31 protein-coding genes are annotated in these 42,375 nt (G+C 44.7%); 11 read left to right on the forward strand and 20 right to left on the reverse strand.

Features of this window, described 5'->3' with window-relative positions:
- On the reverse strand, window positions 1–4,192 hold a 4,192-nt coding region (locus tag BHC51_RS10120), incomplete at its 3' end, for a calcium-binding protein (RefSeq protein WP_373885692.1).
- A gap of 1,361 nt (window positions 4,193–5,553) precedes the next feature.
- Window positions 5,554–6,084: a menaquinone-dependent protoporphyrinogen IX dehydrogenase gene (hemG, locus tag BHC51_RS10125; protein ID WP_100153946.1), complete on the reverse strand. Its 531-nt coding sequence runs from the start codon at window positions 6,082–6,084 to the stop codon at window positions 5,554–5,556.
- Window positions 6,085–6,242: 158 nt separating this feature from the next.
- On the opposite strand from hemG, the gene BHC51_RS10130 reads away from it, so the two are divergent.
- The gene (locus BHC51_RS10130; protein ID WP_100153963.1) at window positions 6,243–7,958 is read left to right on the forward strand and encodes a proline--tRNA ligase; all 1,716 of its coding nucleotides are present in this window, start codon (window positions 6,243–6,245) and stop codon (window positions 7,956–7,958) included.
- Window positions 7,959–8,068: 110 nt separating this feature from the next.
- Here BHC51_RS10130 and BHC51_RS10135 read toward each other — a convergent pair whose 3' ends face one another.
- The 3 genes from BHC51_RS10135 to nadE all read right to left on the reverse strand — a co-directional run bounded on the left by BHC51_RS10135 (window position 8,069) and on the right by nadE (window position 10,898).
- Window positions 8,069–9,133: a DNA polymerase beta superfamily protein gene (locus BHC51_RS10135; RefSeq protein WP_100153947.1), complete on the reverse strand. Its 1,065-nt coding sequence runs from the start codon at window positions 9,131–9,133 to the stop codon at window positions 8,069–8,071.
- A complete protein-coding gene (locus tag BHC51_RS10140; RefSeq protein WP_100153948.1) occupies window positions 9,120–9,890 on the reverse strand; it encodes a nucleotidyltransferase domain-containing protein in 771 nt (256 codons plus the stop codon). The genes BHC51_RS10135 and BHC51_RS10140 overlap by 14 nt, the downstream gene beginning before the upstream one ends.
- A gap of 216 nt (window positions 9,891–10,106) precedes the next feature.
- Entirely contained in the window at window positions 10,107–10,898 is a 792-nt protein-coding gene (gene nadE / locus BHC51_RS10145; protein ID WP_100153949.1) for an NAD(+) synthase, read from the reverse strand.
- A gap of 167 nt (window positions 10,899–11,065) precedes the next feature.
- On the opposite strand from nadE, the gene BHC51_RS10150 reads away from it, so the two are divergent.
- The 4 genes from BHC51_RS10150 (at window position 11,066) to BHC51_RS10165 (ending at window position 15,155) form a co-directional block, all read left to right on the forward strand.
- A complete protein-coding gene (locus tag BHC51_RS10150; RefSeq protein WP_257384808.1) occupies window positions 11,066–11,452 on the forward strand; it encodes a DUF971 domain-containing protein in 387 nt (128 codons plus the stop codon).
- A gap of 70 nt (window positions 11,453–11,522) precedes the next feature.
- Entirely contained in the window at window positions 11,523–12,260 is a 738-nt protein-coding gene (gene ubiE / locus BHC51_RS10155) for a bifunctional demethylmenaquinone methyltransferase/2-methoxy-6-polyprenyl-1,4-benzoquinol methylase UbiE (protein WP_100153950.1), read from the forward strand.
- 73 nt (window positions 12,261–12,333) lie between these two features.
- Window positions 12,334–13,776 (forward strand): beta-Ala-His dipeptidase, encoded by a 1,443-nt coding sequence (gene pepD / locus BHC51_RS10160; protein WP_100153964.1) that lies wholly within the window; start codon window positions 12,334–12,336, stop codon window positions 13,774–13,776.
- Between the two features lie 182 nt (window positions 13,777–13,958).
- Window positions 13,959–15,155 carry an LD-carboxypeptidase gene (locus BHC51_RS10165; RefSeq protein WP_100153951.1) on the forward strand — a complete coding sequence of 399 codons (1,197 nt, stop codon included), beginning with the start codon at window positions 13,959–13,961 and terminating at the stop codon, window positions 15,153–15,155.
- Window positions 15,156–15,195: 40 nt separating this feature from the next.
- Here BHC51_RS10165 and BHC51_RS10170 read toward each other — a convergent pair whose 3' ends face one another.
- Together BHC51_RS10170 and hmpA are read right to left on the reverse strand one after the other, a co-directional pair.
- Window positions 15,196–15,645 (reverse strand): Rrf2 family transcriptional regulator, encoded by a 450-nt coding sequence (locus BHC51_RS10170; RefSeq protein ID WP_100124380.1) that lies wholly within the window; start codon window positions 15,643–15,645, stop codon window positions 15,196–15,198.
- Between the two features lie 85 nt (window positions 15,646–15,730).
- The gene (gene hmpA / locus BHC51_RS10175; RefSeq protein ID WP_100153952.1) at window positions 15,731–16,948 is read right to left on the reverse strand and encodes an NO-inducible flavohemoprotein; all 1,218 of its coding nucleotides are present in this window, start codon (window positions 16,946–16,948) and stop codon (window positions 15,731–15,733) included.
- Between the two features lie 282 nt (window positions 16,949–17,230).
- On the opposite strand from hmpA, the gene lgt reads away from it, so the two are divergent.
- Window positions 17,231–18,082 (forward strand): prolipoprotein diacylglyceryl transferase, encoded by an 852-nt coding sequence (lgt, locus tag BHC51_RS10180; RefSeq protein WP_100098896.1) that lies wholly within the window; start codon window positions 17,231–17,233, stop codon window positions 18,080–18,082.
- Window positions 18,083–18,175: 93 nt separating this feature from the next.
- Here the strand turns inward: lgt and BHC51_RS10185 are convergent, their stop codons facing one another.
- The 5 genes from BHC51_RS10185 to BHC51_RS10205 all read right to left on the reverse strand — a co-directional run bounded on the left by BHC51_RS10185 (window position 18,176) and on the right by BHC51_RS10205 (window position 25,266).
- A complete protein-coding gene (locus BHC51_RS10185; RefSeq protein ID WP_100124382.1) occupies window positions 18,176–20,545 on the reverse strand; it encodes a DNA translocase FtsK in 2,370 nt (789 codons plus the stop codon).
- A gap of 112 nt (window positions 20,546–20,657) precedes the next feature.
- Complete coding sequence (locus BHC51_RS10190) at window positions 20,658–21,764, reverse strand: anhydro-N-acetylmuramic acid kinase (RefSeq protein WP_100153965.1); 1,107 nt, start codon at window positions 21,762–21,764, stop codon at window positions 20,658–20,660.
- 8 nt (window positions 21,765–21,772) lie between these two features.
- Entirely contained in the window at window positions 21,773–22,537 is a 765-nt protein-coding gene (gene xth, locus BHC51_RS10195; protein WP_100124383.1) for an exodeoxyribonuclease III, read from the reverse strand.
- A gap of 71 nt (window positions 22,538–22,608) precedes the next feature.
- Window positions 22,609–23,940 (reverse strand): M23 family metallopeptidase, encoded by a 1,332-nt coding sequence (locus tag BHC51_RS10200; RefSeq protein ID WP_257384809.1) that lies wholly within the window; start codon window positions 23,938–23,940, stop codon window positions 22,609–22,611.
- An 84-nt stretch (window positions 23,941–24,024) separates the two neighbouring features.
- A complete protein-coding gene (locus tag BHC51_RS10205; protein WP_100153953.1) occupies window positions 24,025–25,266 on the reverse strand; it encodes a YihY family inner membrane protein in 1,242 nt (413 codons plus the stop codon).
- A 132-nt stretch (window positions 25,267–25,398) separates the two neighbouring features.
- Between BHC51_RS10205 and wrbA the strand changes: the two genes are divergently transcribed.
- Window positions 25,399–25,998: an NAD(P)H:quinone oxidoreductase gene (gene wrbA / locus BHC51_RS10210; RefSeq protein ID WP_100153954.1), complete on the forward strand. Its 600-nt coding sequence runs from the start codon at window positions 25,399–25,401 to the stop codon at window positions 25,996–25,998.
- 19 nt (window positions 25,999–26,017) lie between these two features.
- Window positions 26,018–26,758, forward strand: a complete 741-nt coding sequence (nfsA, locus tag BHC51_RS10215; RefSeq protein ID WP_100124386.1) for an oxygen-insensitive NADPH nitroreductase — start codon at window positions 26,018–26,020, stop codon at window positions 26,756–26,758.
- 71 nt (window positions 26,759–26,829) lie between these two features.
- Here the strand turns inward: nfsA and BHC51_RS10220 are convergent, their stop codons facing one another.
- From BHC51_RS10220 to BHC51_RS10230, 3 genes are read right to left on the reverse strand one after another with little or no spacing between them, the layout of a single operon-like run.
- The gene (locus BHC51_RS10220; RefSeq protein WP_180296486.1) at window positions 26,830–27,975 is read right to left on the reverse strand and encodes a GDSL-type esterase/lipase family protein; all 1,146 of its coding nucleotides are present in this window, start codon (window positions 27,973–27,975) and stop codon (window positions 26,830–26,832) included.
- Entirely contained in the window at window positions 27,965–29,176 is a 1,212-nt protein-coding gene (locus tag BHC51_RS10225; RefSeq protein WP_100153956.1) for an SGNH/GDSL hydrolase family protein, read from the reverse strand. Before BHC51_RS10225 ends, BHC51_RS10220 begins: the two co-directional genes overlap by 11 nt.
- Entirely contained in the window at window positions 29,163–30,668 is a 1,506-nt protein-coding gene (locus BHC51_RS10230) for an MBOAT family O-acyltransferase (protein WP_100098904.1), read from the reverse strand. Before BHC51_RS10230 ends, BHC51_RS10225 begins: the two co-directional genes overlap by 14 nt.
- Window positions 30,669–31,390: 722 nt before the next feature.
- Between BHC51_RS10230 and BHC51_RS10235 the strand changes: the two genes are divergently transcribed.
- The 3 genes from BHC51_RS10235 to BHC51_RS10245 are packed head-to-tail and all read left to right on the forward strand — an operon-like array spanning window position 31,391 to window position 33,785.
- Complete coding sequence (locus tag BHC51_RS10235; protein ID WP_100098905.1) at window positions 31,391–32,368, forward strand: cation diffusion facilitator family transporter; 978 nt, start codon at window positions 31,391–31,393, stop codon at window positions 32,366–32,368.
- Between the two features lie 36 nt (window positions 32,369–32,404).
- Window positions 32,405–33,058, forward strand: a complete 654-nt coding sequence (locus BHC51_RS10240) for an HAD family hydrolase (RefSeq protein WP_100153957.1) — start codon at window positions 32,405–32,407, stop codon at window positions 33,056–33,058.
- A gap of 25 nt (window positions 33,059–33,083) precedes the next feature.
- The gene (locus BHC51_RS10245) at window positions 33,084–33,785 is read left to right on the forward strand and encodes an aspartate/glutamate racemase family protein (RefSeq protein WP_100098907.1); all 702 of its coding nucleotides are present in this window, start codon (window positions 33,084–33,086) and stop codon (window positions 33,783–33,785) included.
- 107 nt (window positions 33,786–33,892) lie between these two features.
- Here BHC51_RS10245 and BHC51_RS10250 read toward each other — a convergent pair whose 3' ends face one another.
- From BHC51_RS10250 to BHC51_RS10270, 5 genes are all read right to left on the reverse strand, one after another.
- Window positions 33,893–34,783 (reverse strand): NAD(P)H-hydrate dehydratase, encoded by an 891-nt coding sequence (locus tag BHC51_RS10250; RefSeq protein WP_100153958.1) that lies wholly within the window; start codon window positions 34,781–34,783, stop codon window positions 33,893–33,895.
- Window positions 34,784–34,855: 72 nt separating this feature from the next.
- On the reverse strand, window positions 34,856–37,420 hold the full coding sequence (glnD, locus tag BHC51_RS10255) for a [protein-PII] uridylyltransferase (protein ID WP_100153959.1): 2,565 nt from the start codon (window positions 37,418–37,420) through the stop codon (window positions 34,856–34,858).
- A 2-nt stretch (window positions 37,421–37,422) separates the two neighbouring features.
- On the reverse strand, window positions 37,423–38,661 hold the full coding sequence (locus BHC51_RS10260; protein ID WP_100153960.1) for a multifunctional CCA addition/repair protein: 1,239 nt from the start codon (window positions 38,659–38,661) through the stop codon (window positions 37,423–37,425).
- Window positions 38,662–38,845: 184 nt separating this feature from the next.
- Window positions 38,846–40,159, reverse strand: a complete 1,314-nt coding sequence (locus tag BHC51_RS10265; RefSeq protein ID WP_100153961.1) for an SLC13 family permease — start codon at window positions 40,157–40,159, stop codon at window positions 38,846–38,848.
- Between the two features lie 1,477 nt (window positions 40,160–41,636).
- On the reverse strand, window positions 41,637–42,375 hold a 739-nt coding region (locus BHC51_RS10270), incomplete at its 5' end, for an IS3 family transposase (RefSeq protein ID WP_143558833.1).

The following is a 42,375-nucleotide window of genomic DNA, read 5'->3' on the forward strand; positions in this document are numbered from 1 at the left end:
TGATGGATTCATCATCAAAGATAAAATTAAAGGCACGGGTGTGCATCTGATAATTAAAAAAGTTGGTAAAAGTAACCGAATCTTCATTAGCATAGGCATGAATCACAAGATCATTACCGGAACGCGAGAACACTGCATCAGCCAGTTTTGCATTTTCAAATACAATGTCATTATATTTGGGAACTGCTGAATCAAATTCAAAATCCTCAATTAGATCCTGCCCGTGTCCACGTTGAAAAATGTACCGATCTTTGTTCCAGTCACCGCCATAGAGAGTATCGTTTCCGGGACCACCATTGATGATATCGTAACCTTCTTTGCCCCATAGTGTGTCATCACCGGCACCACCATTAAGAATATCGTTACCTTTGCCACCATTTAATGTATCATTGCCATCGCCGCCATCAAGAATATCGTTACCTTCACCACCATTTAATGTATCATTGCCATCGCCGCCATTAAGAATATCATCACCTTTATCACCATATAGTGTATCGTCACCATCGCCGCCATTAAGGATATCTTTCCCTTTCCAGCCATTAAGCGTGCCATTACCATGTAAAGTAAAGATATAACCATTATCAATTAATTCTTGATAATTGATGGATTCATCATCAAAGATAAAATTAAAGGCACGGGTGTGCATCTGATAATTAAAAAAGTTGGTAAAAGTAACCGAATCTTCATTAGCATAGGCATGAATCACAAGATCATTACCGGAACGCGAGAACACTGCATCAGCCAGTTTTGCATTTTCAAATACAATGTCATTATATTTGGGAACTGCTGAATCAAATTCAAAATCCTCAATTAGATCCTGCCCGTGTCCACGTTGAAAAATGTACCGATCTTTGTTCCAGTCACCGCCATAGAGAGTATCGTTTCCGGGACCACCATTGATGATATCGTAACCTTCTTTGCCCCATAGTGTGTCATCACCGGCACCACCATTAAGAATATCATCACCGGCACCACCATTAAGAATATCATCACCATCGCCGCCACTTAAATAGTCGTTTCCACTTTCTCCATACAGCTCATCATTACCTGCTCCTCCGAAAAGGTTGTCTATACCATCTCCTCCATATAATTTATCATTACCCGGCCCTCCAGCAATAATATCGTGAGAATTCCAGCCTCTGAGTTCATCGTCACCTGATGTGCCTCCCAAAATAAATGACATGGCAGCTATATCATCAACACTTAATACTTTATCATCAAATACAAAGTTAAATGCTCTGCTGTAGTAATTATTGTAGGTGAAGTAATCAGGCAGGGTAAGGGAATCATCTGTACCATAAGCCTGAATAATCAAATCATTACCAGAACGGGTAAACTGAGCATCAGCCAGATTAGCACCTTTAAAGACTACATCATTGAAATGACTTTGGTAACTAGTATTTCCTTGGTCATAAATGACATCCTGCCCATGGCCTGCCTCGAATTCATAGCGGTCTTTGTGCCAGTCACCACCTTTGAGAGTATCGTTACCGGTACCGCCAATAAGAATATCGTATCCAGTACCACCATTTAAGGTATCGTTACCGGCACCGCCATTGAGAATATCATTCCCATCATCCCCATTGAGAATATCATCGCCGTCATCACCACTGAGAATATCATCACCATCGCCACCCCATAAGGTATCATTCCCGGCACCGCCACTTAAAATATCTTTACTATGCCAGCCGACAATAACATTATCACCATCGTCCCCAGTAATAGTAAAGGTATAATTGTTCTTGATTTCTTCAGTGCTAATGGCTTGATCATCGAATATGAAGTTAAATGCTCTGCTGTAGTAATTATTGTAGGTGAAGTAATCAGGCAGGGTAAGGGAATCATCTGTACCATAAGCCTGAATAATCAAATCATTACCAGAACGGGTAAACTGAGCATCAGCCAGATTAGCACCTTTAAAGACTACATCATTGAAATGACTTTGGTAACTAGTATTTCCTTGGTCATAAATGACATCCTGCCCATGGCCTGCCTCGAATTCATAGCGGTCTTTGTGCCAGTCACCACCTTTGAGAGTATCGTTACCGGTACCGCCAATAAGAATATCGTATCCAGTACCACCATTTAAGGTATCGTTACCGGCACCGCCATTGAGAATATCATTCCCATCATCCCCATTGAGAATATCATCGCCGTCATCACCACTGAGAATATCATCACCATCGCCACCCCATAAGGTATCATTCCCGGCACCGCCACTTAAAATATCTTTACTATGCCAGCCGACAATAACATTATCACCATCGTCCCCAGTAATAGTAAAGGTATAATTGTTCTTGATTTCTTCAGTGCTAATGGCTTGATCATCGAATATGAAGTTAAATGCTCTGCTGTAGTAATTATTGTAGGTGAAGTAATCAGGCAGGGTAAGGGAATCATCTGTACCATAAGCCTGAATAATCAAATCATTACCAGAACGGGTAAACTGAGCATCAGCCAGATTAGTGCCTTTGAAAACTATGTCGTTGTAGTTGTTTTTGTGGCCTTGATATCCTTTGTCATAAATAATATCCTGTCCATGGCCAGCCTCGAATTCATAGCGGTCTTTATGGTGGTCACCACCTTTGAGAATATCATTCCCAGTACCACCAATAAGAATATCGTATCCAGCACCACCATTTAAAGTATCGTTACCGGCGCCGCCATTGAGAATATCATTACCATTCTCACCATTAAGAATATCATCGCCTTCATCGCCATTGAGAATGTCATCACCATCGCCACCCCATAAGGTATCATTCCCGGCACCGCCATTTAGAATGTCTTTGCCCTGCCAGCCGACAATAACATTATTACTATTATCACCAGTAATGGTAAAAGTGTAGTTATTCTTGATTTCTTCAGTGCTAATGGCTTGATCATCAAATACAAAGTTAAATGCTCTATTACTAGAATTGTTAAAATAATCAGGCAGGGTAACAGAATCATCCGTACCATAAGCATGAATAACCAGATCATTACCGGAACGGGTAAAGTGAGCGTCAGCGAGAAAGGCGCCTTTGAAAACTATGTCATTGTAGTTATCTTTGTGGTCTTGATATCCTTTGTCATAAATAATGTCCTGTCCATGGCCAGCCTCGAATTCATAGCGGTCTTTATGGTGGTCACCACCTTTGAGGATATCGTTACCGGCACCGCCAATAAGAATATCGTAGCCAGCACCACCATTTAAGGTATCGTTACCGGCACCACCATTGAGGGTATCATTCCCATCATCACCATTGAGAATATCATCGCCGTCGTCACCATTGAGAATGTCATCACCCGCTTTACCCCATAAGGTATCATTGCCTTTACCGCCACTGATAATGTCATTGCTCCACCACCCTACAATAACGTTGTCATTATCATCACCATTTTGGATGAATGTGATTCTGTTATTTATATCCAGTGGTTCAAGAGTTTGGTCTTCAAAAATGAAATTGAAAGAACGGCTGTAATAATTGTTATAGCTAAAATAATCGGGCAAAGTTACAGAGTCTGAATTGCCATATGCGTTAATGATTAAATCGTCGCCAGAACGGCTAAAGAGAGCATCAGCAAAATTGGCTCCCTTGAAAACAATTTCATTAATAGTGTTTTTATTGTCCCAATGTCCTAAATCATAAATGACATCCTGCCCATGGCCTGCTTCAAATTCATAACGGTCTTTCTGAAAATTCACACCACTGAGTGTATCATTACCAGTACCGCTAATAAGAGTGCTGTAATTGGCAATCTCATTTAGAATATTAGTATTACTATTCTCGCCATACGGCTTATCATCATCTGTTTTGTCGTTGATGCTATTGTTGTTATGTGAATCTGTGGGTTCATTGTTTTTGTTGGTATCGTTTAAAGTCGTTGTTATATCGGCAATATCTTTTGAGTTTAATGTTTTATCCTCAAAGATGAATGTAAAAGTACAAATATTGGTTTTGTCAGGGCTAAGAAAGTCTGTTAGGGTGACAGAGTCCTGATTATTAAATGCCTGAATTATTAGATCATTACCAGAGTGAAAGAAAATTGCATCGGCCGCATAGGCTTTTTCGAATACGATTTCGATATTCTGGTTGTTATGATTTTCACTGGCTTTACTATTGATAGTATTCTGACCATGTCCTGCCTGAAATACATAACGGTATGGTTTTTCATTACTCCCATTCGGAGTGTGATTATCAGTTTGTATCATTATTAAATCCTTAAGTAGATTAAAAAATAATTTTTAAATTTGAAAATTTGTTTTGGTTATTATTGAGGTGTTTATTTAATCAGGTTTTATATTTTAATAATAAGTAATATTTATACTTAAGATTAGAGCAATATTAAATATATTCTGTTGTTTGAATTAAAGATGTATTAATTTTAAGTAATGCTTTTATTCTGGGAGCAGCATATACTTTTAAAATTGAATATATGAAATTCAAATGCTGATTCGTTCTAAATCAGTATGATTTAGGTAAGTATTCTAGTTTAATTTTAGGTATGCTTTTGAAAAATAATCTTAAATGATATTTCCTTTCATTTAATATAACTGAGGGTAGTTGAGCAGGAAAATTTAGAAAATTTATAGATTTTTCTTAATCAATCAGGTTTTCTTGATAAATTTAATCAGTTTAATTCTAGGGGGATGCTCAATTTAAGCTGTAATTCTCCAATTATTAGTAAAATTAACAATAAAATATATTTAATAAATAATTATTTTAAAAATGAATTTAAATGTTAAGTCTAATTAGCACTGCTCTGTTGAATATCTGGGTACTATAATCAGGCAGGTTACCGCAATTAATATTAATCTCATCAATATATATTGATTAACTGTTTGTCTAATTTAAAAGTTTAACGCATTTATACCAGTTTATGGATACGTGCGTGCTTGATTTATAGGGCTGCTATTAAATATAATTAATATAATTATTTTACACTATGGTTTGAATTATATCAATCTGTTTTTAACAAAAATTTAATTTTTAGCCTATTTTTGTTTTTATGGCTTTTATTATTAAAATTTATTTTTTAGTTAAATTAATTTTGCAGTTTTTTTGATTTAAATTTTTGTATTAATTTATGAATTTTTATTTAATTACTATATTATGTTTAAGGAAATTTTTGAGAATTTGAGGTGCTATTTATTATAGTTCGAAATATTGTATCTAGTTAATATTATGATAATACATTGGCTAGATATTCAATATAGATAGGATATATAATTTGGGATGATAATTATGTTGGTTATGAGTTTTGCTATTTGCTGTGTAAAGGAGATGAACGCTTAATCTGTTTATTGGTTATTGCGTTTATGTATTGAAAACCAATGTAGCATGTGAAGATGGAATATGATTCGCTAATTATAAGATTTTTATCTAATAAATACAGTATGTGCTGTTTAAGCTTTGCTTTATGGAAATTTTATTAGGTTTTAGTTTTAAAATATTGATGTCTGTTTTCTTAAAAGTTTATAAATAGATTATTTGCTGTTTATATATTTTTAATTGGTTAATTTTGCTCTGTTTTCAATATGGTATATTTATTATAAAACAAGTATGTAAATGGTTATTTTTTTGCTTGCAGTACTTGTTCGCCAAATTCCCGCACTTTCTGCCAGTTGGTGTATTCAATATGTGCATTCAGATTGGTTTCGCCTTTGTTTAGTTTCATTACTAAGCGCATCATGTGGCGGTCGAGCAGGTTGTATTTTGCGTAATGCAGTTCGCCGGCAAAGATACCGATTATTTGTGGCTGCCACGGGCTTTTGGTAAAGAATTTGCGGGTGTAGGTGTGGGTTTGCGGGGTGCTGCGGTGGGGTTTATTGGCCAGAATGCTGACGCTGAAAAAGGCACTTGGGGTGCTGTTGAGGATGTGCTGATGGCGTTTAATCCACGGTGCCAGTGCGGCAGCGTAGTGGCCGTAACGGATGGATGCACCGATAATGATTTTATCGTATTCTCCCGGCTGGATAACTGGTGTGTCTGCCAGATTAACTATGTTAACTGTGTTACCGGCAGCAGTCCATTGTGCTTCGAGTGTTTGGGCAATTTTATGGGTGTAGCCAAAACGGCTGCTGTATATAAGCAGAAAATTCATGGCAGGGTGGTTATGATTAAATAAGGTGAATCATACCATGCTTGACAGGTTTGGCTCGAGGTAATTGCTTTTAGCTAAATTTGTTTATTTTGATATGGGATATTGGCTTTTTTACTGGCCGGAGGCTGGTACAATGGCGGCTGTTTTTGGAGATATATATGAAAGCCAGTCAGTTTTATATTTCGACATTAAAAGAAGCTCCGGCTGAAGCGGAGTTAGCCAGTCACAAGCTTATGTTGCGTACGGGAATGATTCGCCGTTTGGCCAGTGGGTTGTACACTTGGATGCCGATGGGGTTACGGGTACTGCGCAAGGTAGAGCAGATTGTTCGGGAAGAAATGAACCGGGCCGGTTCGATTGAATTGCTGATGCCGGTGGTACAGCCAGCTGAATTATGGCAGGAGAGTGGCCGCTGGTCGTTTTATGGCAAGGAACTGTTGCGCATTACCGACCGTCATGAGCGTGAATTCTGCATGGGGCCAACCTGTGAAGAGGTGATTACTGATATTGTGCGCAGTGAGATTCGCAGTTACAAGCAGTTGCCACTGAATTTTTATCATATTCAGACTAAATTCCGTGATGAGGTGCGGCCGCGCTTTGGGGTGATGCGTGCGCGTGAATTTGTGATGAAAGATGCGTATTCTTTCCATACGACATTTGAATCGCTGCAACAGTCTTATCAGGATATGTTTGATGCTTATTGCCGTGTATTTGACCGGCTGGGGCTGGACTATCGGCCGGTGGCTGCGGATACTGGCAGTATCGGTGGCACGGGCTCGCATGAATTTCAGGTTCTGGCTGAGAGTGGTGAAGATGTGATTGCTTACAGCGATGCTTCTGATTATGCAGCTAATGTTGAGCTTGCTGCTACTTTGCCGCTGGCTGGTGAGCGTCAGGGTGCTGGGCAGAATTTAAGCAAGGTTCATACGCCGAATGTACGCAGTATTGATGAGTTAGTGGCTTTTTTACAGGTGCCGGTAGAACAAACGCTGAAATCGCTGGTGGTTGAGGGCGAGGAAGAGGGGACGGTAGTGCTGTTGCTGGTACGGGGTGACCATCATCTGAATGAAATCAAGGCTGAGAAGCTGGAAGGGGTGAAAGCGCCGTTAACCATGGCTTCGGAGGCTGCGATTGAGGCTGCTTTTAATGGTGCGCATGGTGGTTCACTTGGCCCTGTGGGCTTTAATGGCAAGGTATATGCTGATTTTGCTACAGCTAAAGGTGCAGACTGGGTGATTGGTGCCAATGAGGACGATCATCACTATACTGGCTTTAATTTTGGCCGTGATGCTGCTGAACCGGAATTTGTTGATTTACGCGAGGTGGTTGCTGGCGATCCTAGCCCATGCGGTACGGGTAATCTGAAGCTGGCACGCGGGATTGAGGTTGGCCATGTATTCCAGTTGCGCACGAAGTATTCTGAGGCGATGCAGGCTACGGTACTTGATCAGAATGGCAAGAATGTGGTGCTGGAAATGGGCTGCTATGGGATTGGTATTACGCGTGTGATTGCTGCGGCAATTGAGCAGAATAATGATGAGCGCGGTATTATCTGGACAGAAGCGATGGCGCCGTTTACGGTGGTGATTGTGCCGATGAATTATAAAAAATCTGCTGCCGTGAAAGCAGCGGCGGACGATTTATATGCACAATTGCAGCAGGCGGGTGTGGATGTGCTGCTGGACGACCGTGATGAGCGCTCTGGTGTGCTGCTGCATGATTCGGAGCTGATTGGTATTCCGCACCGTATTGTTATTGGTGACCGTGGCCTGAAAGCGGGTAAGGTGGAATATCAGGCGCGTAAGGATACTGCGGCCACTGAGCTGGCTATTGAGGCGGTGGTGGCGCATATTTGTGCGTTGCTTAAACACTAATAGGTAAGTTACTGTGAAGAAAACCAGACATTTAAAGTCTGGTTTTTTTATGAGCGGTTTATTTAATATTTTTAATTTGATTGATTACCGGTAAATGGCTTGTTGCCTGTTTAGTGATTGGCATACAGGATTTGGCGTATGTTGATCAAGGTGCGCATCACTTCTGTAGTAGCCGGCTCTTCTGGCAGGCTGCTGGTTTTGCTGGCTGCTGTAATCTGACTAACTAGTGAATCGACTTTGTGCAGGATTTCTGTATATGAGAATTTGCCATGTTTGATATCCAGTAATTCTTGTCGATTTGGGCGTTTGTTAGTTACGGTACCATGTGAAATGATTTCTAAAGCTACTTGAAGCAGACGGATGGTATGCATCATGTTTTTGGTATCATAATCCTGCCCGCTTTGGCTGTTGATGAGATAGCGCTGTTCATTTCGCTTTTCCACCCATTGCCAGTAGCTTTTGTATTCGCGGCAGTAGGTGGAATATCCGCTACGGTTGAAACTCAGATAGGCAATAAACGTGTCGGAGGCGCTGATTGAAGATAAGCAAATATCATTGGCATTTTTTTGCTGAATGATGCCGCGATATCCTTTGTTGCCGCTTTCGTCATAGTATAGTGCATATAAATCGGTGGCATGGGGAATGTTGACTAATCCACACTGGTGTTGTTGCCATTGGCGCTGTTTCAGCCAGTTGCTGAGTGGGTAGGTGTGCTGTTGCTCAATGATATGGCAGAAATCGAAAACGGTTTTGCGTTTGCTGTCTACTGGATTATTGATTTTTTTGTTTAGTCCTTTGGCTTTTTTTATTTGTGAGCAGGCATAATTAATAAAGGTTTGCTGAATTTGCCTGGATAAAAACTGCTTTAGGGAAAATTGCTGCATCAGCGGATGCTGATAAAGGATACATTCAGGAGCTGAGGCCAGTACTTCGATGATATTCGGGTTGTTTTTCAGTAATAGTTCTGTAAACCGGCCTAATTCGTAGTAAACAATATCGTTGCTGGTATTGTTTATCTGTGGAATATAGTGCAGACCATAAAATTTGTCTTTGGGTAAGTAGAATACGCCTTTGATATCTGTGTCTGAAGTTTCGGTGTCCAGACCGAAGGCGCGGCTACCACTGATTACTTCCAGTAAAATCAGATTTTGTGCTTTTAAATCATTGATGTTCATGGCTGGCACAGTTTTTTAATATGTTGATGAAAAAAGTATCCAGTTGTGTGGCGGTGAAATTTAGTTCTGGTAATTGGGGTATTTGTGCTTTGATGTGGTTGGTCGTTGTAGTAATGTAATCAAGTAGATTACTACTGATTTCGATTATATGGGATTCGACAACTGTATTTTTATAATCGATGAGTGCCAGAATCTGTTTATATAAATCTGCTGGTAGTAATTGTAGTAGAGGAGTGATTGCCATTGGTGCAATCTGTTTATGTTGAATACACCAACAGGCACAGAGTAATGGTCTGAGGATATAAAATAGCTGTTTGATTTTAATTTGCCGGCCATGGAGGTTTTGCAAGGCACTGGAAGCTATACCCAGATAATGATGGACGTTGCCACGGGGATTAAAGTAATGGGTACATAGACGCCATAGTTGCTGGGCGAGGTCTGTTTGCTGCTGATAAACGATTGGCGATTGTAACCATTCAAATGGTGTGGCGTTGGATTTGTGGATGAGTTGCAAGGTTTTTTTTAAATCCCAGCCGTGAATGTCTAGTTCGCTGGTAATAGGAAAGGTGAGCTGATTTTTTATGGGTTCGATGGTCAGATATTTTTCGATTGGATGCAGGTAAATAAAACGCACATCATAGTCACTGTTGGGCGAGGCAAATCCCCAGGCACGGCTGCCGGATTCGCATGCATAAATAATTTGGATGTTATGTTTTTGTTCTATTTGTTGTAATTGCTGCTGAATAATCTTTTGCATAATGCTGTGGGGTTAGAAGTTATTTTATTATGCAAGTATGACTGGATTAATATATTTTTACAATTTTTGTTTCGGGTATGATTTCGCAGTAAAGATTTGAGCCTGTGTGAGGTTATGGCTGGGTTATGGAATATGTTTTTTTTGCCAGAATTTTGATTTGGCCATAAAGTTTCAGTAGGGAATAAAAAAACCAGATTTTGCAATCTGGTTTTGGTGTTAGTTGAGTAATTCAGGCGGAATTTTGCATACTGGAATGGGGTTGATTTTATGCTGCATGGCGCGGTGGTAGCGATCATAGATGGCAAATACTTCGCGTTGGCGGCCGGAGAAGTCGTCAATTTTATGTGTATCGTAGACGCTCATTGCCCATTCCAGCTCGGGGTAGGTGGCACCAATCTGTTCTTCATCGGTTTTGTCTGCATCCCACAGGCCGTCGGTAGGCGGAGCATCGATGATTGTCTGGTCGATATTGAGTTCTTTAGCTAGTGCGTATACCTGACTTTTGAGTAAGTCGGCAATCGGGCTGAGGTCTACGCCACCATCGCCGTATTTGGTGAAGAATCCTACTCCGAAATCTTCTACTTTATTGCCGGTACCTACGACGAGCATGCCGCGTTGCTGGGCATAGTAATACAGTGCAAGCATACGCAGGCGGCTGCGGGCGTTGGCCAGCGCCAGCTGGGTTTGTTCTTCTTTGTTATCACCGATATCTGCGGCCATGGTGAATGAGTCAAAGGTGCGGGTGAGATCTACCCAGTGTTCTTCGATGTTGTTAAAGCGGCTTTTCAGTTGGCGTATATGTTCTTGTGCACGTGCTATCTGGTTAACTTTCTGGTGAATGGGCAGTTCCAGTACCAGTGTGGGCAGGCCGGTTCGGGCGGCAAGGGTGGAGACGACGGCAGAATCGATTCCGCCGGAGACGCCAACGACAAAACCTTTACAGTTGGCCTGACTAGCGTAATCGTGTAGCCAGTTGACGATGTGTTCGATGATGGCTGTGGTTTGCATGATGTACATCCTTTGGCTGATTGTGCAACAGGTTTAATATACTTCTTTACAGGCAGACATGCAAAGTGTCTGTAAGTTGGTTGCAGGTGTTGTGGTTATGCGGGCAGTTGTAGGTTTCTGGGTGGGCAGCCGGCGGTATATTGGGTTAGAATAGGTATAGTTTATTAATGTCTTGTGATGGGAATGTAGTTTGTATGCAGGATAGGGTGCCAGCTGAAATCCGTTTGAGCCAGAACCGAGAGGTATTGCGGCTGGTGTATGCATCACAGGTATATGAGCTTGCAGCTGAGTATCTGCGGGTGTTTTCGCCCAGTGCTGAGGTGCGTGGTCATGGTGTGGGGCAGGAGGTATTACAGACGGGCAAGCGTTATGTGACGATTGCCGGTTTGTCGCAGGTGGGCAATTATGCTTTGCGTATTGCTTTTTCGGATGGGCATGATACTGGACTGTACGACTGGGATTATCTGTATGATCTGGCTGTGCGACAGGCTGAACACTGGGCCGGTTATGAACAACAGTTATTTCTGGCTGGTGCCAGCCGTGAACCGGACTAATGCTGTAGCGATACTGGTACTGGTTGCTGGATATATTTATTTGGGCAATATTTAATTCTGAAAGTGTGGTATGAGCGATCACAAAACTCATTTTGGTTATCAAACTGTTGATGAAGATGAAAAAGCGGGTCGTGTTGCCGGGGTGTTTCATTCGGTGGCCAAGAACTATGATGTGATGAACGATGTGATGTCTGGCGGTTTGCATCGGGTCTGGAAGCACTTTACGATTACTACAGCGCCGTTACGCAAGGGTGACAGGGTTTTGGATATTGCCGGTGGTTCGGGCGATTTGTCGCGCGGCTGGGCTAAACGGGTAGGGCATTCCGGTGAAGTATGGTTGACGGATATTAATTCTTCCATGCTGACTGTGGGGCGTGACCGTTTGCTGAATGAGGGGCTGGCACTGCCTGTGGCGTTGTGTGATGCGGAGAAACTGCCGTTTCCGGATAATTATTTTAATCTGGTATCGGTGTCATTTGGCTTGCGTAATATGACGCATAAGGAAGTGGCACTGGCAGAAATGTATCGGGTATTGCAACCCGGTGGTACGTTGCTGGTGCTGGAATTTTCCCATGTGTTTAAGCCGCTGAAACCAATTTATGATTTGTATTCTTTCAAGATGCTACCGCTGATGGGTAAGTTAATTGCCAAGGATGCAGACAGTTATCAGTATCTGGCGGAATCTATACGCATGCATCCGGATCAGGAGACATTAAGACAGATGATGCTGGATGTAGGTTTTGATAGTGTAAATTATCACAATTTAACTGCTGGTGTAGTGGCTTTGCATAAAGGGGTTAAGTTTTAGTTTGCTGGTTGACTCTGTGTTCAGGCTGCCATATGGTAGCCTGATTTATTTTTATCTGTGACTGAGTATGAATATGAGTGAAATTGAACAATTACAGCCGCAGCTGGTGTGGCAGTGGTTTGCACGTTTGTGTGCTGTGCCACGTCCGACTTTTCATGAACGGGCTGTGCGGGAAATGCTGGTGCAGGCAGCGCAGGAGCGTGGTCTGAAGACAGATATTGATGCTAAGGGAAATCTTCGCATCTGTAAGCCGGCTACGCAGGGTATGGAAAATTGCGCACCGGTAGCACTTCAGGCACATATGGATATGGTGGCGCAAAAGGGCGCTGATTCAACGCATGATTTCCGTCGGGATTCGATTCAGACTCGGATTAAGGATGGCTGGGTCTGGGGAAACGATACGACGCTGGGTGCTGATAATGGTATCGGGCTGGCTATGGGGCTCGCTGTACTGTTTGCTGATGATATTGTTCATCCTGAGTTAACGCTGATTATTACGGTAGAAGAAGAAATCGGCATGGGCGGTGCAGAGGCATTAGATGCAGACTGGTTGCAGATGCCTTACCTGATTAATTTGGATACAGAAGAAGCGGGTGAGATTTTTATTGGCTGTGCCGGTGGTCGTGATGCCAGTATAACTTTGCCACTGGAATGGCAGTCTAATCAGGCACCTGCCTGTACGATTCGGGTATCTGGTTTACGCGGTGGCCATTCCGGAGTAGATATTGATAAGAATCATGCCAATGCTAATGTGCTGCTGGCTCGGATTCTGGCTAGTGTGTATGCGCAGAAACCGTTTGCTTTGGGCTCATGGCAGGGTGGTGAGTTGCGTAATGTGATTACGCGTGAGGCTCAGGCTGTTATTGTGATGGCTGAGGCAGCAGCCCGTGCGGCAGTGGAACCAATTGCTGCTGCTGTTGCGGCAGAATGGGCAGAAGAAACGCAGTTGTGCATTGAGGTGTTACCGGCGGAAACTCTGCCGCAGGCTGCTACTCTGGCGAGCACGCAGAAAGCGCTGGACTTACTGGTGGCTGTGCCCAATGGAGTTATGCGCATGAGTGCGGAGTTTACCGGTATTGTGGAAACTTCTTCCAATACTGGCGAGGTGAAAACCAGTGCCGAGGGCTTGCAGATACATTGTCTGATGCGCTCGCTTCTGGAAACGCCGAAAGATGAGTTTAGTCTGCGTCTGGCGGCTCTGGCTCGTTTGGCTGATGCACGTCTGGATTTAACGGCGGATTTTCCGGGTTGGGCACCAAATGCAGATTCGCCATTGCTGAAGCTTACCAGTGATATATTTGCCAGACATTATGGCAAACAGCCACCGTTACAGATTATTCATGCTGGTCTGGAATGCGGTATTCTCAGTGGTAAGGCGCCACATCTGGATATGGTTTCTTTCGGGCCGACTATTCGTGCTGCTCATTCGCCTAAAGAGCGGGTGAAAATTGATGCTGTGGCTGAGTGCTGGGCTATTTTGCTGGATTTGCTGAAATCAATACCGCCTCAACAGTAGGCTGAAATGTGTTTCGTTCCAAACAGGGCATGGTGATTCCATGCCTTTTTGTTATTTTTTTGCTGTCATCCATGGCAAACAGGGCTATAGTAATGTATGGTCAGGTGGTAACTGACTGTCTTTTGTTACAATAGCTGCTATTGCTCAGTCAGCTAATCTGCTGGATCAGGAAGTGAGTTTTTATGGATGCCCGACAACAGAACCGTCGTAGTTTTTTACGTGCCAGTGCTGCTTTTGCGGGTGCTGGTTTATTGCAGGCATGTGGTAGTACTCAGCAGCCTTCTGTACCCACAACGTCTTCTCCTAAAATAATTAGACCATCAACAAATAATAATCTGAATTCTATGCGAATTTTTGCCTGTTCCGGTTTTGGTGAAAGTACCAGCCGCAGTGAGCTGGCTGTGCAGCGTCTGACTGTGGCCGGCTTTGCCGTAAGTAATCAGCAGGCGTCTGTGCGTCGCTATCAGCGTTTTGCCGGCAGTGATGCTGAGCGGGCTGCTGATTTGCAGGAGGTCGCTGTTGGTCGTGTACCTGTGCCAAAGGTACTGATGGGGCTACGCGGTGGCTATGGTGCAATGCGTATTTTGCCTCTGGTTAACTGGTCAGCCCTGGGCGCGCGGATGCGTGAGCAGGGTACATTACTGTTTGGTTATAGTGATGTGACCGCAGTGCAGCTGGCTTTGCTGGCACAAGGGCAGATGTGCAGCTTTGCTGGTCCGATGCTGTATAGTGAATTCGGCAAGCCGCAGATGAGTGAGTTTACTACCCGTTCCTTTATTGATAACAGTTGTAACGCTGCTATGTCAGTTACGGTTGCTGCGATGCAGAATTATCAGGTTCAGGCTGAGGGAATTTTGTGGGGCGGTAATCTGAGTGTGCTGTCTGCTTTGGTAGGTTCACCTTATATGCCGCAGGTAGATGGTGGTATTCTGTTTATTGAGGATGTAGGTGAGCAGCCATACCGGATTGAACGTATGCTTCAGACTTTATATCTGAGTGGCATTCTCGGCCGCCAGCAGGCGATTGTGCTGGGTAGTTTCCGTATGGGGTCTATTCGGGATGTGTATGACAGTAGTTATACATTCAATTCTGTGGTACAGACGATGGCTCGATTGGCGAAGGTGCCGGTATTAACCGGATTTCCTTTTGGTCATGTTGCTGATAAGGTAACTTTCCCGCTTGGTGCCCGCGCCAGTTTGCATTCGACCAGTGATGGCGGTTATCAGATTGATTTCAGGGACTACCCTGTTTTAAATGCTTCTGTGCTGGCTTTGAATACTTTGATTCCGCAACCGCCGGCAGTTGAAGGTTTGCTTAATGGAATAGTGGGTGCGCCTGCTAATGAGACTCCGTCGTCAGAAACGGAAGATGCGATGTAGTTTATTCAGGTTGTCTGTGTTTGCGCATACCTTGTCTGGGTTATTTTTGTTGATCCAGCCATTTGATGACGGCTTGATTGGTTGCTGGTACTTGTAGCTGCCTAAGGGTATAGCGGTTTAGTGAATGATAAAAAGCTTGCAGCGCTTCATTGAATACTTGGGGCAGATTACAGAATTCTGTCATCGAGCAGGAAGGTTGCTGGCAGTTGATTATGGCGGGCGTTTCGGATGAAGTCTGCTCCAATGCCAGAATAATATCGCCCAGTTTGAGCTGATGGCTGGGGGCAGCTAATCTGATGCCGCCGTTTCTGCCTTTGAATGAGTCAATCCAGCCTGTCTGTGCCATAAAATAAACAATTTTTACCAGATGATTTCTGGATACGTTTAGCTGTTTTGCGAGGCGCTCTACTGTAGTAAGCTCAGATTCGGGCAGGTATTGCAGTGATATTAGTACACGTAAGCCTAAATCGGTGAAGCGGTTTAGTTGCATGGCAGACTGTCTGGATGTTAATAGAACAATTTTGCCCGTTTTCAGCTGCCATGAAAAGTTTTAGGTTTAAATTTCAGCCGTTTTCTCAGGCTGCGAGCTGGCTGAGTCCGCCTGTACCAAATAATTCCATAAATATCTGATTTTCCGGTATATGCAGGTTAAGCAGTGCCTGATATTGGGTGCGCATGAATGGTTTGGGGCCGCAGATATAATAGTCGGCATCTGCTGGCAGTAAGGTCTTATCCAGCTCATATAGATCCAGCCAGCCAGTTTTATCTGCGGTTAATGCTGTACCTGGATTTTCGCAGGCCAGATAGCTGTGCAGATTAGGCATGGTTTGCTGTAATTCGATGATATGTTGATGCATGGCCAGTACATTGCTGTTACGGCAGGCATGAATGAAACTAATGTGTTGGTGTGGATTTTTTTTTGCTGCAAGGGTGTTGACGATGGCTATCATGGGGGTAATACCCACACCTGCGCTAATCAGTACGGTATTTTTATCTGGATTGTGTAATGAGAAAGTGCCGGTTGGGTGGGTAACTTCTATTTCGTCTCCAATCTGATAATGTTCATGCAGGGTTGTGGAAACGTAACCGGCATCATGCTGCTGATCGGCAGTTTCTTTTTTGACACTTATGCGGAAGTAATTGGGATGACTGCTGTCGGAAAGGGTATATTGGCGTGGTTGTCTGATACCCAGTTGCGGCACCATGATGCGAACTGAGATGTATTGGCCGGGTTGATATGTCGGTAGTGGACTGTTGTCGATCGGTTGCAGATAAAATGAGGTGATTTCACTGCTTTCTTTTTGTTTATCCACGATTTTGAATTTTTTCCAGCCGTGCCAGCCGCCTTTGTTCTTCTCTTGTTGCTGGTACAGGTTTGCTTCGGCCTGTATGAGAATGTCTGCCAGTTGCTGGTAGGCGGCGGCCCATGCTTCTATCAGCTCGCTGTCCATGGGTACGTTTAATACTTCACTGATGGAATGCAGTAGATTGGTGCCAACTATCGGATACTGGTCTGGCTGAATATTTAGGCTCACATGGCGATGCGCTATTTGGCTGACGGCACTGCCAAGATTTTGTAGTGTGGTAATGTTTTGAGCATAGGCGAGTACGGCGCTGGCCAGAGCCTGTGGCTGGGCATCGTTGCGTTGATTGCCGAGGTTGAATATTTCTTTCAGGTCTGGGTTATTGCTGAGCATTCTGTTGTAGAAGTAACGAGTTAGTTCGATGCCATGTTCTTGTAGTGCGGGAATGGTTGCTTGCACCAGTTCGATTTGTCTAGTAGTTAATTGCATGTTTGTTCTCCCGAAGAATTTAATATGTATATAAAATACATATTTTATCTTAGGTGGCTTGTTATTGGCTGTCAATGGATATACAGCTGTTTACGGGGATTATTTTGCTTAAGAATGTCTACGAGAGCGCGAGATTGCTGAAATGAGCGCATGGTTTGGCTAATATGGGTTAAACTGTGTGCTGTTTTGGCTGTAGTATTTATGGCTGTACTGGCTGTTATCTGACGCATGTGGTTGTGGCAGATGAGATGATGAGCAAGATATCTGAGGAATGACAAGTTTATGATGATTCATCCGAATTTTGACCCGGTGCTGGTGCATCTGGGACCGCTGGCGATTCGCTGGTATGCGTTGAGTTATATTGTTGGTTTTTGTTTGTTTATCTGGCTGGGACGTAAACGGATTAAAAGCAGGCAAACGATTTTTACGAATGAGATGCTGGATGATTTTATTACCTGGGGTGTGCTGGGGGTAATTCTTGGCGGGCGTCTTGGCTATGTGCTGTTTTATCAGTCGGCTTTTTATTTGCACCATCCGCTGGAGATTTTGAAGGTTTGGCAGGGGGGCATGTCGTTTCATGGTGGTTTTGTTGGTGTGCTGGTGGCGATGTGGCTGTTTGCGCGCAAACACGGGGTCAGATTCTGGGCGGTGGCGGATTTTGTTGCGCCACTGGTACCACTTGGGCTGGCATGTGGGCGTATAGGTAATTTTATTAATGGTGAGCTGTGGGGGCGTGTAACCAGTGCAGATGCTTTCTGGGCAATGGGTTTTCCGCACGCACGTGAAAATGATATTGCAGTATTGATGCAGGATCCGCAGAAATGGTTGCCGGTATGGGAAAAGTTTCAAATGCTGCCGCGTCATCCTTCGCAGTTGTATGAATTTATACTCGAAGGAATTGTGTTATTTGTGATTATGTGGCTGTTTAGTAAGAAGCCACGCCCGCTGGGACAGGTATCGATGCTGTTTTTGCTGGGTTATGGGGTATTCCGTTTTATTGTTGAGTTTGCACGTGAACCGGATGATTTTCTTGGTTTGCTGGCAATGCACATGTCGATGGGACAATGGCTCAGTTTGCCGATGATTGTCATCGGTGCAGTTGGCTTTGTTTATGTTGGCAGAAAATCGAGGTAAGCAGGTCTGGTGAATGTTGGTGTTAAAGCCGCAATAAATGTGTATTTATTGCGGCTTTATTATTTGGACAGCTTCGGAGTTAATGATGTTGTGTTATAGATTGTCTTTTTGTGCCAGAATCCGTCGGCTACCGCCTAGTTCGGCCGCAGAGACAATGCCTGCCGCTTCGAGAGCTTCCATCAGGTTGGCTGCGCGGTTGTAGCCAATCCGCAGATGGCGCTGCAATGAGGAAATAGATGTTTTACGTGTTTCCAGTACGAAAGCCACTGCCTGATCGAATAATTCATCGCTGTTGGCATTCGGGTTCACTTGATTGACGTTAGTTTGGGCTGCTTCTCCAGACAGTATACCTTCTACATACTGGGTGGGAGCCTGCTGTTTGATGAAATTAACAACGGCGTGGACTTCTTCGTCCGGCACAAAAGCTCCATGCAGGCGGGTTGGTTCGGCCTGACCGGGTGGCAGAAACAGCATATCTCCTTTGCCAAGCAGGTTCTCTGCACCCATCTGATCGAGAATGGTGCGACTATCGATTTTGCTGGATACCTGAAAGGAAAGCCGGGTTGGTATATTGGCTTTAATCAGGCCGGTAATAACGTCAACGCTGGGGCGCTGGGTAGCCAGTATCAGGTGAATGCCGGCAGCGCGGGCTTTTTGTGCCAGACGGGCAATCTGCTGTTCTACTTTTTTGCCTTCAACCATCATTAGATCGGCCAGTTCATCAATAACTACAACTATATAAGGCAATTTATCCAGTGGTTCCGGTTCATCTGGATTGGTGCTGAACGGATTGACCAGTGGGGTGGAAGCTGCTTTGGCTGCTGCTACTTTGTCATTGAAGCCGTTGATGTTGCGCACACCCACGTGTGCCAATAGGCGGTAACGTTTTTCCATTTCGGTAACGCACCAGTTCAGTGCCTGTGCTGCTTCTTTCATGTCGGTGACTACTGGAGCCAGTAGGTGCGGAATGCCGTCGTATACGCTTAATTCCAACATTTTCGGGTCTACCATGATGAAGCGTACTTCATCGGGCTGTGCCTTGTATAGAATCGACAGAATCATGCAGTTTACGCCAACTGATTTACCAGAACCGGTGGTACCGGCAACCAGTAAATGTGGCATTTTGGCCAGACTGGCGATAACGGGAGCTCCGGCGATGTCTTTACCCATTGCCATGGTTAACTTGTCGGTGGCATCATGGAAAATTTTTGCGCCAAGAATTTCTGCCAGCAGAACGCTTTGGCGTTCATCGTTGGGCAGTTCAATTCCCATGGTGGTTTTGCCGGCGATGGTTTCGACAATGCGTACGCTCTGGACGGAGAGGGAGCGTGCGAGGTCTTTGTTCAGGTTAACTATCTGGCTGCCTTTGACTCCTTGTGCCGGTTCGATTTCATAACGGGTGATGACGGGGCCGGTGGTGGCGCTGGTCACTTCTACTGCTACACCGAATTCTTTTAATCTGGACTCTATATGGGCGGCGGTTTGTTGCAGGAATTCACTATTGATGACTGCCGGCTGGTCGGTTGGTTCACTTAGTAATTTGACATCTGGTAACTGGATAAGGTCGTTTTCACTTTTTGTAGGGATGGCTGTTTGGCTGGATGCTGGTGCTGGTTCGGTTAAGTTCTGTGCGATTGTGGGTTCGGTACGTACGGTTACAGCTTTGCGATTACTGGTGGCAAGTTCAGGTGTATCGATATTTCTGGCGGTAATATTTTTGGCCTGTTTAACCATTTGCCGTACAGTTTTATTGTTGGGAAATTCGGTAATCAGGCGTTGTGGCCGACGCAGTAGTTTGCACCAGAACCATTCGCACTGGGCACCAAGTTTTTCAATTACTGTTAGCCACGATACCTGTAATAATAGCGACAGGCCAATCAGTATCATGAATATGCTGATGATTAAGCCGCCGGTAAGGCCGAAAAACTGATGTAGTAGGTTACCTAGTGATTGTCCAATCAAACCACCGGCACCTATAGGCAGGGCATTCTGAAGCATGCTGGCAAATACCAGATTTTCCTGAGCGGGGCTGAAAATAAGCAGAACAAATAAACCAGTTAAAGCCAGCCAGCTATTATAAGGTTTGCTGTCATCGCTGGTGTTGAGTGAGCGGGCGTTAAGCGGACGGAAACTTTTATAAAGGGCAATGATGGCTGCAATGATGCTCCACCACACGGATAATCCGAAAATATAATAGCCAATATCTGCCAGCCATGCTCCTGTTAAGCCTGCGAGATTATGAGGTCTGTTAATCTGACCGATCCCGCGTGACCAAGCCGGGTCTGTCATATCGAAGCTGGCTAATGACAAAATAATAAATAAGGTAATCATTAGCGCCAGTAGCCAGAAAATATCGTTAATCAGGTTCATTAGCCATGGTTGTTTCGGCTTGTTGACTTTTTGCGGCTTTGTTTTCAGCGGCGATTGCTTACGGGGAACAGATTTTTTTCGTGTTGTGGCCATAAATCTTGCGATTGAGTTCGGTATTTTTATCTGAAATTAACTATTTATTATAATGTCTATTGGGGATTATAGCTGGTAATGGTAACAGGATTTAACGGTTTTTTGCGGATGGTTAAGCCCAGTAGCCGCAGCCGGGAATACGCGCACCTGCTGCGCCGGTGGCATGATGGGTGGCCACGGGCTGACGCTGATACCAGCATGCCGCCAGCCAGGCAAATGCTGCGGCTTCAACTAACTGTGCCGGTAATTGTAGTGTGTCGGTGCTGTGCAGGGAAATCCGGTGCTGGCGGAGTAATTGTGCCAGTGAGTACATTAAGAGCTGATTTTGACTTCCGCCACCGCAGACGTAAACGTCATTGGTGGCAGGTGCTGCACTTATGATGGCAGTTACCGCAGTTTGTGCAGTAAGTTCTAGCAGTGTACGCAAAACATCAGTGGGATTTTCCTGTCCGGTGAGATACTGGTTGAGCCAATCGAAGCTGAATAAATCGCGGCCGGTACTTTTGGGATAGGGCTGGCGGAAATAGTTATGGTTGAGCATGGCTTGCAACAGTGGTTCAATTATCTGCCCCTGACTGGCCAATGTACCGTTGTAATCAAATTTCTGCTGCCAGTTATGCTGTACCCATGCATCCATAAGCATATTAGCCGGTCCAGTATCGAAGCCGAACGCCGGTTGCTGTGGGTGCAATACGCTGATATTAGCAATACCGCCCAGATTCAGTACTACGCGGGTATGCTGTTCACTGGCAAAAACGGCCTGATGAAACGCTGGTACTAATGGTGCGCCCTGACCACCTGCAGCCAGATCGCGACTGCGAAAATCGCCTACTGTAGTAATGCCGGTGAGTTCGGCCAGCAATGCCCAGTCCATCAGTTGAATACTGTAATGTTGTTCTGGTGCATGGCGTATTGTTTGGCCATGACAGCCCAGAGCAGTTATTGCACTAGCTTCAATACTGGCTTTTGTAAGTACAGTTTTAACTGCCTGTGCGTTGAGATGTGCCAGTTCTTGTGCTAATACGGCAGCCTGTGCTAGTTCATTGTGCGCAGGTGTTTGCAGAGCCAGTAACCGTTGTCTCAGGGTTTCAGGATAGGCAATGAATGCATGCGCACAGACGCCCTGCCATTGTGTACCCACCAGTGTGGCCAGTACTGCGTCGATGCCATCCATGCTGGTACCAGACATGAGGCCAATATAGTATTGGAAAGAGTGCATGTTATTCATTAGGCGAGTGTGGCCATAACCGGAGCATGGTCACTGGGACGTTCCCAGCTACGGGCTGCGCTGTCAACCTGTACTTCGCGTAATGCTGGTAATAATGCCTGACTCAGCAGAATATGATCGATACGTAACCCAAGCTTGCGTTTGAACATGTTCATACGGTAATCCCACCAAGTGTAGTGGGCGCTGTCGGGATACAGGTAATGCAGGCTGTCAGTCAATCCGAGTTCCAGTAGTTGCCGGAACCAGCTGCGCTCCTGTGGTGAGCATAGTACTTTGTCCTGCCATTTTTCTGGGTCATAAACATCTATATCCTGTGGTGCTATATTGAAATCACCCAACAGGATGGTTTTGGGGTGCTGTGCCAGCTCACTACGCATATAGGTATTCAGCGCAGCAAACCAACGTTCTTTATAGGCAAATTTTTCGCTACCTACTGCTTCGCCATTTACACAATAGGCACAGATAACTCTGATATTGTTGATGCTGGCGGCAATAATGCGCTTTTGTGGTTCATTCAGCTCGGGAATGTCAATTGTAACCTGTTCCAGAGGTTGGCGGCTGAGTATGGCAACACCGTTGTAGGTTTTCTGGCCATTCCATGCTGCATGATAACCAATCCGGGTAAATTCAGCTTCTGGAAATTTGTCCTGCTCGAGTTTCAGCTCCTGCAAGGCCAGTATATCCGGCTGGTTTTCTTCCAGCCAGCGCAGGGTGTGAGGCAGGCGAACATTCAGTGAGTTAACATTCCATGTAGCGATTTTCATGATGAATTCTGTAACAGCAAAGCGGTTATTGTATGCGTAAAGCGAGGTGAGTTCCAGACTGAATATTGTTATTAATCCAGCTGGGCAATGGTTACGCTCAGGTTGCGGATACTGGCTAGTTGTTCATTCCAGTGGCGCTGTTTCTGCCTGAAATCAGCCAGTTCGCGGGTATTCAGTGTGCGGGTAGGTAAGGCAACGCTGGTTGGGTTTACTGGCTGGCCGTTAATCCGTACTTCATAATGCAGGTGCGGTCCGGTAGAAACACCGGTGCTACCCACATAACCGATAATTTCCCCTGAATGCACATGCTGGCCGACACTGAGGTTGGCAAAGGCACTCATGTGCCCGTACAGAGTTTGCATGCTGTCATTGTGGCGTAATACGACGGTATTGCCATAGCCACCTTTGATGCCAAAACTTTCCACTGTACCATCAGACGGAGCATGAATGGGTGTGCCGCTGGCTACTGCATAATCGATACCGCTATGCATGCGCAGTGTTTGCAGTATCGGATGAAAACGGGTGCCAAATGGTGAAGAAATCCGCGCACCTTCAACAGGTACGCTGGAAAAGCCTTTGCGCAGCGGTTTGCCGTTGGCATCATAATACTGGCCATTGCCATCGTTGCCAGTATCGTAATAATAGGCCTGATATATGTTGCCTCTATGGCTGAATTCAGCTGCGCGTATATCGCCGGTAGCCAGTTCCTGCCCGCGATAATACAGGCTGTCATAAATCAGGCGGATGGTATCGCCGCTTTGCAGGGTATTGATGTCAATTTTATCTTTGAAGATTTCGCGCAGTGATTCACGGATTTCTACGGGTATGCCTGCCTGTGCCAATGCGCCGCGGGCGGAGGTTTTTACAACCACAGCTTTAAATGTTTGTAGGGTTTCGGTATCAACTGCACTGACGTCAGCATTCCAGTTGTTGCCAGCTTTTTTTAGTGCCACCAGATTTTTTTCACCATTGTCATCGTCATTAAAAAACTGGATATCGGTTAGGTGACCATGGTTGTCCATACGTATGCTGAATACCTGATTAACTTGTAAATGCTGTACTTTATTTTTGATGATATTAAGATTGGTTATTTGTCGGATTTCTTCGGGGCTGATGTTGAAGCGGCTCAGTACCATGCTGATGTTATCGCCGGGCTGGACAATTTCGTCTCGCCAGAAATTCAGGTTGGCTACATGGGTTTTGATAGTTACCGGTGCTAGTTTAATGTTGAAATATTTTGCCTGATAACGATCTGTGGTGTGTTTACGGCTGGAAAACAGCACAACAGCTGTGCACAGTAGCAAGATAATGGTTACGGCAATGCTACACCAGAATTTGGGTTTGCTGGCTAGCTTCTGCCTGATGCGCTGGCATAATGCGGATAATTGGGTAAACATAGTCATGGTTGGTATTTTGCTGAAAGCGCACCGCTAAAAACTGGTAAATGTAAAGCTATTTATCTGAAAATACCAGAGGCAGGATTATTTTTATGTTTTATTCAGTGGCTGCTGCTCTGAAACCTGCTGTGGTAATTGTTTTGCCCATTGGCGCAGGCTGATATCCAGTTGCTGTAAACATGGCTGTAGCAGTGACTGAATTGAACTGGCTACTGTTGAATTGCGGTTCAGCCGGTAAATAAAAAGTTGATATAAATCGGCCAGTATGATTCTGTCCGAATCTGTCTGCAATACCCAGCCATTGTTGCTGCAAGCAATATAATGCTGTTGTTCGAGTTGGGTAAGTATGTGGTCCAGATGTTTATCACTGATACTGAGCTGTTGCTGAAGCTGGCAGGATGTAACAGCCAGTCCTTGTTGCTGAGCCTGTAATAACAGGTATAGCAGGGTCAATACGTTTTCAAATGGCTGGTATTGGTGCAGTTGGCGAAATCTGTCCTGATGCCAGTAGGGCAGTGAAGAGGTGAGTACGGCACCGGCAAGTAATAAAAGCCATAGTAAATTCAGCCAGATTAGAAATACCGGTATTGCGGCAAAGGCACCATACACTTTCTGGTAATTGCCAAAATCAGTAACGAAAATGGCGAATCCGCGCCGCAGCAGATCCAGCCCTGCCGCTGTGATAACGGCGCCCAGTAAAGCATGGCGCCAAGGGACAAAACAGAATGGTACCAGTTTGTACAACAGAAACAATAACAGAGTAATCAGTGTCAGATTGGTAACAATGCGAAATAATGTACTGTAGAACGGAAGTTGGCTGGCCATATTAGCCGGATTGGATAATAAGCCGATGGCTGAGAGGCTCATGCCTACTACCACAGGCCCGAGGGTCAGTAAGGCCCAGTAAATGAGGATACGAATCCATAGCGGGCGCTGATCGCGTGCCTGCCAGATTTGATTGAATGCATGTTCTATGGTTTGAATCATCATTAATGATGTAATAATCATAAAGCTGATGCCTACTGCGGTAAGGCCGCTGGCTTTATCGCGAAAGGCATACAGATAATCGCTGACTGAATCGGCTCCGGCTGCCGGCACAATGATATGGGTCAGAAACTGATTGAAGCGTGTGGCCATATCATCAAACATGGGAAAGGCGTTTACTACAATTACGGTAATGGTAAAAATTGGTACCAATGCCAGTAAGGTTGTGAAAGTCAGGCTGGCGGCAATCAAAGGTAGATTGCAGCGCTGATAGTTATGTCCCACAAACAGTAAAAACTGGGGCAGACGCTGCTGTAAATATTTGCTTTTGATTGAATGTATATTCATGGCTACTCCTGACAAGTGGCTAGTTGATTGTAACTAAAAAATACCTGCAATGCAGAATTTCCATGCTGGCTGGTCAAGCTATGACAGTTACGGCACAATAGCGGCATTCAAACACTATTCAAGGAGTGCTATATGGCAGATTTGCCTATTCTGGTGGTGTATTACAGTTTATCAGGCAGTACGCGTAATCTGGCACTTGCGCTGGCGCGCGGAGTTGACAGTGTGACTGGTTGTGAAGCGTTGTTGCGAACTGTACCCAAAGTGTCGGCAGTATGTGAGACAACGGCTGCGGAAATTCCAGATGAGGGCGCACCCTATGTCACTCTGGAAGAATTACAGAATTGTGCCGCGTTGGCATTGGGTAGCCCGACCCGTTTTGGTAATTGTGCTGCGCCTATCAAATATTTTCTCGACAGTACCAGCAGTTTATGGCTTGCCGGTGACCTGATTGGCAAGCCAGCTTGTGTGTTTACCAGTACCACCAGTTTGCATGGCGGGCAGGAGAGTACACTTTTGAGTATGATGACTCCGTTATTGCATCACGGTATGCTGGTGTGTGGTATTCCATTTAGCGAACCACAACTGAATCATACGCAAAGTGGTGGTACTCCTTATGGTGCCAGCCATGTTGCTGGGCACGAAAACTGCCCTAAACTGAGTGATGCAGAAGATGCACTGGCATTTGCACAAGGCAAACGGTTGGCTGAACTGGCGTTGCGTTTAGCGCGCTAAAACAACTTAAGGAATTATGATGAGTTACCACTCCGATTTAAGCAGTGCGGCTACATTGCCGACTATTTACCGCCACCGATCTATCCGTAAATTTACTGAGGAGGCATTAACAAATGAGCAGCGTGAAGCCATCTTGGAAGCAGGTCGTGCTGCGTCTTCATCCAGTTTTATGCAAAGCACACACATTATTCGCGTAACGGATACGGAAAAGCGTGCAGCTTTATGTGAAGTTGCTGCCAATCAGAAATATGTGCGCACAGCAGCTGAATTCTGGGTATTTTGTGTGGATTACACCAGACATAAACTTGCCTTTCCTGAAGCGCAGCTAGACTGGACCGAAGGGATGATTATCGGTGCGGTTGATGCGGGTATTATGGCGCAAAACTGTCTGCTGGCTGCTGAATCACTTGGATTGGGCGGGGTGTATATTGGTTCTCTGCGCAATGATGTGAAACGGGCCGCCGAAATTCTGGAATTGCCACAGTTAACTTTCCCCCTGTTTGGGCTGTGCCTGGGGCATCCGGCACAAGACCCGATGTATCGGCCGCGCTTACCGCTGGATACACTGGTGAGTGAAAACCGCTATCGCCCTCTCGACCCAGCCAAACTGGCTGCTTATGATGAACAGCTCACGGTGTATTACCGTGAACGCAGTGGACTGGATCTAAACTGGAGTAAGGCCGTAGCCAATAATTTTGCTCAGCCGGTACGTCCGCAGATTTTGCCATTTCTGCACCAGCAGGGTTTGGCTGAACGTTAAACAGACTAGATAAAAAATCCACCATTTCTGACTTTATCAGCCAGAAATGGTGTTATTGGTATTAAACAGGATTAATGTTGTTTCCGTAATGCCAGAATACTGTCAGCCAGTGCTTCGCCAAGACGCTGATAACCACTGGAGGTAAAGTGGACGCCATCACTGCGAGCAAGTCCTTGATTTATCCATGACTTCATGCTGCATTCACCTCCCATAACTGCCTGCCAGTCCCAGTAAAAAGTATGCTGGCTTTGTGCCACTTCTTTTTGCATTATTTGTAGTTCAGTCAGTTTTTCCGGGCGTTCACCACAGGAGCCGGCAGTACTTTTCAGGCTTTCCGGCGCGCCCAGAAGCATAATGGCGCTATTGGGAGAAGCAATACGAATCTGGGTAATTGTTTCCAGCAGATTTTGCTTAACTGTTTCGATTTCCACCCCGTTATAGGCTTCATTTGTGCCAAAAGCCAGAATAATCAGGTCTGGCGCAATCACATTCAACTCCTGCTGCCATGCCTGTGTATTCCAGCGGTTCCACTGATTGAGCTGAAAACCGTTAATCCCCAGTGCGGAAAGCACTACTCCCTGCCGGTTTTGATTTCGTGCCCACCAGCCGCCGATGGCAGTCTGAAAATTCATGCCTGCTTTAATCGTAATCGGAAAACGCGCATTAAACTGGCTGAAATGCCACTTATTATCTTTAGGCTGTGCAGAAAGCAAAATCTGCTGGCCGTTACTGTCGGTAACTGTTAAATCTTCATCATTCTTTCCCTGTCGGATACTGACAATAACCGTTTGCTCTGCTTCGGGTTCACGGGTTTTGATGGTCATCTCCGCACCGACAGAGGGGGTAGCAATCAGGCCACCAAGGGCATAGTTCTGGCTGGTTTCCGTGCGGCTGGATACGGCTTGCCAGCCCTGATTCTGATAGGCGAAGCGCGCCAGCCGCATACCGGGAAACTGGGCGGGCATTGCCCAGCCGGGGCCACCATTGCCCAACTGCTGTTGTAGGCGTATGCGGGCGGCGTCTGTCAGGTAATCTGCCGCTGTATGAGAATCGCCTAGTTGTACAATGTTAAGGCTTTTTTTCTGTAGAGCCTGAACCAGTTGTACAGCGTGGTTAGGGGTTCGATTGTGGCCGTGTTGTACCGGCGCTGGATCAGCTGAGCAGGCCATTACCCACAAGTAGCAGCTCAGAATAGCAAAATGTTTTTTAGTGTACATTTGATGCATGGTTTTCAACAGGTTGTGCCGGCAGGTTAAAGCGGTTAAAAATATTTCTAGCAATAATTTTCTGTCCTAATATGGTGAAATGAATACCATCTGCACTGCGGGTTTTGATTTTCTTTCCATTTGATTCGGTTACTGTATCATTGAATTTATCACCATCGCTACCTAGCATAGCTCGGGTATCCACTACATGGCCGTGATTTTTGCTTACTTCATCGGCCATCACTTCCCGCAGGTAGACCATTTGTTCATTAAGCTTATTTCGGCGCATATCCGGTGGTGTAAGCCATAAAACGGTTACCCTGTGTTGCTGGGCTGTATCCATAATGGCTTTAATCTGGCTGCGGTACATGTTTTCCCATTGGGCTGATGCAAAGCTGATGAAGTGGTTGCCATTATGCGGATCGGGAATATCCCACGGATCATTCGGGCCGAGAAATACTACTAGTATCTTGATGTGGGGATTATCATTCAAAGTACGGGCAATGGTTTGCGGCCAGTTAAAAAAGCTGGGGTAGCTAAGTCCGGTACTTTGCTTGCTCAGATTAATAGTTTTAATACCATAATCTTCACTGAGCCATTTCTGCACATGTGGTGCCACACCTTGCATCAGTGAATCACCGGCAAAAAATACTTCATCGGTAGAAGTAAGAGTAAAGGCTGCTTTAATACTGTTTTCTCTTGCTGCCTTTTGCAGTATCTGCTGACGTTGCTGTTCGGCTAATTGTGCCTGTTGCTGTATTCTGGCCTTGTCATCATCAGCGTAAGCATAATGCTTATTAAAAGCAGTAATAATATTGTGGTTGGCTGTGGCAATATTCTGATTAAGCCAGCCGATGCCATCATTAAGCATCATGCCTGCCTGTGCGCCGCTTTGCCACCAACGCTGCTGTTTCAATTTTGATAAAATACTATTCTGATGATAAGTCTGCTGATAATAAGCCGCTACCGAATTCTGCATCAGCCATAATGAAACACTGGCAGTAATCATTAAAGCGAGAAAAACAAAGCGAAATTGCTGCTTGTTACTTTTGTCTACCTGTACTTCAGTTTTCGGTTCTTCACTGATAACTACCATAGGCAGGGTAGTGACTGTTTTCAGGCTAACCACGGGCATGTACTCAAACTGGCTGTATTTTCTTTGCTGGTTGTGGTTTTGATAAGAAGGCAGACGACGGTATTTAGAAGTTGGCATAGATAAATCCCGGGATACCAGCCGGCGCGCAGATTAATACCAGAACCAGTAACAGCAATAAAGGGAGAATCAGGCTGTAGCGAGGTAAGGTATCAGCACGCTCATATAACAGGGTGATGAATTTTGCCAGCAATGGATACAGTACCCATGCCAGTAACAACAGGCTAAAAAAGTAAAATGGATTAGTACTCAGTGGCACATTAATATGGTTGTATAGCAGTGCATGTAACAGGAGTAAGGCATCATTAAGGGTTGGCGCACGGAAAAAAACAAAACAGAAACACACAAAATGTACCGTAAGCACAATACTGATGATTTTGCCTGCTTTGCCACTGTTACTCAAACCGTTGCGCGCCTGCTCCAGCGTACAATGACGCAGGCGGGAATGCAGCAAGTCGCCTATATTAAGCAGGATCATGCCGGCACCGTGTAATAGTCCCCAAATGAGAAAATGCCAGCCATTGCCATGCCAGATACCGGATAAGACCATGGAAATCAGCAAATTGAGCTGAGTACGTGCCGTACCGTGCCGGCTGCCACCAAGTGGAATATAAATATAGTCGCGTATCCATGTGGACAGACTGATGTGCCAGCGCAGCCAGAATTCACGGATATTGTGAGCCAGTAGCGGCGCGCGGAAATTTACTGGCAGACGAAATCCTAACAGCAGCCCTATGGCTACCATCAAATCACTATAGCCGGAAAAATTGAAAAAAAGCTGTACGGTATAGCCGTAAATGGCTGCCAGTATCTCCAGACTTTGATACTGCATGGGATTGGCAAATACCGGATCAACCCAGTTGTCGGCAATCCAGCCTGATAACCACCAATTTTTCATTAATGCCATTACAATCAGGCATAGTGCCAAAGTGGGTGCCAGAATTCGGCGGCGTTCCGAAGTATGTATTTGTGCCACCATGCCACAGGATTTGCCGGATATATCTGTTAGCCCGCGTGTATCACAGGCACGCGCTATCGGGCCAGCAGTGATGGTAGGAAAAAATGCCAGATGCAAAGCCAGACCGAGCAGGGAAAAATGCCTGTCAGTTGATGTCTGGCGGCTGCGCCCCTGATACAAGGAAACCAGATAACTGATTGCCTGAAATGAATAATAGGATAAGCCCAGCGGTAATATAACCTCTGCCAGCCAACCGGTATTCAATCTGAGCATATCCAGACTGTTGCCCAGCGAGGTACGGAAAAAATCGAAGTATTTCCACAATATCAGATTCAACAGCGTAATAATGCATCCAGTTATCAGCCATATTCTGGGCTTACTGCTGTGATTAATCCGAATAGCAATGACATAAATGAATACGGTGAATATTAATAAGGCAATCAATGCCTGCGCTTGCCCGCTCAGATAAACAATTAGATAGCTGGTACACAGCAAAAGCAGATTTTGCAGCTGTGGTTTGGCACTTAAAAGCCAGTACAGACAAAAAAAAGCGATAAACGACAGACCGAATTCGATGGAAATAAAGCTAAACATGAAGCAAATGAACAGTCAAAAGAGAGTGATTGTTAAACTGCGCCAAACAAAACTAAGTAGAAAAGTTTATTTTTAGAATCAGTTAATTCATGTTTATGCATATCGCAGGATGCTGATAAGAAAGCTATACGCCTGCTGTTGCAATAACAGGATTGCAGTCGAATAATGCTGTTATCAGCATATTATTGATACGCTAAGAATTAATATTCACACATTATGAGTTTAAAGTTTGTAATTCAGACAGGGTAAGGATTTGCCCTGATATTACATTGCTGAATGTGCATTCTTTTCAGTTAATCTGAATTGGCTATAATCCCCTTAATCCGATACTGCATGTCAAGGTTAATCGCATCAATAAAGGGTAATGGTATTTTACATGCAAGTGTGAAGTATTGTAACGAAATTTAGACATAAAAATTTGTTATCAAAATAAATTTAATTTAAGGTTATGACTATTAATGTCAGGCAACATGCACAGTTTTTACCATTTTCGCGCCTATGAATGCTTCCAGCTGCAAAACTTGATTGAAACACCGGTAGATATCCTTTTTTTTCTGCTATTATCAAATCAACTCAAGTATTCATTAGTGGTAAGGATATTTGTGTCTGCGAGATGTTCTGGAATTATCTGTCTGTAAACAATTGGCGCAAAAGAGTTAGACTTTTGCCCTATGTCAGAGTTTAGCCTGTAACCAATATCAGAGGATTAAAAAAGGCTTTATATGCACGAACATAACCAAATACATGAACATAATCATCATAGTGCACACCATCACCATTTAAGTGCGCACAGTAGCGATAAACAGGTTTTACGCATTTCCCTGCTGGTTATCGGCGCATATATGGTGGTAGAAATTATTGGAGGCTGGTTAACCAATAGCTTGGCTCTGCTGTCGGATGCCGGGCATATGTTTTCAGATGCGCTTGCACTGGCATTATCCTTAATTGCATTTCATCTGAGTGAACGCCCGGTTAATCAGCGCCAGACTTTTGGCTATAAGCGTTTTGAAATTATTGCTGCTGCGGTGAATGGCATGGCACTGATGGCGATTGCAGTGGTGATTGTCTATGAGGCAATAAGTCGCTTTGTCAATCCGCCAGATATTGCCACCCGTGGTATGCTGATTATCAGTATTCTGGGCTTACTTGTGAATATTGCCATAGCTTGGTACATGTATCGCAGCAGTGAAACCGAGCATAATGTCAATATGCGCGGTGCCTTTTTACATGTGCTGGGTGATTTACTGGGTTCTGTGGGGGCAATTGTTGCCGCCATACTCATGATGCTGTTTGGCTGGCGCTGGGCGGATCCGCTAGCCAGTATAGTGGTAGCCTGTCTGATTGCCTACAGTGGCATCGGGATATTAAAAACTACCTTGCGCATTCTAATGGAAGGTACACCGGATACTGTTGAATTGGAACATTTGGGTAAAGTGATTCTGGAGATATCCGGAATTAAAGCTGTACACGATTTACATGCATGGACTATTACCAGCAACATGAATGCTTTATCCTGCCATATCGTAGTAGATGGTGCTTTAACAGTTACTGAAGCCGAAAAACTGGTAAATAAGCTGGCAGAAGTATTACTTCAGCATGGCATTCATCATGTGACCGTACAGACAGAAAGTATTGCCCATACGCACAGTAATGACTTGTTATGTTGTATGCCATCGGGGGCTCATCGGCATGCGCATTAATGCAATACATGTAGATTATATACTGGATAGAAAATCATGATTAAAGCAGTGTTATTTGATTTGGATGGTACGCTTGCGGATACTGCGCCGGATTTAGGTGCTGCTCTCAATAGAGTACTGGAGAAGCAGCATTTACCACCCAGAAGCATGGCAGAAATTCGTCCGATTGCCAGTCATGGCGCCGCGGGGCTGATTAAGCTGGGTACAGGGATGCGGCCAGACAATCCCGAGTTTCCCGCTTTAAGACAGGCTTTCTTGGACGAGTATGAACTGCACTTCACCGAGCAAACAGTACTGTTTGGTGGTATTGATGAGGTATTACAAAAGCTGGCTCAGCAGAATATAGTCTGGGGTATTATCACCAACAAGCCGCATGTATTTACCGATCGATTAGTACCAAAACTGGGTTGTAGTATTGCGCCAGCAGTTGTGGTAAGCGGCGATACGACCAGTGCACCCAAGCCGAGTACCGAACCAATGTATTATGCTTGCCGGCAAATCAACGTGATGCCTGAAAACTGCCTGTATATCGGTGATGCGGAACGTGATATGCAGGCCGGACGCAATGCAGGTATGATAACGGTACTGGCAAACTGGGGTTATATCAGTGCGCAAGATAATACAGCAAGCTGGCCGGCAGATTATATTATTGAACAGCCAAAAGAAATTCTCAGATTGCTGACAAAATAGCTGTTTAACTAACAAAAGGGATATCATGAAAATCATTGGTTTACTGGGTGGCATGAGCTGGGAAAGCTCTGCCGAATATTACCGCATGATTAATGAACAAGTACGTGACCGTCTGGGTAGACCGCATTCAGCCCGAAGCGTCATGTTATCCGTAGACTTTGCAGAAATTGAAACATTGCAGCATCAGGGGTGCTGGGATAAATTGGCAGAAAACATGTGTACGGCTGCGCGCCAACTGGAGCAGGGCGGAGCACAATGCATCGTAATTTGTACCAATACCATGCATCGCATGGCCGAACAGGTACAGAACACCGTGCGCATTCCACTGCTGCATATTGCCGATGCAACTGCACAGCAGATTTGTCGCCAAAAACTGTACAAAGTGGGTTTGCTAGGTACAGAATTCACCATGAAACAAGATTTTTATAAAGGGCGGCTTACAGATAAATTTGGTTTGGAAGTACTGATTCCGAATGACACAGATTGCCACACCGTACACAAAATCATTTATAACGAACTGGTATCAGGTATTATCCGAGAAGAATCACGCCAGCAGTACCGGCAAATTATCCAGCGTCTGGTAGATGCAGGTGCACAAGCGATTATTCTGGGCTGTACCGAAATTATGTTACTGGTGTCGCAGGCTGATAGTCCTGTTCCGGTATTTGATACCACTGCTATCCATGCAACTGCCGCCGTAGACTGGGCTTTGGCAGATGAGCAATAAATACGCAGCATGTTTTCGATATCGTAAAAACGCTAATATATAAACTAATACAAAACCAAAACTGATGGTCATTATCTGCTCATCGCCATCAGTTTTTTTTATCGTATTCAGACTGGTTCAGTCAGGCGGTTACGCAGCCAGCGTACAGCTGCTGCTATTTCACCGGCACATAAACCTATGGGACCGATTTCACTGGCTGCAAGAATGTCTGCCGCAGCACCATGTAACCACACACCAGCATAAACAGCCTGTTGTGGCGGTATGCGTTGAGCCAGTAAACTGCCAATAATTCCAGCCAGCACATCACCACTACCGGCAGTTGCCAGCCCTGAATTACCCGTTTCATTTTGCTGTACCTGCCCGTTGGGCGACGCTATCAGACTCTGGTGGCCTTTCAGAACTACCCATGCACCATATTTTTCGGCCAGACAGCACACAGCCTGATAACGGTTATTCTGTATCTCACCGATCGTACAATGTAACAGACGTGCTGCTTCGCCCAAATGCGGCGTTAAAATAATGTCTTGTTGATTTTGTCTGCTGCTCAGCAAAGCCGGCTGTTGTGCCACCAAATTAAGCGCGTCGGCATCCAGTAGCATAGGGACGACACTGTTCTGTTGCAGACATTCAGTCAGCTTAGTTAAAGCAGATGTTTCTGTTCCCAGACCGCAGCCAATCACCCATGCAGTAATATCTGAGCGTTGTAGCAGCCGATTTGTAGTACTCAGCATAATTTCAGGCTGCTGAAACAGTAACGGTATTGGTAAAGCAGGCTGGTGAAAGCCAAGCCAGACTTTACCACAACCACAATGCAAAGCAGCTATGCCCGCCAATGTAATCGAACCGGCCATCCCTTCAGCACCACCCACAATACCTAGTGTACCAAATGTACCTTTGTGGCTTTGCGACGAGCGTGGCTGGCACAGAGCCGGGAACTGTGCTTGTGCCAGTCGCTGCCATTGTCTCAGAATATCCTTATCAATCTGAAACCTGTTCATTGCCTGCTCCCTGTCATTACTGCTTGCTGTAATTGTAATGTATATATTCCAGATGATGCGAATTATCTCTGCTCACAGCAGAAGCTGATCTAGTAATGCATTTTTAAGCCGTAATTGCTGCTGGGTATCGGCCAGCTGGGGTGCATACACCAAGAAACTGTCTTCCACACGTTCATCCAGAGTAGTGATTTTGGCAAAACGGATACTGATGTTCAGTTCGGATAAAACTGCGGCAATATTGGCAAGTAAGAATCGCCGGTTGGCCGTGATAATGTGCAAGTTATACCAGCCAGCATTATCTTCCTCATCAATGCTGATGCGCGGTGCAATCGGCATATGGCGACTGCGCCGGCTCAGTTTGGCCGGATTAGTCGCAGACATCGGCAGATGACCGTTGACAAACTGATTCAAGGTCAGCTCGGTTTTATTCTGAATAGCCAGATAATCTCCTGTATTGAGCATCGAGGGAAATTGCAGAATAAACGTATCCAGAATAAAGTTGTGATCAGTAATATAAGCGCGGGCAGTCAGAATATTCATACCAGCCTCACTGAAAACTGAAGCCAGTTCAGCAAACAACTTCGGACGATTGGGCATGTATACCATTACTTTTAAAGTGTCAGTATCCGGTAGTAGCCTGCTGTGTGCCTGTGCCTGCTGTTCATAATTAATTATTTTCGACAAATGCCACAGGATATCTTGCCACTCATGGCGAGCAAAATAGGCCTGTCCCAGAATGTGCCACAATTCGCGTTGCTGTGCTTCGCTGATATGATACTGGCTTAATTCATGTATTGCCTGCTGCCGGCGGTCAAGGATGGCCGTTTGCCGGTTGCTTTGTTTACCGTTCAAATGGTGCAATGCGGCTTTATATAAGCTTTCCAGTAGGCTGGCTTTCCATGAGTTCCAGATTTTCGGATTGGTGCCACGGATATCTGCTACCGTAAGTAGATACAGAGCAGTCAGGCGCTCAACTGTTTGTACCTGTTTACTAAATCGGGCAACCACTTCCGGATCCTGAATATCTTCTTTCTGTGCTGTAGTCGACATCAGCAGATGCTGTTGCACCAGCCACGCGAGTAAATCACTTTCTTCCTTGTCCAGAAAATGATCTTCAGCAAAACGCCGCGCGTCGGACACACCCTTTTGCGCATGGTCGCCGCCACGTCCTTTGGCGATATCATGAAAAAGTGCTGCCATATATAAAATGTGCTGACGTGCAAAGGTATGCATCAGAGTCGAAGCAAAAGGCAACTCATGGCTGTGCTGTTCCATAGCCAGACGCCGCATATTGCGTACTACCATTAAAATATGGTCGTCTACCGGATAAATATGAAACAAATCATGTTGCAGCAAACCTACGATTTTTCCCCATGCAGGCAGATAGCGTCCCAATACCCCATATAAATTAATAAATCGCAGCAAATGGGTTAACCCGTCTCCATGTCTGAAGAAACTGGCAAAGCACTTGCGGTTAACCGGATTCTGATAAAACTCTTCATTAACCAACTGGTGTGCTGCTGTCCACCAGACACGTAAGGTTTTAGGAGCGAGACCAATAATATCGCTGTGTTCCTGAGCAATGCGCAAAATAGTAAAAATATGTTCTGGTTTTTGCTGGAAAAGATCAAGATCGTGTACCGCTAGCATATTGCCAACCTGATAATAATGCTGATCAAGTTCCACTACTACCCGGGGCAGTGCCGCATAGACGCGATCGCGCAGCATCGGCACCAGAATACCACTGAGCTGTTTTACCCCTTTTAGTGCACGGTAAAAATCATGCATTAGTTTTTCACTGGCACGAGAAGTTGCATCATCACGATACCCCAGATTCTGCGCTACCTGTGTTTGCAGATCGAAAATCAGCCTATCTTCTGCCCGTTTGGCAGTCAGATGCAGCTCAATGCGAATCTTTGCCAGCCGTTTCTGGCAGCTGAGTAACAGTTTTGCTTCAGTATGGTTTAAGATCGCATTTTTCATCAGGTCATGAATATGTGGTGATAATCCCTGAACCTTTGCCAGCCATAATAGCGTATGAATATCACGTAAACCACCCTGAGTGGTTTTTACATTAGCTTCCAGCAGACTGGCTTCTCCTGAAGCTTTAGCGTAACGTTGCCATTGCTCCAGTATTTTGCCTTCAATAAAAGCGGCTACATCCCTTTGTAAACCAAGTTGATGGATAAATTTCGTTGCTAGCTGCCGTTGTCCGCATAAAAAGCGGCTTTCCAGTAGAGCAGAATCGCCTGTTAAATCCTGCCGTGCACTTTCACATAACTCCTCAATCGTGCCCACCTTTGGTGCTGGCTGTAAATGAATATCCCATAATATTTGTACAAACGTGGCAATCTGCTGTTGCAGTTCATCATCAATCGCATTTTTGCTGACAATAGCCATATCCATGTCTGAATACGGATACATTTCGCCACGGCCAAAACCACCTATAGCCAGTAAACATAATTCTTGTCCGGCAAAGAATTCCTGCCATAGCGTTGTTACCACTTCGGTAATAATCTCGGTATGCTGGCGAAAATACACAAACGGGTGCTGGCGTTGGCGGAACACCTCAGCAGCAAGCTGCTTGTGTTGATTTAATTTTTCCGACAATTGAGTTACAAGTGCTGAGACAGACATAGTTAATAGCCGTTGGACTGAGATTGGCGATAAGCGTTTTGTAAGGGACGGATTTGATCTAGTCTGGCCTCATCTATTGCCTGAGCAATATGCCGTGGTTCAGCAGTGGCACGAGCAATTGCCGCTGCATCAATATTTAGCGCCGCAGCCTGTATGGCCAGCCAATGCTGCTGTTGCGGGTATTGTTGTTGTTCGAATCCCAACCGCCCGCGTATATCAGCCATACATACCCGCAGAATCTGTGCAAAGCGTTGCGGACGGCGCAAGGCATCAGTTTTTTTCAGAATATTCAGAACCGTTTGCGGTTTGAGCTGGCTCACACTGTGTAACCTGATATGATAACTGCAAACCAGCAAGGCAAGTTGCGCACAGGCTTTGGGCACCTGCCAGCGCTGGTTCACTGCTTCCACCGGCCGAATTCCAGCATAATCATGTCCGGGATGGCTTGGTAATTTTTCAGCAGGTGTTAATGCTTTGCCCAGATCATGGGTGAGAGTGGCGTAGCGTTCTTCCAGCGAATAATCATGTTCGGCAGCATACTGTAAGCAAAGCAGCGTATGTTCACCAGCATCTATTTCCGGATGGTAATCAGCACGCTGTGGTACGCCAAATAAAGCATCCACTTCCGGCAGAATAATCTTCAGAGCACCGCAGGCACGCAAAACCTCTATCATCAAACGAGGCTGCTTTTCCATCAATCCTTTCGCCAGCTCCTGCCATACCCGCTCGGCAACCAGTGCATTTACTTCGCCCCTGACCACCATCTGGCGCATTAATGCCATCGTTTCATCCGCAACCTGAAACCCGTAGCGGGCTGCAAAACGGGCGATACGCAAAATCCGCACCGGATCTTCTGCAAATGCCGGACTGACATGGCGCAAAATACCGCGGCGTAAATCAGCCAGACCATTGTAGGGATCGATCAGATTGCCCGCTGCGTCTTCTGCCATGGCATTTATAGTTAAATCACGCCGCTGCAAGTCCTGTTCAAGTGTAACATCAGCTGCTGCATGAAAAGTAAAGCCATTATAGCCAGCCGCTACTTTGCGCTCTGTGCGTGCCAATGCATATTCCTCATGCGTTTGCGGGTGCAGAAACACCGGAAAATCTTTACCCACCGGCTGATAGCCAGCCTGTAACATATCTTTTGCATCAGCCCCCACGACTACCCAGTCGCGGTCAGCCACTGGGCGTTGCAAATACTTATCCCTTACCGCACCACCAACTAAATAAATTTGCATATCAAATGTATCAATCAAAAACAGAAGATCATTGTGCCGTAGTCTGGAACAGTTGTTAACTGATTTTTCCGCCAGCTTAGCTGGCTATTGGCAGAAAAACAGAATCATCAGACCAGCCAGATTCAGTGACGCACAGAAAATAAAACGCTCTGCGCACAGGCAGAGCGTTGTCATTGCATGATGATTACATCATCAGCGCAGGCACTATCATTGCCAAACCCGGCAAAATTGGTACTGTAGAAAAGGCAACAATCAGCAAACGTTTAAACATTGTCTCCTGCTGTTTTTCATCAGTAACACTCACTACCAGTGTACCAGCAATATGAATCGGATTAACCACACTGAGCATGGCTGGTGCAGCACAGGCCATTATAATCAGTGAAATTTGCGGAGATTCGCCAAAAATGGTGAATACCATCGGAATCATCAGGCTGATTACGCCCAAGGTAGAAGACTCTACGTTACTCAGGAACGTAGTCAGGTAAGCAAGCATAAACAGCAGAGCGATTTTGCTGCTGGTCAGACTTAACAGCCCATGTTCAACTGCATCCATAGTATTTATCTGCATCATGGTACCAATGAGGACCAGCAAGCCGCTGATAACCACCACTGCATTCCAGGGAATTTTTTTCACAAAATCCTTACTGTTTTTGGGAAAACACAGCATCAATACCACAGCCAGCGTCAAGGCAGTCAAGCCGACATTGGCTTTAGCAAATACAACAAGTATTAGAAAAATTAATACGGCAATCGTAGAGCATATTGCATAAAATGGTTGTAACTGATGAGTATCACAGGTTTCCTGCTTGATTGGTTTAAGCAGCAGAAAACCCTTTACAGGCTTGTCAGTATTGTCTGCATCAACCACTCTTTTTTCATGAAATACAATCTGTAAAGCAATGACAAACAGAATACTGATTACTGTACCCAGCAGCCACACCAGCCACGGGTTATACTCAACCTGTGCTTTTTTAGCAGCATCGAGAATTACCTGACCGGTAGGATTAATCGGCGACAATGCACCAGTATTGGCACCAATAATTGCTGCCATTTCACAGATAAAAAACAGTCGGGGATGTTTTCTGCCTAAAGCTGCAATGACTGGTACCAGCAACGTAATTGAAGCAGTAGAAAAGGCGCCGGCTGTTGAAATAGCAAATCCTATAAAATAGCCAATCCAAGGTACAACATGAGTGTAGTGCCCCATTTTGGCGTAGACCTTATCTGTAAACCAGCTCAAACCGCCGCTTTTTTCCAGATGGGCAAATAATAAAGATACTCCGATTAACAGCGTGACAATGGCACCGGGAAAATGATGCAGAACTTCCTTACTGCTCAGTACCATCCCTGTAGCGGAACTATCTGCAATTTTAGCAGATGCCATAACCAACACTGCGGTAGCACTAAACCCCAGCAAACCTATATTGACATGTCGCCAGACAGCCAGAATCAAAATCACAACCAATAATACGAGCGATAATACTTGTAGTAAGTTCATAGATAGTCCTGATTTGTTATCGTTCTGAAAAAAATTACGCTGAAAATCGTAAAATAATCAAACAGAATTTGTATTTATTTTGAATTAAGTTGTACTCTCTTTCGTCAAAGTTCCGTGGATTCCGAACTTGCATTTATAACGTATTTAATTGGTTTTAACAAACAAAAATTAACTAAATGACTATATTTGTTATTTGTGAAGCTGTTAATGTAGTGTTAGTTTGAAAGAAAGTACAAAATATATACGTGTGTAAAACGAAGGAAATTTAATTTGATGATATTGTATTTCTGAAGGAAAACGGGCTATTCCTTAACAAGTTATCAATAGGTATATACAAAAATCATGGATGTATCCAACTATTAGATGTAGTATTTATCACAGCTCTCAAAACTTTATTTGCCGGAAAAACATGGCTGTAGCCAGAACAATTGAAATATTGAAATGTTGAAAAACAATTATACAGTATATGACTTATACAATGTTATATATAGTATACAAAGCCTACAATATTGTAGACAATATATGATACAACAAAATTATCTATACGAAGTATCAGAAGTACGAGGGATAACATCTTATAGAAATTATTGATACGATGAGTTAAGTCCTTGATTACTTTAAACTGTCCCTGAGGGTGTCCACGTAAAATAATTAAAAATGGGCTATAACTAATTGAATAATAAAGACTATGACATTCAGGTGTCCACGGTGTCCACGCGTTTTCGGGAGATAGCAGGGCAAAGGGTCGAAAATCGGCAATGATATTTTTACGCGCAGCATGTAAACAGTGCGAGAGTGGGGAAAACTTCGGGAAATGGACGCGGTGGACAGGACAGGGTAGGCTATATATATATTATTTTATATTATAAGATATATATAGACATTTTTCCGTAGACACCGGTTTATTTCCTCTCTATTTTTGTGCGGTATTATCCTCCGCAAATCCTTGACAGCTGGGCATTTTGATATTTCTTAACACTTCTATTGCGGGATTAGAATCGCCGCAGCGACGGCACAAAAATCCCTAACATTTTTCGTGTAGAATAATTCAAAATCACAAGGTGTAGGGGTGTCCCGAGGGGTGTCCACTCGTTTAGCATTTTGGGACACCCTAACTAAGTTCTTGTTATTTAACGTCTAAATATTATTTTGGTGGACGCACATAAACCATCAAAAATAAATCAAATCAATAGCAGTTATTTTTGACGTTCTATATATACTAACAATACCTTAACAGTGTGGTGGTGTGTCGTGGCAACGTCGCGCTCTATGTTTCCTTGCGCCTCCTATTAATTGGCTTAGTCCTCGCAGTATTTTTCGCGCTCTATGTATAGTGTGTCGTGTGTTGAGGGTTCGCGCTGTGCGTATGTATATAAAAGGAGTCGCCGATAACCCCCCTCCCTCATTGGACAACGCGCGGCGCACCCGGGGTCCCTTTGTAAATACCCCAAACTTAGTACAAGATTCAAGTAGAAAATTATGCTGCTTGTTTTAGGGTTTTATATTCAATCGGCGTCATATTATTTAATGCTTCATGAGGCCTTTCCGTGTTATAAATGGTTAGCCATTCTTCGGTTACCTTTCTTGCTTGTTCCAGATTATTAAATAGATATAAATCTAGTACCTCTGTGCGATAGGTGCGATTAAATCGTTCAATATATCCGTTTTGATATGGGCTACCTGGTTGAATATAATCTATGGTTATACCATGTGACTTTGCCCAGTCGATGAATGTTTTTCCGGTAAATTCCGGTCCATTATCCACTCGTATTTTGAGTGGATAGCCATGATATTCGGCCAGTTTATCTAGGTAACGGGTAATCCTGCCAGCAGGTAAACTAACCGCAATATCAATGCCTAACGCCTCACGATTAAAGTCATCTATCACATTGAAGGTTCTAAAACGCTGTTGATTGCGACTGCTGTCACTCATAAAATCCATTGACCAGCATTCACCTTGTTTATTGGGTACTGATAGCCTTTCTGGGCTTCGTGGAGGAATGCGTTGTTTACGCTTTACCCTGAGATTAAGCTTTAATTCACAATACACCCGATACACACGTTTATGATTCCATTTATAGCCGAGCTTGCTGATGCGATTAAAACATTTAGGAAAGCCCCAGCGTAAATGCTTATCGGTAATAGCACTTAGTACCGACATAATCACTGAATCATCCGGTAATTTAGGTTGATAATAGTAAGCGCAGCGACTTAAG

Source organism: Snodgrassella alvi (assembly GCF_002777745.1).
In the GTDB taxonomy this organism is placed as follows: domain Bacteria; phylum Pseudomonadota; class Gammaproteobacteria; order Burkholderiales; family Neisseriaceae; genus Snodgrassella; species Snodgrassella alvi_D.

What these genes read in the sequence shown, in the direction of transcription:
- hemG (WP_100153946.1), bottom strand. Translation starts at nt 6,084, where the DNA reads ATGAATTTTCTGCTTATATACAGCAGCCGTTTTGGCTACACCCATAAA.
- BHC51_RS10130 (WP_100153963.1), top strand. Translation starts at nt 6,243, where the DNA reads ATGAAAGCCAGTCAGTTTTATATTTCGACATTAAAAGAAGCTCCGGCT.
- BHC51_RS10135 (WP_100153947.1), bottom strand. Translation starts at nt 9,133, where the DNA reads ATGAACATCAATGATTTAAAAGCACAAAATCTGATTTTACTGGAAGTA.
- BHC51_RS10140 (WP_100153948.1), bottom strand. Translation starts at nt 9,890, where the DNA reads ATGCAAAAGATTATTCAGCAGCAATTACAACAAATAGAACAAAAACAT.
- nadE (WP_100153949.1), bottom strand. Translation starts at nt 10,898, where the DNA reads ATGCAAACCACAGCCATCATCGAACACATCGTCAACTGGCTACACGAT.
- BHC51_RS10150 (WP_257384808.1), top strand. Translation starts at nt 11,066, where the DNA reads ATGTCTTGTGATGGGAATGTAGTTTGTATGCAGGATAGGGTGCCAGCT.
- ubiE (WP_100153950.1), top strand. Translation starts at nt 11,523, where the DNA reads ATGAGCGATCACAAAACTCATTTTGGTTATCAAACTGTTGATGAAGAT.
- pepD (WP_100153964.1), top strand. Translation starts at nt 12,334, where the DNA reads ATGAGTGAAATTGAACAATTACAGCCGCAGCTGGTGTGGCAGTGGTTT.
- BHC51_RS10165 (WP_100153951.1), top strand. Translation starts at nt 13,959, where the DNA reads ATGGATGCCCGACAACAGAACCGTCGTAGTTTTTTACGTGCCAGTGCT.
- BHC51_RS10170 (WP_100124380.1), bottom strand. Translation starts at nt 15,645, where the DNA reads ATGCAACTAAACCGCTTCACCGATTTAGGCTTACGTGTACTAATATCA.
- hmpA (WP_100153952.1), bottom strand. Translation starts at nt 16,948, where the DNA reads ATGCAATTAACTACTAGACAAATCGAACTGGTGCAAGCAACCATTCCC.
- lgt (WP_100098896.1), top strand. Translation starts at nt 17,231, where the DNA reads ATGATGATTCATCCGAATTTTGACCCGGTGCTGGTGCATCTGGGACCG.
- BHC51_RS10185 (WP_100124382.1), bottom strand. Translation starts at nt 20,545, where the DNA reads ATGGCCACAACACGAAAAAAATCTGTTCCCCGTAAGCAATCGCCGCTG.
- BHC51_RS10190 (WP_100153965.1), bottom strand. Translation starts at nt 21,764, where the DNA reads ATGCACTCTTTCCAATACTATATTGGCCTCATGTCTGGTACCAGCATG.
- xth (WP_100124383.1), bottom strand. Translation starts at nt 22,537, where the DNA reads ATGAAAATCGCTACATGGAATGTTAACTCACTGAATGTTCGCCTGCCT.
- BHC51_RS10200 (WP_257384809.1), bottom strand. Translation starts at nt 23,940, where the DNA reads ATGACTATGTTTACCCAATTATCCGCATTATGCCAGCGCATCAGGCAG.
- BHC51_RS10205 (WP_100153953.1), bottom strand. Translation starts at nt 25,266, where the DNA reads ATGAATATACATTCAATCAAAAGCAAATATTTACAGCAGCGTCTGCCC.
- wrbA (WP_100153954.1), top strand. Translation starts at nt 25,399, where the DNA reads ATGGCAGATTTGCCTATTCTGGTGGTGTATTACAGTTTATCAGGCAGT.
- nfsA (WP_100124386.1), top strand. Translation starts at nt 26,018, where the DNA reads ATGAGTTACCACTCCGATTTAAGCAGTGCGGCTACATTGCCGACTATT.
- BHC51_RS10220 (WP_180296486.1), bottom strand. Translation starts at nt 27,975, where the DNA reads ATGTACACTAAAAAACATTTTGCTATTCTGAGCTGCTACTTGTGGGTA.
- BHC51_RS10225 (WP_100153956.1), bottom strand. Translation starts at nt 29,176, where the DNA reads ATGCCAACTTCTAAATACCGTCGTCTGCCTTCTTATCAAAACCACAAC.
- BHC51_RS10230 (WP_100098904.1), bottom strand. Translation starts at nt 30,668, where the DNA reads ATGTTTAGCTTTATTTCCATCGAATTCGGTCTGTCGTTTATCGCTTTT.
- BHC51_RS10235 (WP_100098905.1), top strand. Translation starts at nt 31,391, where the DNA reads ATGCACGAACATAACCAAATACATGAACATAATCATCATAGTGCACAC.
- BHC51_RS10240 (WP_100153957.1), top strand. Translation starts at nt 32,405, where the DNA reads ATGATTAAAGCAGTGTTATTTGATTTGGATGGTACGCTTGCGGATACT.
- BHC51_RS10245 (WP_100098907.1), top strand. Translation starts at nt 33,084, where the DNA reads ATGAAAATCATTGGTTTACTGGGTGGCATGAGCTGGGAAAGCTCTGCC.
- BHC51_RS10250 (WP_100153958.1), bottom strand. Translation starts at nt 34,783, where the DNA reads ATGAACAGGTTTCAGATTGATAAGGATATTCTGAGACAATGGCAGCGA.
- glnD (WP_100153959.1), bottom strand. Translation starts at nt 37,420, where the DNA reads ATGTCTGTCTCAGCACTTGTAACTCAATTGTCGGAAAAATTAAATCAA.
- BHC51_RS10260 (WP_100153960.1), bottom strand. Translation starts at nt 38,661, where the DNA reads ATGCAAATTTATTTAGTTGGTGGTGCGGTAAGGGATAAGTATTTGCAA.
- BHC51_RS10265 (WP_100153961.1), bottom strand. Translation starts at nt 40,159, where the DNA reads ATGAACTTACTACAAGTATTATCGCTCGTATTATTGGTTGTGATTTTG.